Here is a 57,671-nt window from a genome sequence, read left to right as displayed (position 1 = left end):
TTCATCAATCGATAATAAGCAGGCCATTCAGGCAGTCTAACTTGGGCACCCGCTTGTGCATCACCGCCTTCAAACTGCTCTCTTGTCTTACTCATCGCCTCATCACTGGCTTGTAGCAACTTGCCACCAGACGCCATGGCTTTTAGTTGAACTTGGCACCCCTGAATCATTTGGTACATGCGCATAAATGCCCACGCTACATCGGGTCCTGTGGTAATAACGCCGTGGTTATTCAGCATCAGCGTATGATTTTTTGCTCCGATTGAGCGCACCAGCCTTTCTTGTTCCGTAGCATCTAATACAATTCCTTCAAAAGGATGATAACCGATGCGATCGTGGAACATATAAGCTTCTTGAAACAAAGGGATAAATCCACACTCTAAAGCACTTACTGCTTGCACATCTGTACTGTGCGTATGCATCACACAATGGATATCAGGTCGGCCTTTATGCAATGCAGTATGTATCACGTTACCTGCTTTGTTAATCGGGTACGGTGAATCATCAATTTTATTGCCCTCAAAGTCTATTTTCACTAGATTTGAGGGGGTAATTTCACTATATAGCAGTCCAAAGGCATTAATCAATAAATGCTCTGTACCAGGAATGCGGTAGGAGATATGGTTATAAACTTGGGTAGTCCACCCATAGTAATCTACCATCCTATAGCATAATGCCAGCTCTATTCTTGCTTGCCATTCAACGTCACTATAGCCTGCAGGGGTTGTTATGGTGTCAAAAATATCTTTCATGATAACTTCCTTTTATTCTAAACTTTCATCCATTACTACTGCGCGATGCATCTCTCTTTAGCAATCATAATCATTAAAAGCCTGATGTCAGCAGATTTTGTTGTCCCACATAATCATTGTATTGTTATATCACTTGAGTCTACAACATGTTTGGCACTCATCCAGACTTTGGGTGAATTTATCCTCTCTTTCATGGCTGGTCTCAAACTTTTATAGGCTAACGCTGAATTTGCAAACGTTAAATTTGCGAATAAGATATCTTCGCCATATGGAGGCATAGCTTTACCGTCGTTGATAGCAACAAGCTTTATTCGTTCTCTATTAGAATAGTTGTTCGTATAGTGAATTAAGCTAACCTGTTTTTAGCCTACTGTCAATCTAGTTATGCGTTTTATCCTGCGCCAATGACAAAACCAACCTCTTGATAGTTAATAAGGTAAGCTTGTCTCACTTAGTTGAGATTACCGTGTATTAATACAGGGTTAAGCAACACCATCGTTGCTATAATGACCACCTCTTGACGGGTCACTGTTTAATGAATAGATAGTGTTAATGATTGAATTGAAGGACTCAGTTTAGATGATAAACAGAACGGATAGTAAAATTATTACTAAAATAAATTTATGATCCAATCGTATCGTTATCATATAAATCTATTGATCGCTCTTACTTCGTTTGCGGTAGCATACCTTTTAGAATAAGGCTATGATGTTCTCTAACTTCTATGATAGCCAGCTCAACATCTAACATCGCTTGTACAAACTAACGATTCAAAAGTTCGTTTTTGATGTCAGTATGTACAAAAGGTTGATTGATTAATTTGGTAACGGGCGTTTAAACTTCCTGATTTTAGTCATCATTAATTGGTAATTAGTAAACATCATGTATAAAGAACAAGAAAAGAAAATATCCTCTGACAGTCCAGATTTTGTTGCCTCTCTTGCAGCAGGTTTAAGCGTCTTACTAACGTTCGATGAAAGTCATTCAAGTATGACTCTAAGTGAAGTGGCCGAACGCGCCAACATAGATAGAGCAAAAGCTAGGCGCTATCTATTAACCTTACATGCCCTTGGTTATGTGCACAAAGACAAGCGCCAATTTAGCTTGACTCCCAAAACGTTGAGTATTGGAGCAAGCTACTTAGATGGTATGCATCATCACGATATTATTCAGTTTTATCTAGAGCGCGTCACTGAAATAACTGGAGAGTCTTGTTCCTTTGCGGTACTAGATAATGACGAAGTGGTTTATATTGCCCGCTCGGCTGCCAAACATCGCTTATTATCTATTGGTATATCCGTTGGTACGCGCTTGCCTGCTGCTTATACCTCAATAGGACGCGCTATTTTGGCCAATCTTCCTGACGATCAGCGCAAAGACTATGTTAATAGTGTTGAGCTTATCTCCCATACACCCTATAGCATTACTGACCCAAAACAGCTGCTTAAAACCTTACAACAAGCAAAAAATGATCAATATGTCATAGTAGATCAAGAGTTAGATACTGGCTTAAGATCGCTTGCACTGCCTGTATATAAATCAAATAACGAATTGATTGGTGCTATTAACGTTAGTACCAATGCTTCACGAGTCTCTCATGAGGTTTTGATAAACGAGTTTTTACCTACATTGCGTGATTGCGTTGAACAAATACAGACGTACTATGTTTAGGAGAGAACGTACTATGTTGAAGATAGGCTATCTGTCGACATGGTGGGATTCTTAATATAAAAGTAACAATCTTAATCATCAATTTTATCTAAGTGATAACCGCGTATTGGTTAATAATAGACGTCATATGACAATAGTCAAACAGGTTATAAATTGTTATATTATGAGAATGGTTATCATTCATATTATAATAGGTCGTCAACTAAACACATCGGCTTCATAAACTGGAGATTACGAATGAAACGCGCCCCTCAATTACAGCCATTATCCCGCCAGCATCATCTTGGTTTGCATATAGGACGCCATGCTAAAGAGTGTGCAGATAACCCGCAAGAAATTACTGCTCACTGGCAAGCATTGTCTTCTTATATTCATGACATGCAGGCTCATTTTAGTATCGAAGATAATTTAATTACAAAGGCCTTGCTACCCCATCAAGCTACTCAACCTAAGGTTGCCTCTGTACTTAACACAATGAAAGAACAGCATAGACTGTTGAACAATATGAAGACGGAAATCCAAACTACTCAAACTTGTGAAGAGACTATAATCACTGTTGGACAAGTCAAACAACTTGGTAACCTATTGTATGATCATTTACGTTTCGAAGAGCGAGAGCTGTTTCCTATTGTTGAAGAGTACTTGACGCAGCACGAGCTTGACGCTATCTACGCCGCCAGCCCGGACGACATCAAACATTTAGACGAAAAGCGTTAATTCAGCAAATAAAGAGCATGCCAGCAATAGTATTCATTTTGATACCAGCGATTTAGCCTTTATAGATATAGCAACCTTATGATTTGAGCTAGCCTGAAGAAAGATGGTAAGAATTGTCCGCCAACGCATGTAGTATCCCGCATGATTCAGCTGGTGCTTCTTTGGCACATTTTTGCCGCAAATCCAACAGATGCTGCTTTAGTTGCACCAACTCTTTCATACGTTTCTCTACCGCATCGATATGCTCATCTAATAGTATATTTACCTCTCCGCAGTTTTTATCAGGCGTATCCCAATACTGCAGCAAAACTCGTACTTCCTCCAAAGTCATATCAAGCGTACGGCAATGTAGGATAAATTGCAGACGTTCAATATGCTCCTCACGGTACAAACGATAATTCCCTTGACTGCGCGTAGGCTCTGGTAATAGATTTTCTTTTTCGTAATAGCGAATGGTTTCTACCGTTGCTCCTGTGCGTTTGGCCAGCTCGCCAATTTTGATAAGCATGTTTGTCTCCTTGAATATGACCAATCATTGATAAAATCGGTACATGTTTCATGTGCTATTGGGATAAATTTTCCTTGCTTGCTGTGCAACTTCGTCACTCCAGAGACTGCGCAAAATTTGTCCCAACCGCGATGCACCATTTCTAAACGGTTTTAACTGTAGTTATCCTAATAATTAAAACCATAAAGCAACTAACCATAAAGCAACCAACCATAAAGCAACTATAAGGTTCAATAAGCGAAAAATCAAACCGATTGAGTAATCAAGGCCTTGACCCTAAAGCCACTATAGGGTTCATAATACCTTTAATAAGAGGATAAAATATTATGCAATATCATATTGAAGGTATGGACTGTGCCAGTTGTGTGGGCAAGATTGAAACAGCATTAACCCGTATGCCTGGTGTCTCTGACGTTCAGCTAAACTTTGCCACCCAAAAGCTTGCGCTAACCTTAGCGCCTAATGCGGCAACCAAAGACAAAGATATCGAAAAAACCATCAAGCGTCTTGGGTTTGGTGTGTCAGAGTTAACCGACCAACAAAATGAGGCAGGCATCAATGATCATCAAACAACAGTAAATGACCAGCGCTGGTGGCAAACGTTAAAGGGCAAACAGGTCATTGGTGTTGGTCTGTTGATGAGCGCAGCCTACGTCTTATCATTGGTTTTTCCTGCCTATGGCACATGGGCTTTTATTGCCGCTGTCGTTATTGGCGTCATACCATTTGCGCGCAAAGCGTTTGCATTAACGCTGACAGGCTCGCCTTTCTCAATTGAAATGCTCATGTCCGTCGCGGCCATTGGCGCCCTTATCATTGGTGAAGCTGAAGAAGCGGCTGCAGTGGTCTTTTTGTTCTCTGTTGGTGAGCTGTTAGAGAGCGTAGCGGCCGATCATGCCCGCGCTGGTATTAGAGCGTTATCAGCGCTTGTACCAAAGACTGCCATTTTATTAGACGCACAAGGTCAACAGCGTCAGGTGCCAGCAGCTTCACTACAAGTAAATGATAAAGTGCTGGTGCGTCCTGGAGATAGAGTCTCTGCCGATGGCGTCATTATTCAAGGGATGTCCAGTCTTGATGAATCGCCTGTAACTGGTGAGTCCGTTCCTGTTGCTAAGACCGTAAACGATGATGTCTTTGCTGGCTCAATTAACGTCGATGGCGTATTACACATACGCGTGGAGAAAACAGCGGCTGATAATACGATTGCTCGTATCATCGAGCTTGTAGAGCAGGCGCAAGCATCTAAAGCCCCGACCGCGCGCTTTATTGAGACCTTTAGCCGCTACTATACGCCTATCGTAATGGCACTTGCTGCGCTGGTTATTGTCATTCCGCCGCTATTTCTGGGCGCAGAATGGATGACATGGCTATATCGTGGTCTAGCACTATTACTCATTGCCTGCCCTTGCGCGTTGGTACTCTCAACACCAGCCGCTATCGCCTCAGGTTTGGCAGTCGGTGCGCGCCACGGACTGCTTATCAAAGGCGGTAATGTCATGGAATTGATTGGTCAAGTCAGTACCGTCGCTTTTGATAAAACAGGTACGCTAACCGAAGGCAAGCCACGGGTAACCGATATTATTGGCTTTACCACAGCGCATACGGATGCTAAAGGTCAAGAAAAACTATTGGCACTGTTTGCAAGCGTAGATTCGGCTTCTAGCCATCCTCTTGCTAAAGCTATCGTAGATCATGCCAAAGACGCTCAGGTAACTATCCTTGATGTCTCCGATGCTTCTGCTACTGCGGGTAAAGCCGTACATGCTACAGTCACTGGGCGCTCTTTGAGCATTGGCTCACCAGTCTACATAGCAGAGAAAACTACGTTGCCGATGACGCAGCAAACGCAAATCGAGACCCTACAAAATGAAGGAAAAACGGTTTCGATTTTGTTTGATGAGCAACACGGAGAGGCGCTTGGATTGATCGCGCTGCGTGATGAGCTGCGAGAAGATGCGAAGCAAGCTGTAGCAATGCTGAACACAATGAACGTGCGCTCTGTCATGCTCACAGGTGACAATAGCCGTACAGCAAAAGCGCTTGCCAGTCAGTTAGATATAGAGTGGAAGGCTGAGCTGTTACCTGAAGACAAGCTACGTCTGCTAAGCGAGATGAAAGACAACAACCAAATAGCAATGATTGGTGACGGTATCAATGATGCACCAGCGCTAGCAACAGCAGATGTCGGCATCGCCATGGGTAGTGGTACCGATGTGGCTATCGAAACGGCTGATATTGCGCTGTTGAAAAGCCGCGTGATGGACGTTGCCAATCTTATTGCACTATCGCGTGCCACGATGACCAATATTCATCAAAATGTGATGTTTGCGCTGGGACTAAAGGGCATATTCTTGATTACTACTGTGTTTGGTATTACAGGACTTTGGATTGCGGTACTGGCCGATGCTGGCGCGACGGTTTTGGTCACGCTCAATGCTTTGCGTTTACTGCGTTTTAAAGCTGCCTCTCCTCTTGAGCAAGGCAAATAACAAGTTTTTAGATATTAAGTATTTTTATAGAAAAAATACCGATGATGCTACGAGACTAGCTCACTGATGGTGATAAATAAATTGACATGCGTATAGATTGACGCAATAATGCATTTGATAATAATAATCATTAACATGTATATTATTTAATTTTTGGCATGGATTACCTTTTATGGCTCGACCACTTGTTCAGAACAATACCAGTAAGACACCACTAGCTTTTGTTGATAAAAATCAGTTCATTAACCATATTAATGAAGAACATCAAGATGAGCTTGCTATGTTTATCAATGCATTTACTACCACGACAGTGAGTGAGTATGATATTGCATCGATAAAAGAGTTATATACGGATGGGATATTATTAGAATTAGACACAACGAGTCGTTATCCGAATAATACGAATGCGACTCAACTCAAAACCACTGATAATGACAGTAGCTTTGCAAACACCACTACCTTCAATAACCAATACTTTATTGATTTTACAGCGCCTATCAGTGAGTCAATGACGCTACAAGAACAATATATAACGCTATTGCAAACATCTGCCAATAAGCTTGGTAAGCGCACAATTAAGCTTCAAGAGCAGTATTTTACACTCATCAACAGTTACTACGTCAGCCCCAATATGTACCGATTAGTAGTAGCTGCACCCGATAATACACCACTCACTCATCCCGGATACGCTTATCTATTTGAGTTAAATTACAATGGTTTATCTGACTCAAGAGACGAGTCAACAGATAGCAATAAGCCTTTACAGCGCTATTATACGCTGCGAAAGGCTTGGCAAGACTTGAGCAACTCATCTATGCAAGCTTGGATAGATGTCTACATTCATGGCGATACGGTAGGAGGTCATTGGGCCCGTTCTCTTAATTGCGGCATGCAAATTAAAACGGTACGTGAATATCCAGAGAAAATAGAACATCTCACTGATGGCCAGTGCTTGCTCATCTGTGATGAGACCTCTTTGCCTACGGTGGCCAATTTATTAGAGAACTGGCAAAATCCATTGCCTCCCCTTGTCATTGCCGTTACTAACGATCCAGAAGATATTGGTTATTTACACAACCTAAATCTTAGTAATCAACTACGCAAAGATGTGCATTTTCTGCAAGATAATTTGTGTCACCTTATTAATACACCGACGGCCAATCTCGCTGAAAAAATAGTTACTGTATTAGATAAGCAATTAGAGAAATCCTCTTTCAAAATTGACAAAGTTTGGGGCGCGCTTGAAGCGGCAGATATTAAGTCATTACGTCAGCAACTAAAGTCAAAACTTGGCTTATCGCGTCAGGACATGGTGATAAAAGTCTATTGGCGCGCGCAGTAACCACTATCATCTCGCACACAGCAGACCCTCGATATTATCTGTATTGCCGATGAATTTATTCATGAAACTCTAATAACGTGAGACTAAGAAAACGCTTCCAATATGCACACATTTTAAATAAAAATGAAAATCATTTGCATTAACGGACTGTTTTTATTTAGAATGCATCATTTACTTTATATTGTTCACTATGATGTACATCAACAATCTAAGCTTAATACGTCAGAAAAAAGTCTTACTTCATCCTACTTCTTTTAGTATCGAGCCAAATAAGCTGTATGCACTCATCGGTCATAATGGCTCAGGCAAGTCCAGCCTTATAAAAGCAATGGCAGGAGAGATGTTACCTACTCAAGGTAGTATCCAGATAGAGAATCAAGACCTACGTGACTTCTCTGCTAAAAGACTGGCAACGCATCTTGCTTATCTGCCCCAGAACCTGCCTGATGCAGGTGCATTTACTGTCTACGAGTTAGTTATGTTGGGCAGATACCCTCATCAAAAATGGTTACAAAAGCCTACTACCGAAGATTATGCACAGGTAGAAAACGCCATAACACTGACTAAAACTGAAGCCTTTAGAAACCGTCAAGTTTCAACATTGTCTGGTGGTGAACGCGCGCGCGTATGGTTAGCCATGTGCCTTGCTCAGCAAACAAAATATCTATTGTTGGATGAACCGTTAGCTGCGCTAGATGTTGTCTATCAAGTAGAAGTCTTAAAATTGATTCGCCAATTGGTTGATCAACAAGGACTGGGTGTGGTTATTATCTTGCACGACTTGAATCTGGCGGCAAGGTTTTGTGATGAATTTATTGCTTTAAAGCAAGGCCAGCTTTGCCATATGAATGATGTTAGAAGTACCATGAAAAAAGAGGTATTACACTCGATATTTGGTGTGGACTTTGCTTTATTAGACCACCCTATCACCCGTCATAAAGTAGCGGTTATATGAATAGTGTGAGGTTGTATAATAGCAGCAGACAATGGCTTATCACCTTTTTGATCTGGCTCCTTGTCGTTTTTTGCTCGCTTCTCTTACTAAGTGCATGTCGCTCATCTGATGTCCCGCCCGACCTATCAACCACACTAAACGAACAAAAAACTCCCAGAGTCATGACTCCCAATTGGGGCGTTGCTGCTACCTTAGTGGCAATGGGTTACCCGCCTATAGCTATGGGCGATAAGTATATCTATGGACAATGGGTTGGCAAACCTATCATGCCTGCTGCTACCTACGATGTAGGTATGCGCTATCAGCCTAATCCAGAGATGTTTTCTCAGTTAGGTTTAGATGTGGTAATAGACAGTCCGTTCTATGAGCATCTACGACCTATGTATGGTGACTTACCTGTATATTCCGTTTCACTAGATAGTACTCAAAAAGTAGCTCATTGGAATAACTATGCCAGACCTACTCTAAATTTAGGGCAATATATTGGTCAACCTGACGCCGCCCAAGAATATTTAGATAATCAGAAGCATCAGCTAAAAAAAGCCGGGCAAGATTTTCGCGCTCGCCATCCCAAGATTAAAAAGCTTGCCATCGTACAGTTTGCCGATACCAACAATTTGCGGATGTATTCATATAACAGCCTATTTGAGCCAGCTTTGTCTGAAATGGGGTTGGAACTCATAGCGTTAGACGATGGCAATCAATGGGGATTTACCCCCATCATGCTAGGTGATTTATCTGAGCTAAATGACGATACTTGCTTGGTGGTAGTTGAGCCTTTAAGTAATCCACTTAAACTTGCGTTAAAAGACAGCTTGGTTTGGCAGCGTCTTGGTTATTCCTTTGATAAACATAATAATCCTAACGGTAAAGAACGTTGCCTCACCGTGCTACCTGCCACCTGGATTAATGGCGGTATCGCATCAATGTCCGTCCTAGCCGAACGTTTAAAAAATGCCAGTTTTGTAGGCAATAATAACTTATGAATATTAAAAACAATTTTTTGGCACTTTCCCCTATCTACCTTATTCTCACTCTATTAGTTATTATTGCTATTGGTAGTAGTTACTCAGTTGTATATCAGCTATGGAATTTGGCTTTTATTGAGTTATTTTCTCCATCGTTTGATTTATCCTTTAAAGATATGGACGCTCAACTAAAAATATTACCAACTATGCTAGTTGCAACGGCTGCAGGTGGTTTATTAGGTTTAGTGAGTGTACTGTTGCAGCAACTGGTCAAAAACACACTTGCTTCAGACACGACATTGGCCGTAGGTAGTGGCGCAAATATATCCTTGTTGCTCGTTACTTTATTTCTGCCTAGTTTGAGTCTGGGCGGTAGCTTTTGGATCGCTTTTATTGGAGCACTTAGCAGCATGGGGCTTGTATTTATGCTCGCTGCTCCCAGCCGCATGAACCCTCTAGTATTGGTGCTAGGCGGTTTAGTTACCAATATTTTATTGGGTGCTGTCGCCGCACTATTACTTATCTATTATTCTGAAGAGGCATTAAGCATCATGGTTTGGGCGGGTGGTAGCCTAACTCAAAATAACTGGCAAGTTGCTAACACTTTTATGTTTGCCAGTTTAGCCGCTTTTACTACCTTAATACCCATGTTAAAACCCTTAGAAATAATGAGCTTGGATGATAGACAAGCGCAGAGCTTGGGCGTACCAGTCAACATTATTCGTGGGTTAGTAGTAGCGTTGGTTGCGATATTGACCGCCCTTGTGGTCAGTCGTGTCGGTATCATCAGCTTTGTTGGTTTGGGTGCTGCCACCTTAGTAAATGTATTTTCTGTCAAACGCATTGGCTCTCGGCTATTATTGGGCTATGTGTTTGGGGCGCTTTTATTATGGATTACCAGTAACGCCATTACGTTACTACAAGCTTATCTTAGCTTAGCGATACCTGTCGATACCATGACAGCTATATTGGGAGCACCATTAATTATATGGCTAATAGTTAGACAGCGTCATCAGCACACTGATGAGGTCATACCCTCAATTGTTTCAGTACGTCGTCATGTTCATTTAGTACGCTGGAGTACAGGATTAATCTTGTTGACAGTAGGTACACTGGTATTCACTGCTACGGCAGACGGTTGGCAATTGAACGCAGTATGGGATTTAATCGCTAATTTTAGATTACCTCGCACTCTAAGCGCTGCAGCAACTGGAGTGATGTTGGCCGTGGCAGGAGTATTATTACAGACACTAACTCGTAACCCCATGGCCAGTCCTGAAGTGCTAGGGATTAGTTCGGGTTCAGCGATTGGTGTGCTATTGGCTTTTGTTTTCTTGCCACAGTTTGGTTATAGCAGCCTAGTATTATCAGGATTATTAGGTGCTTTTGTTGTACTAAGTTTAATTCTTTGGCTGGCGCGTCGCATCAATCCTGCTTATCTTTTATTGGTTGGAGTGTCCATAGCGGCATTGATGAGTGGTTTGCTGAGTCTGGTCAAAATATCTGGCGATCAACGGCTGCAAGCAATGCTCAGTTGGCTATCAGGTTCAACTTATATAGCCAGTCCAGAGACTGCATGGATTTTAGTAGGACTTGCTGCTGTGCTTTTTGTATTTAGTCTGATGCTGATAAAACCCTTACAAATATTAAGCTTAGGTAGCGGAGTGTCACGCGAGCTTGGCGTATCTTTACCTCTATATCAAAGCCTGGTCTTAATTTTAGTCGCAGCGCTTAGCACCGTCTCAACCTTGGCAGTAGGTCCACTTAGCTTTGTGGGCCTAATGATTCCTCACCTTGCGACCACATTAGGTGCTGTACAACTTAAGCGGCAATTGCAACTGGCTGCTATCTTAGGAGCAGGATTAATGGTGGTAGCAGATTGGATTGGACGTTATCTTATATTTCCTTATGAGATACCAGCAGGCACTATTGCCGCCATCATTGGTGGCGCTTATTTTTTATACTTGATGCGGCGTATTAAAGCTTAGGTCGTCTGGAGGAATGGCAAAAGCTAGCCAGTTGAATGTCGTTTTTATTTTGTATATCGATATTACCTGCATCGAAATTTGCCGTGATGTGCCTAATTTGTCTTTTATAAGTTTTATGATATTTATCGCTTACTGCTTAACGGCAAGCGTTTTTGACATAAGGTTAAGAAACACTATCGACCTATTTTAGCAAAAAAAACGCCTTAAAACCCTGCAGGCCAAAGCAGCGTTTTAAGGCGTCCATCATCGGTTGATGATTATCGGTCTTTATTGACCATCACTATCTGCCAACTCATACAAACACCACCCCATCTTCGGTCTGATGCGCCTTGATATCGACATCATAGGCAGCGCTGAGTCGCTGACGGGTCATAACCTCAGCAGGCGAACCTTGGGCAATAACTCTCCCACCATTTAGTAGTACCACCTCATCGGTATAGCGATGGGCATGGGTCAAATCATGCAACACAACCAAAATACTTTTGCGCTGCTGATGTACTAAACGATGTAAATAATGCAATAAAAAACGCTGATGGCGAATGTCAAGATGGTTGGTCGGCTCATCAAACATCATGATTTTGGTGTCTTGCATCAGCGCCCGTACGATAGCCAAACGCTGCTTCTCCCCGCCTGACAGGGTTTGCACACGGGCATCGATTAGGTTTGACAGCTCAAAATCTTGCAGCAAGGTTTGTGCGCGTTCGACATGGTGGCGATTTGGCCGCTGATACCAAGCAAGGTTTGGCGAGACGCCCAATAGCGCATAATCAAGCACCGTAAGCGGAAGCTCAAAACGCTCATGTTGTCCAACCCAAGCGATATGACCATCACGCATCATATCATCGATAGGCTGACCTTGAGCCGTGATATACCCCTGTGTTTTTAACGCCACCCCAGTATGCTGACCCAATACTGTATGCAATAACGTGCTTTTACCTGCACCATTGGGCCCGATAAAGGCGACGAGCTTTTGGCTTGGCACGGTTAGCTTGTCTATTTTTAGCAGCACTTTGTCACCATGCGAGATATGAATATCTTGCATCGACAACAGCTCGCTTGCTTTCTCATTACTTGTATTACTATTTTGACTTGGTTGCCCTGTTTGCATTGACCGTACTGGCCGCACGGATTTTGCTGCCGTAGCGCTGCGTCCACTGTGAAAAAATGAATCAAGCATAGTTACTCCTATCAATTAACGGCGGCTACTGCGCACAAACAGCCAAATAAAGAAGGGGCCACCGAGCAGCGCTAAAACGATGCCAACAGGCACATCCACTGGATAAGCGACATGCCGCGCTGTGCCATCAATGAGCAGCAATAATATCGCCCCAAGCCAGCCCGACCAAATCATCAGCCGCATACGCCCGCCGCCAAACAAAATAGCCAGCAGATTGGGCACCATCATGCCAATAAAGCCAATGACGCCGGCTAAAGAGACCGCCGCCCCTGTTAATAATGCCGAGGCAATCACCACTAGACAGCGCACCACTCCCACCTTGATACCCAAGGACTTAGCAGCGGCCTCCCCTAGCATCAATCCATCTAACTGCCGACCTAATGGCAATAAGATAGCCAGCCCCAAGATCATAGAAACCATCGCATAGCGCAGCGGCACAAACCCCGCCTCCGCCATACTGCCCGACAGCCAATTGGTCGCCGAGCGCAGCACCATATCATCAGACATAAATAAAATCAGACTGACCACGGCAGCACAAAACGCACTGATCACAAACCCCAATATCAATAAGCCCATCTGCCCGCCGCCCAAAAACCGATGACAAGCGAGAATAAACAAACACACCAGCACACTCCCGCTAAAAGCGGCAAGCGGTATGCCAACGCCGCCAAACCCCAGCGCCAATACCAGCACCACCCCAAGCGCCGCCCCGCCTGATGTACCGATTAGGCTCGGATCGGCTAATGGGTTTTCAAACAACGCCTGTAATGCTGCACCACTAACTGACAACGCCATACCGACCAGCAAGGCTGTCGCCACACGTGGATAGCGCAGCTGCCAGATGGTGTCATCCAGATGGTTGGGGCTGGACCAGTCGCCAAAACCAATACCAAGAGCCAGCCAAATCAGTAGCAATGATATAGCCGCCGCCACCAGATAATAAAGGCTGTGCTTGTATTTACTTGATGATGCAGGAATTGGTGCAGTCAGTGTATTTGCCATGGAAAGTATCGTTTTATGTGGATAAGAATTCAGTGAGTATATTTGCTTAATTTAGGTTATATGCTTAGGCTATTTTGCGAGCGCATTTAGCTTTTTTAGCACTTCAGGCGACTGTAAGCCATAACGCAAAAAATCATCGGCTGGCCAAAAATGGACGCCGCCATTTTTACCTGCTGTACTGACAGCAACCTCAGGACGCTTACTAAACTTGCTGACACCGCCAACGACGGCCTCATTATGCTCGGCAATAATAATCACATCAGGCTTGGCGGCCAGCCAGCCTTCTCGCGACAGGGGTTTTAGCCCCGATACGTTGGCGGCATTTATCCCGCCCGCACGGCGAATCAGCTCATCGCCTACCGTGCCCTTACCAGCGACAATACGGCCATCGTAACTCAGTAGATAGCGCTTACCAGTTTTTGCCATAGGACTCATCCCTGCCTGCCAACGCTTGGCTAGCTGCGACCCTTGAGATTTTTTATCGACATAACTGCCGATGGATTTGATACTACTGGCAAAGGTACTGACTTCTTCTTTGGGTGCGACATTGACGGCCTTAACCTTAAGTCCATTTAGGCGCTGATAGATACTCGCCGGCTGCACCATATAGCTGCCGAGCACCAAGTCAGGCTTGACCGCCAGCACTGACTCGGCAGTGATATTACGGTGCATGCCCACAGCGGGTACGCTCTTTAGCGCCGGATTTTTATTGGTCGCATCTTTGCCGACCAGCTTATCGGTCGCTCCTAGCGCGACAACCACATCGGCGACATCGGGACTCATGGCGACGATACGCTCATAAGCTTGAGCAGAAAGCGTTGGCACGGCCAATATACTAAGGATGGCAGCCGTACTGATAGCACCACGGGTACGTTTTTTATTGATAACTGAGTGAGTGAGTGTTGTTTTTGATAAGGCAGAAGACATACGTATTCCTAATTTACTAACGTAAAAAATGACCCTATAGCCAATTCAAAACAAAATGATTATAAATTCATACCAGTTGCACATTCATATGAGCGTATCGATTTTATTTTGAACTGCCTATATTTATAAGTCATCAATGTTAAATAATTATCCAAAATTGATTTTTATGATTGGTTTATGCACTCTCTGCTTCAGCCATGACTGCTGGCGCTAACGCTTCTGCGTAGGCATGTTCGTCGACAATATTAGCAACTATTTGCTGCCACTCAGCCAGCTCAGGCGTGCCTTCGAGTCGTTGACCAAACACGCTAAAGACACTCGAACCCTTATTATCAAAGCCTTCAATACAGGTAACGATGCCGTCTTTGGTCGGACGCTTGACGCACCACACTTGCGCCAAAGCTTTGTCTTTGAGATGCAGGGTAAAGTCATTGTGGTCTTTGTCTAAAACATTAAACCAATCCCCCATGCGCTTGAGCGTCTGCACCGTACCCGTCTGAATTTGCACAAGTCCGCTATTACCGACAAATATCATAATCGGGCATTTGGCATCACGGGCCTGCGTAAATACCGCCTCGACAGCGCTAATATCAAGCTGCTGCGTCATCTGCTCTGGCGCTTGACGGTAGCTGCTGGCACGGTCGATATCGAGATTTTTTAATAATGAATGAAACTGATGCACATCAGTCATTGCCTGCCAACCTTGTTGGAGCTGCGTGCGTGCGCCTTCATCCAACGCCTTGTAGCGCCAGTTACTTAGCGGCGCTTGTACCTCTAACGTCAGCGTCTCCGTATTTACCGTTTGCTGTTGCGCCGCAATCAGCGCCTGCCAGCTGGCGATATTCTCATCGCTTAACTCGCGCAAATAGACTTTATCAATCGCCGCGCCCTGACCATTATAAAACTGAATGCTATAAGACGGTTTGCCTGTGCGACTGGTATCGGTGACCGCCAGCATATGCTGCCACTGCCACATAAAAAATCGTAAATCCAGACCGCCGACATTGAGCGCCAACCCCATCTTTTCGCCGAGTTTTAAATTGTGATACGGCGCGGTTTTTTCATGCACTGCCAGATCGTTTCTGACGATGCTCTCAACGCTGCCAAAGCGTTCAAACTGCTGTAGCACCGCTTTGCATTGACCCCCAATGTACTGACTGTAGGGCGATGCGAGCATCAGCTCAAACTCACTGACCCCCAATACCGCCGCCCCCTCTGTCGGAAACAGCATCAGCGTGTTTACTTTTAGTGCTTGGTACTGTTGCCACAGCTCAGTATTTTTTGTGATTAAAGATAACGGTTGACTCATGAGGGTCTCCATAAAATAAATAATAAAAAGCCAATCAGCTCGCTATATACGCAAAGAGATGTACGGCAAAGAGATAAATGACGGAATAATAGACACACCGCCTTTGGCCAAATCTATCTGATTAAATCAAGCAAAATGGCAGCGCTCCATGTTTGCGCTTATCGTTTTTGTCAGACGGTATTGAACGGAAATAATTATGGCAATATTTTTTTAGTTTGTAAATAGAAATAATTATCATTTACATGTTGATAATTATTATCGTTTGAAATATGATGTCTGAGCTTTGTTACTCGCATTGAGGTTTTAAGTAACAAAACCTTGAAGGATTAAATCGCTGCTAGCCGCTTACTTTGTTTTTTTGATAAATAATTTTAATAAAGCAGAGCGTCAAACCCCTCTGTTTTTGCTTTTTTTATAAAGGTTGTCTTACTTATGTCGATGTCCCCGCTTCGCTCTTATTTACCAGATACTCGTTTACCACAGTGGCGGCAGCATGCATTGGTCACTAGCATCACCTTGGCGTTAACTGCGTTGGCCCCTGCCAGCGTCCAAGCAGCAGATTTTGTAGACGACGGTCCTGAGCTTACCGATGATACTGTCCTACCAAGCATCCGTCTCGACCCTATCGTGGTGACCGCCACACGCTCTGAGCGTGCCCTAAGCGATGCGCCCGTCGCCATGCAAGTACTTAGCCGCCAAACGCTCGATGACAACCACGCCCATACCTTAAAAGAAGCACTGGCCCTCTTGCCCAATGTTTACTTGCGCGAAGTCCATGGCAAGACGGGTTATGAAGTCAGCATGCAAGGCTTCACTGGTGATCAGGTATTGGTGCTCATCGACGGCTTACCGATTACCGCCAGTACGGGCTCGACGGTAAACTTAAATCAATACATGAATATGGATATCGAGCAAATAGAAGTGGTACAAGGAGCGGCGTCAGCGCAGTTCGGCAGTGCGGCCATGGGCGGGGTGATTAATATCATCACCAAACCTATCGGCGCGGCGACAGGACATATCACCACCGAGATTGCCAGTAATGGTGAGCAAAACCCCTCTGGTAAACAAATAGACGCCAACAAACGCTATGTTGAAGCCAGCGTAGAAGGCGCTTTAGATAAAGGCCAACGCATTCACGCGCGCCTATCAGGCTCATATCTAGACAATGATGGCTTGAGCTTAGATCATAAAGCGTGGCCCAGACTCAAAGACGCCAGCGAGCAGTCACAAATCAGCGCACGACTAAGCTATCGCCCTGATGGCAAAGGCATGTCGGGCGCTAACAATGACAGCAGCGATAGCCGCGTGGTCAAAAATGCTCAATATTGGCTAGAGGCCAGTCACCATAAAGAAGATGACGTCAGCCGCTTTAATTACTATGTGGCACCGCGCTATTTGGCGCAGCAGCGAGATGAGCACATCAGCAAACAGCGCTTTAGTGTCGGTGCGCGCGCTGATATCACGCCGTATGCAGACGATCGTAGCAAGACCTATCGGCTGTCCGCTCAAGCGCTGCATGAGGACTATCAAAGCGAGTCTAATACCAAAACCCAGCAGACCATCACCAGCGCCCGTGACACCGACATCAGTACCACGCTAGCGCAAGCGCAGCTAGACCTACCTGAGTTGGTGCTATCCGACGATCATATTCATCTTATTCAGGTCGGCGGGCAGCTTCAGCAAGACAAGCTGAGCCAAACGAAAAACCAAGCCAGCGAGCTGATCAGCGATGAGGTCAGCCGTGACGTCGGTGAGCTGTATATACAAGACGACTGGCTAATCGGTGATAACTGGGAGGTACTGAGCGGGATTCGCTACCAAAACGATGAAGACTTTGGTAGCCATACGGCGCCAAAGGTATCGCTTAAGTATAATCTCATGGACACCAGCGGCCGCGAGCATATCTTGCGTGGCAGTATCGGCGGCGGTTACCGCGTGCCCAATCTAAAAGAGCGCTACTACGTCTTTGATCATAGCAATTTGGGCTATAAAGTGATGGGCAACCCAAACTTGCAGCCGGAGACCTCAACCAGCTACCAAATCGGCTATCAAGGTCAGCTGAGCGATACACTCAACCTCACCGTCAATGGTTTTTATAATGAGATAGACGACCTTATCCAAACCGACGAGGATAATGCGACTTTTGATGGCAATATTGCTGTCTATCAGTTTATGAACGTCGATAGCGCCAAAACCTACGGCGGCGATATCGGCATCGACTGGCAAGTGGACGAGCGCGCCAAACTACAAGCCAGCTATGCGTATCTCAAGACCCACAACAATGTCACCGATACCGAGCTGACCTATAAGCCCAACCACAAAGCCATGCTGGCGCTTGACTATCAAATCAATGACAAGTTACAGCTGATCCCGCGCCTCAACTACGAATCCAAGCAGCTCGTCAGCACCAGCGCACAGACATACTCGCCATCTTGGTGGACGCTCGATAGCAAGCTCAATTATGACATGACGGCAAACCTGAGTGTATACGCGGCGATTAATAATATCTTCGATGTGCAGCGGGATGTCACCGATGCCAGTGACTATCGCCCGATCGACAATCGTGAATGGTTACTGGGTGCCAGCTACCACTGGTAAGCCCTTGCCCGCACTTATATTAAAGCAACGCTTGCAAAGCAGTTCTTTTAAAAAACTCTGTCTATAGCACTGTTTTTACCTTTAGCCAAAACAACAACTATCAAGGAGCCTGACATGACCAGACCCACCCTAGCAGTAACTACCAAGCCAACCAAATTGGCATTGCTTTTTAGCAGCAGCCTATTAGCCCTTAGCATGACCGGCTGCGGTGGCGGCAGTGATGGCTCGAGTAGTGGCAATAACGAAAATAGCGATAATGATGGCAGCACACCGCCTGCCAGCAGTGTCAGCTTTAGCGAAACCGCCACATGGCAAGTCACCAACCTAGCACCTGATAGCGCCACTTGTTATGACTTTGATGCCAAAGCTGAAAGCTCATGTGACGGCGATACATGGGATATTAAGTTTGAAAACCAAGCACGTTCGGTCAAGCTTTGGTCCAATAGTGGCGACTCTGGCGCAGGCATGGGCGGGGTTTTTGGCTTGATCGACTGGTCTGATCTGAGCCGTTATACCAATGCCACCCTTGACCCTGATACAGGCCGTGATATCAGCCTGCACTATAATGAAGACCGCAGCGGCGGGGTGTTTGCTGCCAAGCCTTGGTTTGAGTACAACTTACAAGGCAATCATCAGCTATATCCCAACAACCGCGTCTATCTTGTCACCACAGACAGTAGTAGCGACATGACAGACAGCAGCGTCCAGCAGCCAATCTATGCCCTACAGATTACCAACTACTACAATGATGCTGGAAAATCTGGCTATCCAACCATTCGCTGGATTGATACGGCGCTACCAAATCAGGTACAGACTCAAACCATCAACGCCACCAGCAATGATGATTGGGTATATGTTGACCTAAAAACAGGCCAAAGCAGCACGGACAAAGACAGCGCTTGGCAGATTGGCTTTAAGCGTAATGATGTGATTTTAAATGGTGGAGATTCGGGCAGTGGTAAGATTGGCGGTTATCTTGCCGCCACACCAGCAGGATATTATGATGCAAAAGACGAGCCTATTGTCAGTCAATTTATCACCGATGGTAGTGCAGCGACATTAGCCGACCTTACCAGCACAGCAGACTACGACAAGCCACTAAGCGCCAGAAGCTGGGTGATTGACAGTAAAGGCTCGGACCTCAACCCTGCGTATACTGGCAATTTCCCGAATTTGGATTTTGGCTGGTATACCTACAATGGCATGACCCATCAGCTAAATGCCAAACCACTTGATAGTGCTCAAGGCGCCCTTATCAGATCTGCTGAAGGCAACAGCTATGCGCGTGTGCGTTTGGATAAGATCAATTATCCTGATAGCACGGCGACGACGGCGACCTCATGGGAGTTTGAACTAGACATTCAGCCGGCTTCTTAGGCTGTGTTTTTTCACCCAGTCGCAGAGTAAGGAATTGATATAAAAAGCTAGTTTTTATAGCTTCTACTTGTCATAGCTTCTATTTATATAGCCTGTATTTGTTTTTTATCAGCGTTCAGCCTTATCAGCATCTATAGGGCGAACGCCAAGCTTCTTTAAAACCCTCAACAACGTATTTTTACTGAGTCTTTATGTCCCCTCGCGCTGCCGCTTCTTTGTATCATATGGTATGGGCGCACTATCGCCTGCCGTTTTTAAAAGTTGTTTTATTAAACCTGCTCAATGCCGCCGTCAGCGTCGGTATCATCGCGTATATCAATCACACCTTTATCAGCCAGTCTGTCTTTAGTGCTTTATCATGGCAGAGCTTGGGGCAGTTTTCGCTATTGGTGCTGCTATTGCTAACGACCACGTTTTTAGCACAATATGCCCTCACGCGCTTGGGTCATCGGTTTGTCTATGAGCTACGGACAAAACTGGTCAAACAAATCATCGACACCGCCGTGCCGCAGATAGATAATCTAGGGAGCGCGCGCTTACTTGCCAGCCTATCCTCTGACATTCAGTCTATCACCACCGCGTTTGTGCGCATGCCGGAGCTGGTACAAGGCGTGATTTTATCGGTAGGTGTCGGGCTGTATCTGGGCTGGCTGTCGCTGCCATTGTTATTGATTGTCATGTGCTGGATTGTGATGACGATTTGGATCAGTACTATTTTGGTCAAGCACGTCTATACGCATCTGACAGAGCTACGCGAGATCAATGATGATTTATACCAAGATTATCAGTCCATCATAGAAGGGCGTAAAGAGCTGGCGCTCAACCAACACCGCGCCCAAAGGCTGTATAACGACGACTTTTTGCGGCACGCCAAAGCTTATGAACAGACCGTGACCAAGTCTGATACCTTTCATTTATCGGCAGTGAACTGGTCCAATATCATGATGTTTGCCGCGATTGGTATCGTCTTTGCCGTCGCAAGCTCTCTGGGCGTCTCCATGGCTGTGGCCACGACGTTTTCTTTGACGATTTTATTTATGCAGTCCCCGCTCCTACATGCTGTCGGCGCTTATCCCACGCTACAAACTGCCCAAGTGGCTTTAGAAAAAATACAGGCGTTGGCACTTGCTGATTATCAGCCGGATTTTCAAACAGACAGCGCGGCGACAAACTGGCAAACCATCTGTTTTCAGGATATCTGTTATCGCTATCCACACAACATCGATAGCCAAAATGTGACAGCTGTCGACAGCGAGCATGCCGATGATATCTTACAGTCTGTCACGCTAACTTTGCAACGCGGCGATGTGGTGTTTTTGATAGGGGCAAATGGTAGCGGCAAGTCTACGCTGGCCAAGATCATCACGGGGATTTTTGCCCCGACGACGGGCACTGTAACAGTCGATGGAAAGCTCATTCATTCTCAAAACAGCAATTCACAAAGTAGCGACTTACAAACTAACAACTTACAAAGTAGCGTCGATTATCGCCAGCTGTTTTCGGCGATTTTTAGCGATCAGCATCTGTTTACGCAGCTCATCGGCCCTAAAGGGCAAGCGCCTGATCGAGTACTGACGGATACATGGCTGCATCAGCTCAACCTGCAAGACAAAGTGAGCATCACTGACGACACCCTCTCTACCGATAAGCTGTCACAAGGCCAACGAAAACGACTGGCCATGCTCATCGCTGTCGCCGAACAAAAAGACATTCTCCTCCTCGATGAATGGGCCGCAGACCAAGACCCTGCCTTTCGCCGTGTGTTTTATCAAACACTGATACCTAAGCTCAAAGCCATGGGCAAAACCTTATTTATCATCAGTCACGACGACAGCTATTTTGCGCATGCCGATCGATTGCTACTGATGAAAGCTGGCCGACTGATAGAGCTAAACGCTGAAGAACGGCAGCGCGCCAGCATCGACGCCATTGCGATGCTCAAATAAATGACGCGCGCTTGGCACGATACGCACTACTCGCAGTGGTCGTTACTTCTATAGTCAACCCGATATAAAAACGATATGGCGAGATGAAGTGTTGTTTTACGCAGCATCGAGCAGCGCAGGTACAGCACGCAAGAAAACCAACGCTTTAGCGAGCCATTTAGATTCGACTACACGAAGTTCTTGAATGCAATTTTTTAATGATAACAATTATCATTAATGTTATTATTATCATTGTTGTAAGTATTGTTACAACTTAGTACCCAAAAGCCAACCATTTCAGCTCAAAAGGACATCAGATGCGGTCTCATTTACCCCCTCTATCTATCCGAACCATCCGAAAAAAACACCTGACATTGGCCGTACAGATCGGCCTATTAATGGGTATCAGTCATATCGCAGCTGCGCAATCGATTGTGGCCAAGACAATCGACAGCTCAGGCAGTGCTGAGTCGTCTAAAAGCGCGGAAGTCATCAGCGCAAGCGAAACAACCACTGCTGCGACCTCGACCGCCCCATCGACCACGTTAGAGGCCATTACTGTCTATGCCGATGGCTATCGCAGCACCGGTACCAAGACCGCCTTAGACCCTGAAGATGCGCCCATGAGCTACACCCGCATCGATCAGGAGTTGTTACAAAAGCGCCAAGCAGATAGTGTCAACGCTGCTTTGCGTTATGAGCCAGGCGTAAGCTCGGAGAGCCGCGGCACAGTCTCTATCTTTGATGAGTATAATATCCGCGGTTTTAAGACCTACTCAAACTTTTATGACGGCCTCAGACTGCCCTATGATGGCGCGTGGAATCTCATGCCACAGGTAGATATTTATGCCACCGAAGCGGTAGAGGTGGTCAAAGGTCCCGCCTCTTCGCTCTACGGTTATGCCGCACCAGGCGGTATGGTCAACCAGATCGCCAAAACCCCAAAGAGCACGCAAGAAACCGAAGTGCAGCTGCGACTTGGCAATCAAAACTTAAAAGAGATAGCGGTCGATACGACAGGGCCAGTCAGCGATGCGCTCAACTATCGCTTGGTGGCATTAAAACGGCAAAAAGACGGTCAAATGCAGACCACCGAAGAAGAGCGATTACTAATTAATCCATCGCTTGAGTGGCAGGCGACTGACGATGTCTCTGTGCTTGCCAATCTGTTTTATCAAGATGATCCTGATATGGTGCCATCCACCCCACTACCTGCTGTCGGTACGGTCTACAACGCCAGCCATGGCAAATTAGACAGCGACGCCTATGCAGGGGATCAATGGAATCATTTTAGTAAAGAAGTACTGATGCCAAGCATTACGGTAAACTGGGATATCAATGACAATCTCACCTTTAAGCACATCTTACGCTACACCGATGCCGAAGCTAAGCAGCGCAATATGTATAATAGTGGCGGGTTTGTCGATGGTAGCGATAAGATCTTAAACCGCGTGGCGTATACCACTGATGAGCGCATGAAAAACTGGACCACAGACAACCAGCTGGCTTATCAATTCGACACGGCCAATACCTCGCACAATGTGTTGTTCGGTATTGAGTATCAAGAAACCGACAGTAGCGCGACTTACTATGATGCGGGCGCAGCGGGTACGCCAAACCTTGACTTAACAAACCCCAATTTTTCCCAGATCGATACCGATACCCTGCCGCTAGATGCCTATCGTCAAGACGAAGACATCGAGCAAAGCCAGCTTGGGCTCTATGTACAAGATGAGATGAAGTGGAAAGACCTAACAGTCGTAGCAGGTCTACGTCATGACAATTTTGACAGTAATACTGATCAAACCAAAGCTACTGAAGGCGTCATCTATAGCGACAAAACGATTGACAATGATGCATCAGAAACCAGCGGTCGCTTCGCTGCCATTTATGATTTTGATAATGGTCTATCACCGTTTGCAAGCTATTCTCAGTCGTTCCAGCCAGTGGTCGGTAGTAACTTTATTACTGATGAGCCATTTAAACCAACCACAGCCGATCAATTAGAAGCTGGTGTCAAATATTTGTCTCCAGATCGTGCCACTCAAGGCACATTTGCGATATTTGATATCAAACAGAAGAACGTTGTGGTAGCGGATGAGATCAACTATAGAAGCCAGACACAAACTGGTGAAATTGAATCAAAAGGCTTTGAAGTATCAGGCAGTCATATGCTCAATGACTGGGTAGATGTAGCCGCTAGCTACAGCTATACTGATGCTGAAATTACAGAAGATGAGTTCAACCCTGATGTGGTCGGTAACACGCCAGCGCAAACGGCCAAGCACAAAGCCACGCTATGGGCAGACTACTATGCGACAGACAAACTCACGCTCAATGCTGGTGTTCGCTATGAAGACGGTATGCAGATTGATAAACAAAATACAGATGAGCTACCAAGTGTGACCTTGGTCGATATTGGCGGCAGCTATCAGATCAACCCTATGCTGGCGGTAGGAGCTAGTATCAACAACCTGTTTGACAAGACCTATGTCGGTAATTGCTTTGATTTAAATAATTGCTGGATGGGACCTGAGCGTCAAATGTCAGTCAGTTTGCAGGCGCAATTTTAGTGACCATAAGGTTTTACTGTTGATTTGTACTATGTAGACGTACTGCCAACGCATTAATACTATAGACTCATGAGTCTAAAATTTATCTGAATGCTACAGCGATCTCTATTCAGCATTGACAATTTTATTACGGTACTGGCTGACGCTGGTGCAACGGTACTGGTCACACTCAATGCTTTGCGTTTACTACGTTTTAAAGAGGTGAGATTATAAGTAAGGCCGCATATTCGTCTTATTTAGTATCGACTATACTTCTTGGCACTTTTTTAACCCCGTTTTTGATAACGGGCTACCTTAAATAAGGTTAATTATCTAAGGTAGCTCAACTTTTTATGCTACGTAATAAAAGGGGTTTTATTACGTAATAATAGAAACAGAATTGCACGGTTATTGAAGTCTTGTTATGACCTTAATATTTAGGTCTTTAAAGCCTATGTTTCTAAAACCAAGCCTTAACAACTAACGTAAATCATCAACGACCGCTAACATGGCAATCAGCGAGGCTTCTCCTAGTTTGATAGAACGCTCTGGTGACCAGCCTGTGTCTGCGTTCGGTAGGTTATCGTTATCTTTAAAAGGCATCTCTAAAGTATTGGCAAGGCAATCAAAACGCTCCGCCACCCAGTTAGTAGCGACTGTCATATTTGCTTTACCTGGCGCATCAATATCATAGCCCACTTCAGACTGAAAATCGGCACTGGCTAACTTTAATACGTCTGAAAATCTATCACGCAAATGTGCGAGGCGCTCGTTATAACTTGGCGTCCCTTGAGAGCCGGCAAGAAACACATAAGGCAATGCTTCATCGCCGTGCACGTCATAAAATAGATCCACGCCGGTCGCTTCCATTTTATTAATGACATGAAACACTTCAGGGCTTCTCTCCAAGCTTGGATTTGACCATTCACGGTTTAAGTTGGTTCCAACTGCATTAGTACGCAGATGTCCGCGTACACTCCCATCTGGGTTCATATTAGGCACAATATAGAAGTTCGCTTTTTCTAATAACAACTTACCAGTAGCATTGTCATCATCTAACAAACCATCCAGCAAACCTTCAATCAGCCATTCGGCCATAGTCTCACCGGGGTGCTGACGCGCCGTAATCCAAATGTTGCGTTTATTCACATCACTATTGCTATCTTTATTAGCGATTTTTATTAAGGTTAAGTCGCGTTTATCAAGGGTGTTACCTAAATGCTCTAATCTCACTAATGGATGCGTTTGTACAGCGGCTAGCAAATTTTGATGGCGCTCATAGCTGTAAGGGGCAAAATACGCAATTTGAATGGTGTCACATTCTAATTCTGCCACGATGGTTAATTTGCCGTCTTTATAAGTGGTAGGCAGACGGAACCAATATTCCCGATCGTAGGAGGCCACCGCTTGGTAATTTTCCCACCCTTCAAGATATGAAGCCTCCTCTGCATTCAGGATATTAAGAGTATATCGCTCGCCAATCTCACCTGACAAACGAAAATTAAACCACTGAAAAAATTCGCCACCAACATCTGGGCGAATCGCCAATTGAATATCTTTTTTATTCTCTACATTGATAACATCAATATTACCTGCATCGAAATTTGCAGTGATATGCATAATCTATCCTTAATGAGTTCTTAAAAATCTGAAAATTAATTCTAAATTTAGAAGTATTTTATCCGCCTTAAAATACAGTAAAGCCTTTTAAACTATATACTTCATAGCCTAAAAAGCTCAATCAATCACGAATTTTATCGAGGTGATAACTTTAAATTTATAGTCTATTCTAGCATCCATCAACATTACAAATCACTCGATGAATAGCTTTGGTTTACATAGATACCGCTTTATTTTTTCATAGTTAACATACGGTATTGGGAAAATCTTGTCATAAGCCCAGTTATAAGAGAAAGTATAAACCAGATAAAGTACAACCAATGACGCTTCCATAATAAAAGCTTGTTATAGGCTAATATGAAGATACCCCATCATTGGTAAATAGAGCACTAGCAGACCACTCTCAAAAATAAAACATGAAGCGCCCTTATCGCTTAGTCTAAAAGTACTGCGCTTAAATCTGATCACTCCCTTCTCAAAGACAATATTAAACCTGTAGTTTCATAAGACAGATATCCATAATGGCTTTTTTAATATTACGATAGACTTTAGAAATGGCATTAAATAAAACGGCGTTAGAATAATGAATACCATTATTTATCTCGTCATAAAACAAAGGTTTACGTGCATGCACTTCACTAGATGACCATAATAAATCGTTTGCGCCGAACGACAACTCTCATGTCACTCTTAAGCAGGAGGTAGTCCTTGATACGCTTTATTTAATAAATCTTTTAATTCCTCATAGTCATAATCACGAGGATTATAATAAGGACTATCACAGACAATTTGTGCCACGTTAGCTGGGCCCTCTTTGGGTAGACCAGTGTCTTTTAGTGCCATCGGAATCTTTAAGGATTGATTTAAACGGTAGACTGCTAAACCGACCTCTTCACGGCTACTAACACCTAAAGCCTCTGCCAATCGATCCATGGCTTCAATATCAGCGTTACGGTTGTAATGCACTGAATACGCAAGCGTAATGGCGTGTGCTTGAGCATGTGACAGATTATATGTGCCACCCAACGTATGGCAAATCTTATGATGAATAGCCATTCCAACTGATCCTAGACAAACCCCGGCAAGCCAAGCACCATAGGTTGCTTTCTGGCGTGCTGAAATATCGCTCAAGTCATCTACAATCATAGGCAAAGCAAACTTTAATGCTTTGATAGACTCAATCGCCATGAGACTGACGATTGGGTTTTTATCTTCGGCATATAGCGCCTCTACCGCATGTGCCATAGCATTCATACCTGAACAAGCCGAGATTTGCGCAGGCAAGGTTAGGTTTAGCTCTGGATCATAAATCACTACTTTGGGTAGGATGTGAATATCCTTACCTGTGGTCTTTAGATTGTTTTCAGTGATGCCATAAATAGTCGTCATCTCGCTACCTGAATAGGTAGTAGGTATGGTGACTATCGGTAAATGCGTCTTTAAGGCAATGGCTTTGGCAAGTCCAATCGTAGAGCCACCGCCCAAAGCCAAACAACAATCAATGTCGTTTGATCGGGCAAACTCTACCGCCTTATCCGCGACTTCTACCGGAACATGCATGACAGCGTGCGGATACACGCCTGCTGAAATCTCTTGTAGTTGCTGCGATAACTTCTGACCCGCCTCTTTTTGGCCCGGTGTCGTAATTATTAAAACGTTATAATAACCATGCTTTATCAGTATATCTTTGGCTTCAGCTGACTTACCGTTCCCAAAATGAACGTCGAGCGGTAACGCTTGATAATGAAAATCTTTCATAATATCGTCCTGTTTTGCAAAGCAGGTCTCGCTTGAGATGTGCTGGAATACTGTTAGTATTTAAAGTTAAAGCCTAGATTTTCTGATGCTGATTAAAACCGTTTGCTTAAAATGAAATATCAATGACGTTTAATTGAGTTTATACACAAGCAATAACCTGCCAGCTGGCAGTCGCTTGATACTTGTCTTGATGCGCAAACAAAGGATGGCTTTGAGCTTCTGCCAAATTAAGTACTGGGGTTACGCAAGCATCAACCTCTGCGAATACCCTTTGCCAATGCGCCATCGTTTGACTCGCAAATCTCTCTGTCATTGCTTTTTCTGCCGCTTGGCTCTCTTTCGTATTGGACATTGATCCACGCTGCCAATGAGCATCAACGTGTTCAGACAAAGCTAAGGTCTCGCATAATAATTGCCAAAATTTAAATTCTAAAGAGCCGACTGCCATGTGGCGACCATCTTGTGTTTTGTACAACCGATAGCACGGCAGCCACCCTCCCAAGAAGTCATTCTGAGGCTCTGGGCGTTGCCCATTTATGCTTTGCATCATATCGGCCGTTGCTTTTGGCATGACCAGATGATGATACAAGCTATGTGTCATACTCACGGCAATGTGTCGGCCGCGACCAGTATTTTTAGCGGCAAGTACCGCTGCCAGTAAGGCGATCACTGCAGTATCACTACCACCAGCCAAATCTGCAAACTGCATATTGGGCATAGCTTGATCCCCTGATTCTGTTTTGAGTTGATCAAGGGTGCCGCTCATTGCCATAAAGTTGATATCATGCCCAGCCTTTGCTGCCCAAGACTTACCTGTAGCATCAAGCGCTTCTGGAATACCGTAGCCTGTGATAGAAACCATCACCAGTTTTGGATTAATAGCATGTAAAGTAGCAGCATCTAAACCCATGCCAACAAGTACTTCGGGACGAAAACTATCAAGCATCACGTCTGCATCTTTGATGTGCGCTTTTATTGCTTCGATGCCTGCTTCACTACGAAAATCCACCTTTTCGCAATGTTTACCATGGTTTAAAGCTTTAAACAACTCACCAAACGCACGTCCTGGGTCGCCATTTTCTGGTTCAATTTTAACGATTTTTGCACCTAGATCGGCAAGTAAGCGCGTCGCGAATGGACCAGGGAGATTACGGGTGAGATCCACAACTTTAAGACCAGTTAGGCAGTCAGACATCATGTCTGTCATTGTACTGGGTATTGAGTTATTCGATACTACATCTGTATTAGCCATCTGAAAACACCTCGCCTTTTTTTGCCATTTCTATCAAAATTTGTGCAGGCTTAAAACGCGCACCAAACTTAGCGGCCAGCTCATGACTACGCTTAACGAAATTTTCTATTCCTGTCGCATTGATAAACTGTAGCGTCCCCCCTTGAGGCGGGGCGAAACCCCACCCAAAGATTGACCCTACATTACCTTCCGCAACAGAGCGCAAGACATTTTCCTCATAACAGCGCGCCGATTCGTTGGCTTGGATATAGAGCAGGCGATCTATCAGCTCCTCCATATCTGGCTGCTCATCAACGGATGGAAATAACTCAGTCAGTTTTGGCCATAACTGCTTATCTCTCTTACCCTCTGAACTCTGCGAATAATCATAAAAGCCTTTGCCGACCTTTTTACCTAAGCGCTCGTGGTCTTTTGCAATCACTTTGAGTACCGTTTCTGCCGGATGACTGACCCATCCTTTACCCTCGCTGAGCGTATCTTTTTTGGTCTGCTCTTTGATACGCAATGATAAATCGAGCGACACCTCATCTTGCAGTGCAAGCGGCGGCATTGGCATACCAGCTTTAAGACCAGCCACTTCAATTCGTCGAGGATGTACGCCCTCACCTAACATCGCAATACCTTCTGACACATACGTACCAAATACGCGCGAGGTATAAAAGCCGCGACTGTCGTTGACGACGATAGGCGTTTTGCCAATTTGCAAGACAAAATCAAAAGCTTTCGCTAAGGTTGCATCATCCGTCTGCTCGCCCATGATAATCTCAACCAAAGGCATCTTATCGACTGGTGAGAAAAAGTGCAGCCCGATAAATTGCGACGGACGTTTACTTGCAATGGCTAAGCTCGTAATGGGAATGGTCGACGTATTAGACGCATAGACGACCGTTTCAGCAATGACGGCTTCTGCTTGCTCGGTACACTTGGCTTTGATATCGCGGTCTTCGAATACCGCTTCGATGACTAAATCACAGTCTGCAATATCATCATAAGATATGGTAGTTTGAATTTTACTTAATAACGCTTCTTTTTTGGTCTCGTTTGAGCGTCCACGATTGATGGTTTTGTCTAATAGTTTTTCTGAATACTGTTTACCCTTATTAGCATTTTCAATACTGGTATCTAATAGCACCACATTGATGCCCGCTTTGGCAGCGATATACGCAATCCCAGCACCCATCATGCCTGCACCAAGTACCGCAACCTTATTTACTTTTTGACGATCAAAACCGTTAGGACGTGATTGTCCTTTTTTAATCTGGTTTAATTGCGTCCACATAGAAGTGATTAAATTGTTAGATTCAGGCGAGAGCACACAAGCGGCAAAGTAGCTCGATTCGACCTCAAGGGCAGCATCGATAGCAAGCAAGCTACCTTCAAATACGCAAGACATAATATGGGTAATGGCGGGATAATTGCCGTGAGATTTTTGGTACGCCATAGCTGGGGCAACGGAGAGCATTTGCGCGTTCTTTGGATGATTCGCATTGCCACCTGGGATACTAAAGCCTTTTTTGTCCCACGGTTGCTGCGCGTCAGGATTGGCCTTAATCCACGCTTTAGCTTGGTTTAACATGTCGTCTGTGTCACTGGCTATCGCATCAATAAACCCACTCTCTTTGGCAGCGTTAGCACTGATAATTTTACCTTGAGTCATCATCTCAAGCGACTTTTGCATACCGAGTAGGCGCATCAGACGCTGAGTACCACCGCCACCAGGTAGTAAGCCTAATTTCACCTCGGGCAGTCCAAGTTTGGTTTTAGCTGAATCAATAGCGACACGATAATGACAGCCCAAAGCAACCTCTAACCCGCCACCAAGCGCTGAACCTGTCATCGCGGCAACGACCGGTTTGCCAGATTTTTCAAGCTTGCGCAGGCTGGCTTTGAGCGACTCCGCCAATTCAAACGCTTGCTTGTGGGTTTGAATACTCGCGAGCTGGTCAATATCTGCGCCAACGATAAAGCTGTCTTTACCTGACGTTAAGATAAGCCCTTTAGCCGTCTCATCGTTTATAAAAGCATCGACCAATACTGAAAATGATTGATTAAAAGTATCATCAATCACATTCATCTGACGCTCGGTTTGGTTGATAGTGACTGTTACGATATTGTCATCGTCACGCTCAGCAGAAAAATCTGCCAACTTATTGATCGTTGGGGTGCAATCCATGCTCATTATTATTCCTTTTTAAATTCAAACTTATTATTTAACCATTGTTTTACAGATAGCTTATACACGCTCAATGATAGTCGCGATGCCCATACCGCCACCGACACAAAGCGTAATCATCGCCGTTTTTAAATCACGGCGCTCTAACTCTTCAAGCACAGTGGTAAGCAGCATAGCTCCGGTAGCTCCTAGCGGGTGTCCCATCGCAATAGCGCCACCATTAACGTTGACTTTGTCCAATGAAACGCCCAAATCTTTCGCCGTCTTCATCGGTATCGCGGCGAACGCTTCATTGATTTCCCATAGATCAATATCGGCTGCCGTCATACCGGCTTTTTTGAGCGCCTTTTGACAAGCAGGTGTCGGACCGGTCAGCATAATAGAGGGCTCAGAGCCAATGACCGACGCCATAATGACTTTTGCACGCGGACGCAATCCTGCTTTTTTACCCGCAGCTTCGCTCCCCAAAAGGCAAAGCGCAGCGCCATCAACGATACCAGAGGAATTACCAGCATGATGCACATGATTGATACGCTCAATGCTGGTATATTTATCCAGCAAGACGCTATCAAAGCCCATCGCGCCAAGCTGGGCAAAGGAAGGCTTGAGTCCCGCTAAAGTACCGACTGTCGTATCGGGACGGATGGTTTCATCTTTATCAAGCAGCAAGCGACCATTCAAATCATGCACAGGTATTACCGCATTGTCGTAATAGCCAGCAGCCCAAGCGTTAGCAGCACGGTGATGCGACTTGGTAGCAAAGGCATCGACATCCATACGACTAAACCCTTCAAGCGTCGCAATGGTATCGGCTCCAACGCCTTGCGGGGCAAAGCCAGTCACAGAATTTACCCGCGGATCCATAAACCAAGCGCCACCATCTGCGCCCATTTTTACACGGCTCATTGATTCGACACCGCCTGCAACGACCATGTCCTCCATACCTGACATGATTTTACTTGCGGCCAAATTGATGGACTCAAGGCCTGATGCGCAAAACCGCGACAATGTCACGCCGGCGACGGTTTCATGCCAGCCCGCATCCAGCACCGCAATACGGGCAATATCTGCACCCTGTTCACCGATTGGGGTCACACAGCCGAGCACCACATCATCGACCAAGCTAGTGTCTAAATCATTGCGCTGTTGCATGGCATTAAGTAAGGTGCGTACCAGCCAAATAGGGGTCGCTTGATTTAAGCTGCCTCCTGCTTTACCTTTACCGCGAGGGGTGCGGATGGCATCGTAAATATAAGCCGTCTGAATCATGCTATGTCCTTATAGTCTTGATGAAATGGTTTTGATGAAAATTGAAAAAACGAATCGCTTACATAAAGCGTGACGCCAGCTCTTTCATAATCTCGTTGGTGCCGCCATAGATTTTTTGTACCCGTGCATCAGCGTACAAACGTGCAATCGGATATTCCATCATATAGCCATAACCGCCAAATAACTGCACGCACTCATCCATCACGATACATTGCTTTTCGGTCACCCAGTATTTGATTAACGCAGCATGCTGTACCGTGAGCTCATTTTCGACCAATGCTTCAATAGCAGCATCACATAAGGCACTTGAGGCAATATACTGGCTGTTACATTCTGCCAGCTTAAAGCGGGTATTTTGAAAGCTCCATACTGGCTTGCCAAAAGCGGTGCGCTCTTTGGTATAGTCAATGGTCAAGTCCAGTGCTAATTTCATCGCCCCAATCGCTGCCAGCGCTACGATCAAACGCTCTTGCGGTAATTCTTGCATCAATTGCGCAAAACCTAATCCTTCAACCGTACCCAATAAATTGGCTTGCGGCACGCGCATATTATTGAAGAACAACTCAGAAGTATCTTGCGATGCCATACCAAGTTTTTTGAGCTTCTTGCCACGCTCAAACCCCGGAGCATTATCGGTTTCGACAACGATAAGCGATACGCCCTTAGCGCCAAGAGATCGGTCAGTTTTGCAAGCAACGATAATTAAATTACCCAATTGACCGTTAGTGATAAAGGTCTTTGAACCATTGATAATATAATCATCGCCTTCTTTGACTGCGTAGGTCTTGATGTTTTGCAAATCTGAGCCTGTGCCCGGCTCAGTCATAGCAATCGCGCCGATTAACTCTCCTGTTGCCATTTTGGGTAGCCACGCCTGCTTTTGCGCTTCAGTACCATGATGCAAAATATAAGGGGCGACGATGCCTGAATGCAAAAAGCCACCGAAGCCTGCTTGATTGGCTTCTGATTGCGCATAAATCAGCGCGGCTTCATGACGAAAGTCACCGCCCGCCCCGCCGTATTCTTCTGGCATAGAGGCACATAAAAATCCCATCTCGCCTGCTTCTAGCCAAGCTTCCCGATCGAGCATACCGTTTTCACGCCACTTCTCATCGTGTGCTTCCCAATCTCTAAATACTTTGAGCGCACTCTCGTGCAGCATTTCAATTTCTTCATCCATCCATTTGGGCTTAAAGCATGCAATAGTCATTGATCCATCCTTGGTCTTGGGTTACTAGATAATTTAATTATTTACTATACTTGTTTATACAATGCCTGCCAAACCAAAGCTCATGAACTACTAGGTCATTAACTTTATTGATTATTAGCCAGTACCGTTAATTGCAAGCGAGGTTATTATGTTTTTAATCATTGCCTTAACCCACTCTATGACATCATAATTACGCAAAAACCCCTTATTGGGGCTTTTTTATGGTGATGGCATTCAGATAATAAGTTGACTATAATTACGTCAAGCTTACAAAGCTGACTTAAAACACCTTATTAATGGTTGTATTAAGTTGGCTAATGCTCTTGAAATTTAGGTCTACGTTATGAAGAACACGTTATTAATATCTGGCTTAATCGCCACTATCTCTATACCTGTCCATGCAGCAGATTATCAAAGCTTTATTGCGCCAAGCTCCTTAGGCAAAAGCATACACACACTGAACAAGAAGTATCAGTTAGGATTGAAAAAACAAAGCTCCGGCAAATATGGCAATCGTGAGCTTAATGATTGCAGGCTTATTGTAAAAACAAATAAGAAAAATCAGATCAATGAAATTAAAATAATAGACAGTAAAAGCTGCAAATATTCTACTACCTCCAACGTGAACTATAATAGTCAAACTACCAAGACTCAGGATTTGCTCAGCCAAGTTGATATTCAAGACGTACAGTTTGTTCCAGGCTGTTTTAACTGCCCGTCGCGGTTAGAGATAACCGATACACTGGTTATTGATCGCGAAAAAGACAACTACCGCACGAAGTTTCAGATAAATGGACATAATAGAAAGTACTTAAACTATATTGCCAAAAATCTTTTTGGTGATTTTTCAGATGAAAACTATTACTCCACCATGAATCTGCTCGAGTCAAGAGCTGCTGATGAACCTAGCCTTTACGATCGTAACGAGTTCAAATTACAAGCCATTGAAGCTTACAATTTGCAAGACAAGCCACAGAGCTATACGATTGCACTTAAATAGCTTTTTTAAAATAGCTTATCTAAAACGGCCATTCAATTAAATGGCCATAAGTTCTGCTAGTAAGACAATTTATATTGCTGTGCAGGTAACTGCTATGCAAATTACGCAGAATAGGCGGGCAACACAATCTGCACCACCAATCCTTGTATACCATCTTGCCGATTGTAGACATGAATCTGACCTTTGTGCGCCATCACCACGGCATGGACGATCGCCAGTCCTAATCCATAACCGCCAGTTTCGCGATGACGGGCAGAATCTAGCCGTACAAAGGGCTGAAAAATACGCTGCAAGTCTTGCTCTGCAACGCCGCCGCCTTCGTCTATGATGCGGACTTGAATAGCCGTTTTTTTGCCGTCCATCTCTGCTTGTTTAATCTCAGCAATAACTGTTGAATCAGCTGCAGTGTGCATAAATGCATTACGAATGATATTTTCAAGCGCACTGTGTAGCTGTTCTTGATTGCCAAGCACTGTCCAAGGAGTTTCTGGAGAAGTCGCTGATAAAGACATGGCTGATGATGACATGATCAATGAAGTATCTGTCAATAATGAATCATCCGGCTGCCATTGCCAGTGTACATTTTTGTGCTGAAACTCAAAGCAAACATCTTGTCCAATCTCACTGATAATTTCAGCAATATTAACCTCTTCATTTTCTAAATTGTCGATAGTATATTGCTGCATTTGCAGGGACTGAATATGAATGATTTGCTCAATCAGCTCATTCATCCGCGCAGATTCTTTATCAATACGATCAAGGTAACGATTGGCATTGGGCGCAAAATCCCGTGTCAGCTCAGTCGCAACGTCAAGCCGTGCTAGTGGTGAGCGCAGCTCATGCGAGATATCACTGAGCATCTGCTTGCGTGCCAGCTCACTCTCCGCCAGTCGTGCTGATAGCTTGGCCACGTCTTTTGCAAGCAAACCAAGCTCATCATCTCCCATCTTAGATAAATTGGGACTAGCCTGATAATCGCCGTCAATCATACGGTGGACCGTATGTTGCACACGGCGAATACGATGGGTCAGCGTGCGACTCAGCCAAATACAAACCAAGACGCTAAAAAGGATAATCAGTAATAAACGTATCGGGAAATTGCCGCGTTGCAGCGCTACAACATCGGCAAAACGCAGATGCGGACGCAATTGTATAATGACAGTCTGTTCATCTGGAAAGACGACCGTCACGTCAGCCAATTCAGGACGACTATCGGGATTAGCTATATTTGCACGAATCGGTGGCATTAATGAAGGCCTCATTACCTGCCTTCCACCTGGCATCTGCTCTTGTCTATGTTCTTGCCTATGTTCTTGCCTACGCTCCTCTCTATCTCGATAACGCGGAAATATAATGGCACCTTGCTCGTCGTAGACTCTGATTTGATTCATCAGCCATCGGTCTTCACGATACATCTGCCTAACGGTAGTTAAATCACCCACTTGTAACGCCTCAACCATCTCTTGACGCTTAATTAATAAACTATCAATTTGTACATCCATGCGAGCCGTCAGCGCTTTTTCAACCAGCCAGCGCTCCACCACGATAGATAAAATAGAGGTGATCAGAATCGTTAATAACAGGCTCAGAAACAAACGCCAAAACAGCGTGATTCTGGGTTGAAATATAGAAGTATTTGAGGAATGTGTCATTACAGTACCAGCTGATAGCCTTTACCACGAATCGCTTTGATAGGCTCATCATGAAAAGGTTGGAGTTTTTTGCGCAGGCGCGAGACATGTACATCCAGGCTACGATCGAACGGCTGCAGTTTACGCTGCAACACATGCTCTGATAGCCACGCCTTACTCACCACCTCGCCTTTTTGTTTGAGTAGCGCGACCAATAAATCAAACTCTGTCCCCGTCACTTGTAGCTCTACACCATCTATCTGACAAAGCCGCCGATTTTGATCCAGATGCAAACGACTCTCTGGTAACGGAGTATGCTCTGATGCCGCCGCATTAGTGCGCTTGATAACGGCATTGATGCGTGCCAGTAGTTCGCGCGGATTGCAGGGTTTAGTAATGTAATCATCAGCGCCAAGCTCAAGCCCAATAATGCGATCGATCTCTTCACCTTTTGCGGTCAACATAATGACGGGGATATCACTAATATTTGGCAAATGACGCAGCACACTGAGGCCATTGATTTTTGGCATCATAATATCGAGCACCAGCAAATCATAAGCAGAAGTATTATTAGACGCGGCTTTTAGTTTCTGGATGACCGCTTCACCATCATGGACGCAACCACATTGAATGCCATGATTGTGCAAGTATTCTTGTAATAACTGGGTCAACTCTTCGTCATCATCACCTAGCAATATATTTGGCACATCTGTCTCCTTGAGCCTTAATAGCGTTATCACCCATATTATCAGGCATGTGCTTGTCCATACGCTATAAACGTTACCTTTCTTAATACTTCATAAATGTTCGCAACCTTTAACTGTCGTAAGATAGCACCTATCAATAACAAGTATTGCTTATCGTCTTCCTAACGGAATAAGCCATTGATTATTTATTAAATCAAATTAAAGAAGGATAGTATTATGAAAAAATTATTAATGGGTTCAGCACTAGCAATGTCTAGCGTATTAGCAGTTACCGCTTGTACGAGTGTCAACGCAACCACGGACACAGCGCCAACGACCAGTAAAATGCAGCATCATAAAACAGGTATGAAAGATGGCATGCATAAAGGCGGCATGAGAGGTCCATTGTCGCAGCTAGATCTAACGGCCACGCAGCAGGCGCAACTACAAGCACTTAAACAAAACAACCGCAGCGAACGTATGCAAAATCGTGAAGCAATGCTAGCGATACTGACAGCAGAGCAGCGCGCTCAACTTGAAACTTTAAAGTCAGAAAGACAAGCTAAAGGACATCGCCACTCGCATAATAAAGGTGGTAAAAACAGTCCTTTATCAGAATTGAATCTAACAGCAACGCAGCGAGCGCAGATCGCTACTATTAGACAAAATAATTCTGGCAGCCGTATACAAAACCGCAGCGCGATAATGCAAGTACTCACCGCTGAGCAGCGTCAAAAGCTTGAAGCAATTATGGCTGATAGAATGACTAAAGGTGATAAAGGCTTGGATCGTCAAAAAATGCAGAACTAAAATATGTCAGTTATCATAACGTTATGGCCATACTGACTATCTCGTTAGTCTAAGTATCATATCAGACACAAAAAAGCGCATCGTATGAACGGTGCGCTTTTTCGTTGTCTATCTCAACAAAGGTCAATCAAACTAAACTTACCTACTTTCAATCAGTCTTTAATCAGTCTTCAATCGATCGAACCAAGACGCTCTTTAGCCATCGGTAACATGTCAAACACCATCTTACCCATCGCAGTGCCATTACCATCGCGATAATACTGCATCAGCTCATCACCATACTCGCGCACATCGACACTATTAATCACGTTCGGCACTTGCATATCACTTGGTAAGTTAGGAAATGCCTTGTCCTGAGGACGTATAGCGGAATACTGCTGCAAGATATCCATTACCATATTCTTATCAGAGTTGGTTTTGTTTGCAAACTCACTACGCAGATGCTGCCATTTGAGCCGACCACGTTTATCAAATCCGTACAGCTCTTGCACCGTTGATCTCACTTCTATCTCAGCTTCTGATGTCTCAACCTCGCTATCTATGCGTCCTTTTATCATTGCTAACATTTGCTGCACTAACGCTTTGCTGGTGAATTTATCAGAACTTGCGGTGGTTGCTTGGTAAGTCTTATTATCCTTGACTAATTCTGGATATTTCTTAGTAATACGATCATAAAAAATACGCATATAGTCTTGGTAAAATTGCTCATAGCTTGCAGCGCTTTGTACACGGCGAATGACTTCATCGCTTGCCAGCGTTGCTGACAGTTGATGCGTGGGCAGCTTGGGAGTAAGTGACGCTAATGTATTAGGGACGACATAATCAAACTGGCTAATAGATGCGCTATCGAATGTAGTATCTAACGCAGCAAAGTGGCTTTTTATCAATTCATTGCCAAAGCCTTTAGGCAGTGTGCCGTCATTAATGACTATTTTTAACCACTTATTTCGCCATTTTGTACCGAGCTTATCGTCTAACATTTCTGAATTGAGCATCGCAAAGTTATCTGCCCATAGATAAATATTACCGTTTTTAAAATCTACATAGATGGGCTGATTGATACTGCTTTGATGATTGCGCGCTTGGTACTGTACGCTTGCGAGCATCGTAGCCTTGCCAGCCATAGGCTGATAGACACCTTGCGAGTTTATAGATAACGGTTTTAACAAGTAAGCATCTAGCAACTGCGTTTTTTTGATATCTTTCGGTGTTGATTTGTTGTCATAATTGTCAAATAGCTGTTGGTAATGAGACGATACGTTGATATTACTATCGTACGGATTATCTTCCCATGCTTGATAGGCAGCTGCGCATTCAAGGTAAGACTGTTTAAGTGCCGTTCGCTGCGTGTCATAACTAGCAGCTTCGATATCTTTATTCTGGGTTTCCGCTTGGGTTACTAATGCTGCATACGCTTGATCATGGGTGTCTTCACAGTAATCATAAATATCATCTGAGCCGACTAAATTCTTGGCATTTATATTGGTAAATTGCTGATCGTTACTAATCTCAAGATTGGCATGATAGCTAAAAGACTGACGACGTTGCTTTTGTAGCGCGGTTGCCAATGCTTTTTTGGCCGCAGCTGGCGTGTGCTTTGCTGTTATAGCGTTGGATTGGCTCAAGCTGGTAGATTGGCAACCCGTTAATAACAATGCTCCCGTTAAAAGCGCACTGCTAAATAATACACTGCCTTTAATAATTGATGGAAGTCTAGTTAACGGAATACTACTTACGATGGCTTGATGTACTATTTTCATTTTTTATCCTTATAAATATGGGCTTAAACATAACAAAGTAGGATTATTTATTTTCCTTTGTCAGTATCATCTTTAGCTTCGTCGTATTCACCATTCTCATAGTTGCTACTGTCATCACCGTAACCACTGCTTTCATCATCACTTAAGCTACTATCGTCATATTCATAGCGTGCATAACGAGCCGCTTGCAGTCTATCTCTCTGTTGACGTTGCTCGGCCATCCACGCGTTGCCATCGATAGCAGGTTTGGCATTTGCGCCAAAAGACTCCGCCAATAAAGGCGTTAGCGTATGGTTATTAAAGCTGGCTTTATCGTAGCGTATTTGGTTTAGTACAGTAGTAGTTGAACCCATCAAATCGCTACCTATATTGGTACGTTGCTGCTTAGCAAGCATGCGATCTGAGCTGTCTAGATAATAATAATTTACCTGATTAAATGAGATAGGAGCGATGGCTTCGATTAGCTGTAATAACGCGCCCACATCTGCACTTTGATAGCCTTTGTTGTATAGCTGCAACTTAGCAAGCGCCGCTTTTAGCATGGCACCATCAGGATATCTCTGTGGATTGGCATCGACATGATCTTGTAGTGATTGGGTCATATACTTTAAGGTCTTGCCGATCATCTCACCGCTTTGCTTGCTGCCAAAATATACCTTTACCGCCCGACTCGCACCGACTTCTTTGGCAAACATATCATTACGAATATCTACTGCACTAAAATGCTCAGGCGCGAGCTCTGCCATACTATTTTGTACAGCATCAATCGCCGCATCATAAAGCACTGACGGTGGCAACTGTGTTGTAATACTCTCTGGTAATCCAAAGCTTACGGTGTGCGATGCCATCTCGTTAGGTAATGGCGTTTTCTCAGGATTGACAAGTGCCATAATAGGCATGATTGCTGATGGATCTACCGCGATGCGACTGTTATTAAAATCGAATGCGAGCGGTATTTGTACGGATGAGCTAATCGTTGGTGTGATGTACTCGTAGCTATAAACACTTTGCAGCTGTCGTTGTTTGGGCTTGTATCGACTGACACTATGGAACGTTAAGTTTTGATATTGATAAGCATTCGATGCCGCTATCTGCTCAGGCGTACGATGAATCATACTTAGAACTTGGCCAATCATACCTTTTGACGAAGGATGGCTTTCGTCGTTCGTACTCTCTTTTTGCTGCTTGGCCTTTTGTACAGCCTCATAGCTCTTAGCTAGCTCTTTAGGGTTAAAGTCTGCCATCTTTGATAGCACACCATTACTTACCTCATTGTCATCATCACTGTCTATACTGTCTCCATATCGATCATAGCCATACTCATCATAGCCGTCTTGATCGTAGCCATCATTATCATAAACTTCTTCTACAGCTTCGGCTTCAATATACTCGTCATAATCTGAATCGTAATCTGAGTCATAATCGTCTGAGGCTGCCTTTTTATAAGCGTAGGCTTCTATAATCGTTTTCAGAAGACTACTAGACCCTGCATCAATGCTATCTGGATCAATAAAAGGTGCCATATGATAGTTGGCTTGTGCGACGGCTACGTGCTCAGTGGCTAAATGCTTACGAATGGCGGCAAGTAAATGTGACTTGGCTTGATTCTCCGTATTGGGATATTTGGCTTGATTGAATAATTGTTCGTAACGCTCAGACTTGGCATTTAAGCTAGCATTAAACGCTTGACCTTGTGATTGGATAAGTGCGGTGTCTGAGTTTTCAAAGTTGATAAGCACTTCTGATGTAGTAGCAGACGGTGTTACCGTTGGGCTTGATTGACAACCTGAAAGCACAAAAGATGCACTGCCGAGCAGCATACAACCTGTCATGGATAACAATCTAGGTAAATGATGGTTGTCTTGAGCATTATGAGATGAGTTATGTGGCACTGGTTCAGATAGACACTGTCGATCGCTATTATTAGAGTGATTTGATGACATAAAAATCCTTTTATTCAGGGAACGATAGCAACGCCATTACGAGCGTTATTATTTATAGCACAAAAGATTACAAATTAGTGACTTATGCGTAAAATAACAATTGGTATATTAAGATTGATTTTCCAAAAAGCTCAAATTCTTTAAGGATTGAAGCAGCTAGTTCGCAGAAATTTTCTTAGCAATGTCATTTGCGACCAATTAGCAATATTAAAAACAAAAGCTAAATTTCGGCTTGTGCTAGCTGCTATATTCATTATTATCTACGTATCTACTTATTTTTACTTCCGCCTAATTGCTCACCTACTCGTAAAAAGGACTTTGCGATGCCAAAATTATCTTTTCACTCTCACAACGATACCGCTTCTTCTCAAAACCGTCACAATAAAGCACTGGTAAAAACAACCTTAAAATCTGCGATGCTGTTGGTTAGCAGTACACTATTACTGTCTGTATCTGCTCATGCGCTTGAACCCGTTGCACCAACTGATGGTAATACAATAAATAACACCTCAATCAATACCAGTGCAATCAATCTTGCCATCATGGCGGACAACCCAACGGTCGTACTTGAGACTCAGCGCATCACCCGAGCGAAAACCAATACGCTTACCTCAACGACTAGCAATGCCAAAGCCGATCAAGCCATCTACTCTGAAGATGCTATCCATCATCCGGTCTGGGCAAAGAACGGCATGGTCGCCACTCAAGAAGCATTGGCTTCTGACATTGGCTTAAAGATTTTGAAAGACGGTGGCAATGCCGTTGATGCTGGCGTCGCTGTTGGCTTTGCCTTAGCCGTTACCTTACCGCGCGCTGGAAATATCGGCGGCGGCGGCTTTATGATGATTTATGATGCCGAGAAGGGCAAAACGGTAGCGCTCGATTACCGTGAAAAAGCGCCAAGCAGCGCCTCGCGTGATATGTATCTTGATGAAGAAGGCAATGCCGTCAGTGATTTGTCTCGCTTTCATGGCTTGGCTATTGGTGTGCCGGGGACAGTCGCAGGATTATTAAAGGCGTTAGAAGATCATGGCACCATGAGCCGCGGACAAGTAATGGCGCCCGCCATTGCATTGGCTGAAGATGGTATAGAGGTTACTGCTGGTTTGTCGGAGTCGCTAGAAGCCTTGAGCGATCGCTTGCAGAAATGGCCGAGCACCCAAAAAATATTTTTTAAAGCAGATGGCAGCGCCTATCAACCAGGTGAACGCTTAAAGCAGCCCGAACTTGCTCGCTCGTTAAAACTCATTGCTGCACAAGGTGCTGATGGCTTTTATAAAGGTGAAACTGCAAGCAAGCTGGTCAAGGCTGTTAATGACGCTGGCGGCAGTATGAGCTTGCAGGATTTGGCCAATTATGAAGCCATCGCTCGCGAGCCAGTGAAAGGAGACTACCGCGGTTATGAGATTGTCTCGATGCCGCCGCCCTCTTCTGGTGGTATTCACATCGTGCAGATTTTAAATATCTTAGAAGGCTATCCGCTCAAAGACTACGGGCAAAATAGTGCACAAACCATTCATTTGATGGCTGAGGCCATGCAACTGGCTTATGCCGATCGAGCTGAGTATTTAGGAGATTCTGATTTCATCGATGTACCTGCCAGCGGCCTCACCGCTCAAGCGTATGCTGATGAGCTCCGTACATTAATTAATCCGGACAAAGCCACGCCAGCAGCCACGATCAAAGCCAATAATCCACTGCCCTACGAGAGCGATCAAACCACGCATTTCTCTATCGTTGATAAGGACGGTAATGCGATCGCCAATACTTATACGTTGAATTTCTCTTACGGCACTGGTCTTGTTGCTGATGGTACCGGCATATTACTTAATAACGAGATGGACGACTTTTCGGCTAAGCCAGGCACGCCTAATGGTTATGGCTTATTAGGCGGTGAGGCAAATAGCGTAGAAGCCAATAAACGTCCACTATCCTCGATGAGTCCAACATTGGTGTTTAAAAACGACAAGCCTTATATCGTGACTGGCAGCCCCGGCGGTAGCCGTATCATTACTACCGTCACCCAAATCATCTCGAACGTCATCGACCACGATATGAATATCGCTGAAGCCACTCATGCGCCGCGTATTCATGACCAATGGTTGCCGGATGAGATTCGTACTGAAAAAGCTCTGAATATTGACACGGTTAAAAAACTTGAATCCATGGGACATACGGTCAGTCCAAAAGCCACAATGGGCTCAACGCAGTCCATTATGTTGACGCCAAATGGTGTCTACGGCTCATCTGATCCACGTATTGTCGATGCGGCGGTGGTTGGGTATTAAATCGGGTAACAAAGTGGGTGTTCAGCAGATCCTAAGCTAAGGGGGGCCGTATGATTGAGAGCAAAAGACCTGACAAAACCACATTAGCGACTATGTTTCGCGCTTTTATTGAGCCTGAATACGTGATCAGTGATGAGGAAACTCAAAAGCCTTTTGAATGTGATGGTTTGTCTGTCTATTGCGATATGCCGCTGCTAGTCGTTCTGCCAGATACGGTCGAGCAGATACAAGAAGTCATGCGTATTTGTCATCGCTACCAGATTCCGGTGGTCGCTCGCGGGGCAGGCACAGGTCTTTGCGCTGGAGCCATGCCCAACCCCGATGGTGTACTGCTAGTACTGTCACGTTTTAAGCATATCCTAGAGATAGATCCTTTAGCACGTACGGCACGCTTGCAACCCGGCGTACGTAACTTAGCCATCAGTGAAGCAGCCTCCGTACATGGCTTATATTATGGTCCGGACCCCTCCTCTCAAATTGCTTGTACGATAGGCGGCAACGTCGCCGAAAACTCAGGCGGCGTACACTGTCTCAAGTACGGGCTGACGACTCACAACTTATTAAAGGTCGAGATGGTCACTGTCGAAGGAGAGCTAATCAGCATTGGAAGTGAGGGGCTAGACAGTAACGGCATTGATCTGATGGCCTTGATAACGGGCTCTGAGGGTTTGCTTGGCGTAGTCACTGAAGTGACAGTCAAATTATTACCCAGTCCTGAAAAGGCACAGGTTATTATGGCCGCTTTTAATGATGTTCAGACAGCAGGCGATGCGGTAGGCGGTATCATTGCTAAAGGCATTATCCCAGCGGGGCTTGAGATGATGGATAGCTATGCCATTATCGCAGCTGAAGCTTTTGCTCAAGCCGGTTATCCTACCGATGCAAAGGCGCTACTACTATGTGAATTAGATGGTACGGCGGCGGAAGTTCAAGAGCAAATCATCGAAGTTGAGCAGCTCTTGACCCAACTAGGAGCCACCTCAACTCGAGTTTCTCAAAACGAGGCGGAACGTGCGTTGTTATGGAAAGGTCGTAAGTCCGCCTTTCCAGCAGTAGGCCGCATCTCACCCGACTACTATTGCATGGATGGTACTATTCCTCGTGGCCAGCTGGCTTATGTGTTGACTGAAATGCAAAAACTCTCGGAGCATTATAACTTGCGTGTGGCCAATGTCTTTCATGCGGGTGATGGTAACTTGCATCCACTGATATTATTCGATGCCAATATGCCAGGTCAGCTTGAGAAAACTGAGGAGTTTGGCGCTCGTATCTTAGAGCTTTGTGTCAAAGTGGGCGGTTGTATCACTGGTGAGCATGGCGTCGGTGTAGAAAAAATCCGCCAAATGCGTGTGCAATTTAATGAGCAGGAATTGCGCCAATTTCATGCTATTAAGTCCGCTTTTGATCCTGTTGGTACGCTTAATCCAGGTAAAGGCATCCCTGTCCTAAAAAATTGTCAGGAATATCGGGCGCTTGATAAGATAATGGACGACTCTGTGCGTCAGCCGCCACAACAGGGAGCACCGGCATGAAAGATATCAGTGCCGAGCTAATTGAGCATATCAAACAAGCCAGTAGTGAGGGTAGCAAATTACAAATAGTTGGCGGTGGCAGCAAGGAATTTATGGGTCGCACGCCCAATGGTGTCCCGCTTAATATCGCTGAGCACAGAGGTATTGTGAGCTACGAGCCGATTGAGCTGGTGTTGACTGCACGAGCAGGCACGCCGTTAACCCAGATTAATGACGCCTTGAGTGAACACAATCAAAGACTGGCGTTTGAGCCGCCACTATTTGATGGACAGGCTACTTTAGGTGGCACGCTAGCTTGTCATTTATCAGGACCAGGACGTCCTTGGAATGGTTCAATAAGAGATCATGTTCTTGGTATTCGCCTGATTAATGGTCGAGGCGAGGCGCTGCGCTTTGGTGGTCAGGTGATGAAAAACGTCGCCGGCTACGATGTCTCAAGAATGCAGGCTGGAGCAATGGGGACTTTAGGAGTCATTAGCGAAGTCAGCCTAAAGGTCATGCCCAAACCTGCCGCTTCTCTCACCCTCAAACGCGAAATAGATGCCGCGCAGGCTATTAAAGAGATGAACCGTTTGGCAGGATTGCCAAATCCTTTGACGGCTGCTTGTTGGTTTGACAATCACCTTTATCTACGTTTAGAGGGCGCGCGTAGTGCCGTTGAGAGCACTGTTAAGCAATGGCAAGGCGTGGTATTAGAAGAAGGTAATAATCTATGGACACAGCTACGTGAGCAGCAATTAGGTTACTTTGCGGATCGTGCGCCTCTATGGCGGTTTTCAGTCAATAGTAATGCTGAGCATGTATTGTCAGATAAAGAGTGGCTGCTAGATTGGGGCGGCAGTCAACGCTGGCTGCGCGGTGATTTTGATACTGAATCATTGGAAGCACTTGCCAAGAGTATGGGTGGTCAAGTGAGCCTTTACCGTGGTGGTAATCGGTTACAAGAGGTGTTTCATACTCAGCCTGAGGTACTGCGCGGACTCCATCAACGGCTCAAACAGACTTTTGATCCGATGGGTATTTTTAATCCAGGTCGTCTCTATAGTTGGATGTAATAGGAAAACGTTATGCGTACCCAAATTAATGTGAAGTATATAGATCATCCAGAAATCGAAGAGGCCGACTCTATATTACGTAGCTGCGTACACTGCGGGTTTTGTAATGCCACCTGTCCTACTTATCAAGAATTAGGCGATGAAAGAGATGGCCCACGTGGACGAATTTATTTGGTCAAACAACTGCTTGAGACCGGTAACGTTAGCGAAAAAACGCAAACACACTTAGATCGTTGTCTAACCTGTCGTAGCTGCGAAACCACCTGTCCCTCTGGCGTGAAATACGGTCGCCTAGCCGAAATAGGCCGCGGCATTATGGAGGAGCAATTAGAGCGACCGCTACAGCAAAAGCTACTACGTTGGCTAATTCGTAAGGTATTACCCTACGCTCATCGCTTCGGATTTTTGTTACGCCTAGGGCAATCAGTACGGCCTATATTGCCAAGCAGCCTAAAAGCGACAGTGCCAACGAGACAAAACAAACTTCCTATGCCAATACAGCAGCATTCACGCCAAATGTTGGTATTAGCCGGATGTGCTCAGCCTTCAGCAACGCCAAACACCAATATTATAGCCGCTCGTGTACTTGATAAATTAGGTATTAGCTTATTTACTGCGCCCAAAGCAGGGTGCTGCGGTGCCGTCAGCTATCACATGTCCGCCCATGAAGAGGGGCTGGCATTCATGCGCCGCAACATCGATGCGTGGTGGCCCTATATTGAATCAGGCGTAGAGGCCATTGTCATCAGTGCGTCTGGCTGCGGTTCAATGGTCAAAGACTACGGCGAAAAGCTACAGTATGACCCAGCTTATGCCACCAAAGCGAAACGAGTAAGTGAGCTTACCCGTGATCTTGGAGAAATATTAGTTAAGGAAGATCTGAGTCGGCTGCAATTGCAAGATAAAGGGCGCAAAACAGCCGTACACTGCCCTTGCTCTTTGCAACATGCCCAGCAGCTGGGCGGCTTAGTTGAACGGATATTGCAGCAGGCAGGCGTTGAGCTCACGCCTACTAAAGACAAGCATTTATGTTGCGGCTCTGCTGGGACTTACTCAATACTGCAGCCTAAGCTGAGTCAGCAGTTACTAACCAATAAGCTTGCGGACTTGACGATTGGTTATCCAGAGCAGATAGTAACCGCTAATATAGGTTGCCAACTCCACTTAAGTAGCCGATCAAGCGTACCAGTGAAGCACTGGATTGAATTGTTGGATCCGCAGTAGCTAAATTTACGATAATAGGTAAATTAAGTTGAATCTCCTTATTTACAAATGAAGATAAAGGTAGTTAAATTCTCTGGATATTTTCTGAGCTTAGTATTCTGCTAAATTTAAATACTAACTGCCTTCAAGCATGGCTAGACTTTGCCAACCAGTGGCAATTAAACGATTGGATAGAGGTAAAAGGTTCATTGTTGACTACTGAAAAACAAGTGGCATTGATCTGCTCATGACCCAAGGCAAGCGTCTTAACAATGTTGGTGTGACCAATGAACTACTGACCAAAGAGATGCTATTAGAACATGAACCCGCCTTACAAGATAATCAATTAGCGGCGTTGTTTTTCCCAAACACAGGACATATCACCAATTTAACTGCGGTAATCAATCAGCTTAGCAGCACTTTTAGACACCTTGGTGGTGAGATTATTGAACATTGCCGGGTCCTTGAAGCGCACACTGATGTAGATGGCATTCGCTTGAAGACCAATCAAGGGGATATCACCGCCTCCAAAGTGATCTTATCGGCAGGTGCTCATTCAAAAACCTTGGCTAAACAATTAACGGGGGTCAATGTTCCTTTAGATACCGAACGTGGTTATCATTTGATGTTACCTCATGAAAGCAGATGCATACAGACTCCCGTAACCAGTCTAGATCGGCGCATTGTGATGACACCGATGCAGGAGGGTTTACGTTTGGCGGGCACAGTAGAATATGCAGGACTTGAAGCTCCTGCCAATATGCAACGAGCGCATATATTCTTACAGCACGCACAGCCTATGCTAAAGACTCCCCTAAATTCCAACGATAATGTGCCATGGATGGGCTTTCGGCCATCAACCTTTGACTCTCTACCTGTTATAGATAAGATTGAGCGTGAGTTTTTAAACTTTGGCCATCAGCATTTAGGCTTAACACAAGCTGTTGTCAGTGCAAAAATGATTGCCGAATACTATTTTGATGAAAGTCATATTATTGATCCCAAACCTTATCAGCTTGCCCGGTTCAGATAGGTGGGTTGTCAAAACATTATAAATTGGGCAAAGACTAGGGCGTGTTAAATCTTCGTTATATACTTTGCCAACCTAAAAAACACTTTTATATCAAAATCATATCAAAATTTTGCCGCAAATCTGGAAACCGATTTCATTCTTTCTCTTGTAACACCTAGTAGCTGAATCAGTGGTTGTCTGTGCCAAATAATGCTATTATTAGCAGCTAAATTTAAAGTGAATAAATAAGGCTATTAACGCCCTATTTACTTCTAACTACTTTTAAAAAACCTATTCAAATCATTGATAATAATCAAATTATTTTCTTGGTAGCTCATCTTCTTTCGATTGCATTAGTAAGAGTCTTCTATGGCATTTGTACACCTTGGCATTCACAGCGAATATTCAATCACCGATTCTATCGTGCGCATCAAGCCGCTTATCAAAGCTGCTGCTGCCGATAATCAATGTGCGCTGGCGTTAACTGATTTATCCAACCTTTATGCCACAGTGAAGTTTTATCGTACCTGCCTAGGCGCTGGTATCAAGCCCATCATTGGTAGTGAAGTCATTATGGATGATGAAGACTCAAGGCTTACCCTGCTGGCTATGGACAACGAGGGCTATCAAAACATCACCCGCATCGTATCTCTAGGCTTTACCGAAGGCCGCGCCGATCCTGATAATCACGGCGTACCCATTATCAAGCGCAGTCATATTCTAGAGCACGCTGCAGGCGTTATTGTCTTGTTCGGTGAAAGATCAGACGTCGGCCAGGCCTTACTCGGCTCTATGCCAGAAAAAGCCGATGAGCTGATAAACGAATGGCAAGCGCAGTTTGATGATCGCTTATATTTTGCTATCAAACGTACCAATCGCTCAGGGGAAGATGCTTTTATCAAAGCCGCTATCCACTCAGGTGCCAAACACAATATTCCTCTCATTGCACACAACGATGTGCGTTTTTTAGAGCAAGAAGACTTCGATGCTCACGAAGCCCGCGTTTGTATCGCAGGCTCTTATGTACTGGCTGACCCAAATCGTCCAAGACTGTACTCAGATGAGCAATATTTGAAGACTCAAGAACAGATGGCGCAGTTGTTTGATGATATTCCACAAGTTATTAATAATACCTTACGTTTAGCAACCCGCTGTAATGTGATCTTGACCCTTGGCATCAACGTACTACCCGACTTTCCTGTACCTGAAGGTGAGACGATTGAATCGTTTTTCCGCGCAGAGTCGCAGCGCGGCCTCAATCATCGGTTGGATAAGCTCTTTCCTGTGGAAGAGCGCGACGACAGCTGGAGTGACTTTCGCAAACAGTACGATGAGCGCTTAGAGTACGAGCTTAATATCATCTTATCGATGGGTTTCCCCGGTTATTTCTTAATCGTCATGGACTTTATCCGCTGGGCCAAGGCTAATGGTGTCCCAGTTGGCCCTGGCCGTGGTTCTGGTGCTGGCTCACTAGTCGCCTATGCACTGAATATTACCGATCTTGACCCCATTCATTACGACCTATTATTCGAGCGTTTTTTAAACCCAGAGCGGGTCTCAATGCCCGATTTCGATATTGACTTTTGTATTGAAGGCCGCGATAGAGTGATCGATTATGTGGCGCAAACTTATGGTCGTGAAGCAGTCTCGCAGATTATCACTTTTGGTACGATGGCGGCTAAAGCGGTGGTACGTGATGTGGCGCGAGTACAAAGCAAGTCTTACTTTTTGGCCAATAAAATATCCAAGCTGATTCCCAAAACCCCCGGCATTACATTATCTCAAGCACTTGAGCAAGAGCCGCAGCTCAAAGACCTGATTTCTAACCCTGACAATATGGATTATGAAGATGCCATTGAGATTTGGGAGATGGCGATTAAGCTTGAAGGCGTATGCCGCAACGTTGGTAAACATGCTGGTGGCGTCCTGATTGCCCCGCATAGAATTACTGATTTTAGCGCCATTTACTGCGATGATGACGGACATCGTGTTAGCCAATTTGACAAAGATGATGTCGAAGATGTGGGCCTGGTAAAGTTTGACTTCTTGGGCCTGCGTAATTTAACCGTTATCAATGCTGCGGTAGAAAACATCAACCTGCGCCGCGCAAAAGAAGGTCTCGATGCGCTAGTATTAGAAGACTTGCCACTAGATGATAAAAAAGCTTATAAGCTGTTGCAAGATGCTAAGACCACGGCCGTCTTTCAGCTAGAAAGTATGGGCATGAAAAAATACTTAGCCAAGCTACAACCGACCAATATCGAAGACGTCATCGCTATGTGTGCACTCTATCGTCCAGGTCCGCTAGACGCAGGTATGGTTGAGATGTATATCGACCGTAAACATGGCCGCGAGGAGGTCATCTACGATCACCCCAATCTTGAGCCGATCCTCGAGAATACCAACGGCGTTATTGTCTATCAAGAACAAGTAATGCAAATCTCACAGGTCATGGCAGGCTATAGCTTGGGCGGTGCGGATATGCTACGCCGAGCCATGGGTAAAAAGAAACCTGAGGAGATGGCCAAACAGCGCGATATCTTTGTCACTGGTGCGACCGCGCAAGGGATCGATGAAGCGACCTCAGGCGGCGTATTTGACTTGATGGAGAAGTTTGCCGGTTATGGCTTTAACCGCTCGCACTCCGCCGCTTACGGTGTGCTCGCTTATCAGACCGCTTATCTCAAGCAGTACTACCCTGCCGAATTTATGGCTGCGGTACTGACCTCTGATATGAACAATACTGACAACGTCGTGTTCTTTATTAATGACTGCCGCGAAAACTTTGGCCTCACGGTTGTCAATCCATCAGTGAACCGTAGCGAGTGGCACTTTGTTGCCGATACGCCGACCAACATTATCTACGGCTTAGGAGCGATCAAAGGCGTCGGTGAAGGTGCGGTTGAGTCTATCGTCGATGCGCGTCGCCGCGGAGGCCCTTTTAAAGACCTCTATGATTTTTGCCGCCGAGTAGATATCAAAAAAGTCAATAAGCGTACTTTAGAGGCCTTAGTAAGCGCTGGCTGTTTTGATGACTTTGCCGCAATATTACGCCCTGATCTGCCAAGCGACGAAGCTTACGAGATTCGTGGCGCGCTCATGAGTCAGTTGCCAAGCGCGGTACAAGCCGCTGAGCAAGACCGCCAAAACAACGAACTTGGCATGATGGATTTGTTTGGTGAAATGGACGGCGTGGTCGCAGCGCCGCCGTTGAAAATGACACCAGAGCTGATTTGGGGTGATAAACACCGCCTCAAAGCAGAAAAAAACACACTAGGGCTATATCTTACCGGCCATCCTATTAATGAGTATTTGGATGAATTAAAGCGCTACACCTCTGGCGCTCGTCTCGATAAGCTCACAGACACAGGTTACAACGGCAGCTGCTACTTTGCAGGCCTTATTATCGATATCGCCAACTTCGGTAACCGAAATGTGATTACCTTAGATGACGGTACCTCACGATTAGAAGTCAGCTGCTATGCCGAGCGTTTTAACCGCGTCAAAGACCAGCTAAAGGTAGATGAAGTGGTCATTATCAAAGGCAGTATCCGTGAGCGTGATGGCCGTCTGTTTGCACGACTTGATAATGCCATGACCATGGTAGATGCACGCTTACGTTGGCTCAAAAAAATCAGTATTAAAATACACGGTAGTGATATTCAATTACTCACGCGTTTGCAGCCATTGCTCAAATCAGCACAAGCTGACATCATCCCAGCACCGCGCTTGACTTATAGTAATGATCAGGACGAACAAGACAACAGTAATAACACTGGTGTCTATGATCCTGTTATGGGTGGTAGCTTATATGATGAAGATGGTAATGACTTGTTGGCGCTAGAAAATGATATAAATCAAGATACACTTCAACAAAATGGCAACAGCTATGCCAACAACGCTTTGAGCAATACCGACGACTCAATCAATGATAACTGCCTACCACTTGGCTTGAGCATCTATGAAAGTTATGGTATCGCTAATGTAGGGTTATCTGAGCATTGGCGCGTCTATCCTAATGACGACAATTTGCAGCAGTTAAAGAGCATGGTGACTGAAGACAACCTGCATTTTCATTATAGTTGATACTATAAATACAGAGATTTAGAAAAAATAAAAGTTTAAAAATATTTTGACATTGGATAGGTAGTAATGACCAAAGAACACGCCAAAAAAGACCATATAAACAAAAACTTAGATGATGGTATTATCAATCATGAACAATTCGAAGATTTGCGTGAGCTGTTTGAAGAAGATTTTGAAAAATTGATACGTGCTTACATAGTTGATAGTCAGCACCGTATCGAAACACTACGTGCAGCGCGAACAGCGAATGACAATGTCAACGGTTTCGAGATTGCCCATGCGCTAAAAGGCGCTAGTGCCAACCTAGGGGCAACCCAGCTCATAGCGCTAAGTCATAAGTTACAAGAACGCTGCCGTGAGCATAAGGTTGACCAGCAAGCAAGTCTGATAGAAGACATTGCCTTAGCATTACAACGTGTCGAACAAGAAATCAATAAAAGACTGAGTTAATAGTGAGCACTTCTGACTTACCCGTATCTCCCAACGTTTCAACATTTACCGCTGCTGATTATCTGTCTTGCTTACAAGTTGTCATGGTCAATACCACTTTACCTGCCAACATTGGTTCAGCAGCGCGGGCCATGCATACTATGGGCCTGTCACGTCTGACAGTCGTCGATCCTAAGCTGCCGATTGATGAAACCAGTATTTCTCATGCAGCAGGCGGCAGTGAGCTACTATCATCGGCTTTGATAACACCGACACTAGAGTCTGCAATAGAAGATTGTCAGTTGGTGTTTGCAGCCAGCAGTCGTAGTCGTCATTTACCGCGCCCTGTGGTCACACCCACACAAGCCGCCAAAATCATGTGTGATTTTATTGATACTCAATCTACTTTTGATATAACAAATAATAACGGCAACGCTTCTGCTACCGGTAAACCAAATATCGCTATCTTATTTGGCCGCGAAGATAGAGGTTTAACCAACGAGGAATTGGCTTATGCCGATTATCATATTCAGATTGATGCCAATCCTACCTATCCCGTGCTTAACGTCGCATCAGCCGTCCAAGTGATTGCCAGCTTTATATTTGCTTATACGCGAGCGCATATTAAAGCTGATAACGATATGTTAGAGTTGACGGAACAAACGACGTTGAACACCTATGCACGTCAGCAATGGGACGAGCCAGCGATTACTCAGCAACAACTACAACAGCTTACTGAGCGCACTACTGCCTTGATGGTTCAACGCAAACTGGCTGATAGTGACAACTTAAAATCATTGCCCTCACGTTTGTCTCGACTTGGCTCACGCATTCAGCTTGATCAAAAAGAGTATCAATTGCTAAGCGCACTTATCGCTAAGCTTTTAAAAGACTAAAATGTGTAACATACAAATTTTAAGGCATTGATTTTTTGACATTATTCACGGTAGTGTTACTATCTACAAACAATATAATTTAATCATAAAAAGGAATTTAAAATGAATTGGAACGTTTATTTGTCCGGAGAAATACATACCGACTGGCGACAGAAGATTATGCAAGGGGCAAAAGATTATGGTCTTGCTATCACCTTCACATCAGCAGTGACTGAGCATGAAGCCAGTGACGCAGCCGGTGATGTGCTTGGCAAAGAGGAAAATGGTTTTTGGCGCGATCATAAGTCATCAAAGGTTAATGCGATTCGCACCAAAAATATGATTCAAAAATGCGATATCGCTATTATTCGCTTTGGCGACAAATATAAGCAATGGAACGCAGCATTCGATGCTGGCTACTGTGCTGCACTGGGTAAGCCTTATATCACCTTGCACGCTGAAGATATTATCCATCCATTAAAAGAGGTTGATGCCGCGGCCATGGCATGGGCACAAACGCCTGAACAAATTGTCGAGATATTAAAATACGTCATTAGTGACAGCTAAATGATAAAAGGTTGCTTGTAAACAAAGCGCCACTGGTTAGTGGTTGATAAGTTGTTTACTGGCAACCTGTTTTTACTTACGACTCATCGCTATGTTTTATGCTCTGAAAATGCTATAACTAAAGAGATTGTAATCAAAAATACGATAGGATGATTTATGTCATTGCCAACCGCCTTATTCAAATCAATTGCCAGCATCAAGCACGACCTAAAAGAAGATATTGATGCGGTATTTAATCGCGATCCGGCTGCTCGCAACAGCCTGGAAGTCATCCTAACCTACCCTGGCATTCATGCACTTATTTTGCATCGCGGGGCGCACTGCTTATGGCAAAACGAGCAAAAGCTCGCTGCCCGCGTGGTGTCTTATGGTTCACGTATTATGACTGGTATTGAAATTCATCCTGCAGCTAAAATCGGCAAGCGCTTTTTCATTGACCATGGTGTCGGTGTCGTCATCGGTGAGACGGCTGAGATTGGCAACGATGTTACTTTATATCATGGTGTCACTTTAGGCGGCGTCTCATGGAACAATGGTAAGCGCCATCCAACGTTAGAAGATGGTGTCATCGTTGGTGCTGGGGCAAAAGTTTTGGGGCCATTCACCGTTGGCAAAAATGCTAAGATTGGCTCAAATGCAGTAGTTGTAAAGCCTGTGCCAGCAGGTGCAACGATGGTTGGTAGTGCAGCTCGCATGATTTCAGAACATCATGATGAAAAAGGCAACCCAATCACTAGCAAAGTCGACGATGCAAAACAGCAGGAAAAAGCAGCGCAGGCGGCTCAATCTAAGACCTCTACACAAAGCACAGCACGCGCTACTGCCTTTCAAGCTTATGGTATTGACCCTACTTCACAAGACCCAGTCGCTGAAGCATTTGCCAAAATGCTCAATCATATCCAGCAGTCTGAAAAACGCTTAGATCAGCTGCAAAAAGCGATGTGTAAGATTGACCCAAATTTTTGCCAAAAAGAATATGACAAACTATGCCTAGAAGATCTAGATGTTATTGATAAAGAGGATATGAGTGAAACAGATGCTAAGCAGCACTAGTTTAATTTATAGCTTTGCTATACATCTTATGTAACTAAAAATATGATAAGCCTACTATACACAGCATTCTATCAAATCTAAAAGCTTAAAAAAGCACACTGGAGTTTGCATTGATTACATTAGGCCCTATCAAACGCCGTGTGCTGTATGTTACCCTTTTTGAGATATTTGCTGTCATGTTGACCACATTTATCCTAGTGGTATTAAGTGGCAGTGATACAGAACAGTCGTTGAAACTTGCTGTTATCATAGCTATTACCGCTGTTATCTGGAATTTTGTTTACAATACTTTTTTTGAGTACTGGGAACGACGCAATCAAATAAAAACCCGTACTTTTAAGATACGTAGTGTTCATGCAATATGCTTTGAAGGAGGACTTACGTTAGTGTGTTTGCCACTTTATATGTTTTGGTATGGCGTTGGCATATGGACCGCTCTTACCATGGAAGTCTCTCTTACTATTAGCTTTGTAGTGTATATCTTTATTTTTACTTTACTTTTTGACAAAGTATTTACGCCTCCCTATCAAGCTGCTATGACCACAAAAGCTCCATAGAGCCTGCTCACGAAGATTAAGGTGCTATCAGCGCTAACCATTCTCCACATCAAACAATACGTCAACCGATCTATCCAACTTTAAAAATATCACTCGTAATTAATTCTTTAACTCCCGCTTTTTCATGTGCTCTAAATGGATAACGATCTGCCATTATTATCCATTCTTTCGACCATTTGTGTTCTGTTTCCTGGCTTAGGCTATTCTTAATAAAGAATGGTTTGACCATCAATATATCGATGTCCATGGTGACTTTTTTTATCTGATTGGCCATTGTTGGCTCGGTTAAACGTTGTCTATTACAGTCACGTTCAAACTGCTTAAAAGTCTGCTGCAGCTGTGATAAAGGCATCTCAGATTTGAGCGAAAGATAAACACATTGGTTGGTATAATCAGGCTTTGGTTGCGCCTTGGTCGATGTAAAATCAGGATTTTGAAATGCAGTAGACAACTGCATGTCTCCTAACATGGCCAGACCTTTTCGAACGCGCGGCAAATAGTACTCAGCTTGATAATTACTACCCAAAGCCAATAATACTGCTGTCACGGACTGCGCTTGCAACGCCTCAGGTGTACAAACCTCTAACGTTTCCAAATCAAAATCAGCCAGATCATTATGTACCTTATGCATCGTTGCCCTTGCTTACAACTGGCTTATCTTCAATGGCTTTTGCATAACGAGTGATTTGCACCCCAACTGCATCAGCCTGCTTAATCGCAGTTGGCTTGGCAACGCTCAAAGTGACTTTATGACAGTGATATTTTGTGAGCAGCTGATCTGCGATTTGCCCAGCCAGATACTCAAGCAATTGCGCCTTGATATCTTGACACCACTCTCTGACATCATCGCAGACCGCTTTATAATTTAGCGCATCATTCACATCATCAGAGAATGCGGCAGCGTTTATATCCGTCTCAAGCGCTATATCAATCAATAATGGCTGTGTGATAGCACGCTCCCACGCGTATACACCAATCACTGCCTCTACTGTTAAGCCTTTTACAAATACCACATCAGATTCGGTATGAAACATGATTTCATCCTTGTTTGCTAAGTTTTTGTTTAGGTGATCGACTCTTACTTTACATCCAGTTTTTATTTAGCTTGTTGCAAAGCTTCTTCACGTAGACGCTCAGCTTTTAGCGCTTTACTAGGGCGATGACGCCATAAGTCAATGCTAAATAATAACAGACCAAGCCAAATCAAGCCAAAGACCACTAAACGATGCAAATCAAAAGGTTCTTTATAATAAAACACCGCCAAAAAGAAAATAAAAGTCGGGGTCAAATAATTCATAAAGCTTAAAATGCTATAAGCGACCAGTTTTGTCGACCTATTGAATAGTAATAGCGGTATCAAAGTGATCGGACCTGCCAACATTAATAGCCAAATGTTTGACGTAAACCAAAAGCCAAGCTGGCTACTGACCACATCAGCTTGCCAAAACCACCAAATAAAGATGGGGACGAGCATGGTGGTCTCAACGAACATTGCATCGACAGGAGTCAAAGGCGTTTGGCGTTGAATAGTACCATAAGTACTAAAACTAAAGGCTAAAATGAGCGATAGCCATGGCAAGCTACCCAGCATCACCACCTGAATGACCACAGATAACAATGCAAAACCAATTGCTACCCATTG

Annotated in this window: 45 protein-coding genes (2 of these 45 only partly in view); 24 read left to right on the top strand and 21 right to left on the bottom strand. The window is 44.6% G+C overall.

The window, feature by feature from the left end:
• A protein-coding gene (locus Q0890_RS10700) for a class II aldolase/adducin family protein (RefSeq protein ID WP_299220587.1) crosses the window boundary here: on the bottom strand, window positions 1–752 show its 5' portion. 28 nt of this gene lie to the left of the window's left edge; only the first 752 of its 780 coding nucleotides appear in the window; its start codon is at window positions 750–752; its stop codon lies beyond the left edge, outside the window.
• A gap of 882 nt (window positions 753–1,634) precedes the next feature.
• On the opposite strand from Q0890_RS10700, the gene Q0890_RS10695 reads away from it, so the two are divergent.
• Window positions 1,635–2,423, top strand: a complete 789-nt coding sequence (locus tag Q0890_RS10695; RefSeq protein WP_299220585.1) for an IclR family transcriptional regulator C-terminal domain-containing protein — start codon at window positions 1,635–1,637, stop codon at window positions 2,421–2,423.
• Window positions 2,424–2,660: 237 nt separating this feature from the next.
• Entirely contained in the window at window positions 2,661–3,140 is a 480-nt protein-coding gene (locus tag Q0890_RS10690) for a hemerythrin domain-containing protein (protein WP_299220583.1), read from the top strand.
• An 88-nt stretch (window positions 3,141–3,228) separates the two neighbouring features.
• On the opposite strand, the gene cadR is transcribed toward Q0890_RS10690, so the two are convergent.
• Window positions 3,229–3,642, bottom strand: a complete 414-nt coding sequence (gene cadR, locus Q0890_RS10685) for a Cd(II)/Pb(II)-responsive transcriptional regulator (RefSeq protein ID WP_299220889.1) — start codon at window positions 3,640–3,642, stop codon at window positions 3,229–3,231.
• A gap of 332 nt (window positions 3,643–3,974) precedes the next feature.
• Between cadR and Q0890_RS10680 the strand changes: the two genes are divergently transcribed.
• The 5 genes from Q0890_RS10680 to fhuB all read left to right on the top strand — a co-directional run bounded on the left by Q0890_RS10680 (window position 3,975) and on the right by fhuB (window position 11,393).
• On the top strand, window positions 3,975–6,140 hold the full coding sequence (locus Q0890_RS10680) for a heavy metal translocating P-type ATPase (RefSeq protein ID WP_299220581.1): 2,166 nt from the start codon (window positions 3,975–3,977) through the stop codon (window positions 6,138–6,140).
• 172 nt (window positions 6,141–6,312) lie between these two features.
• Window positions 6,313–7,482, top strand: coding sequence for a siderophore-interacting protein (locus Q0890_RS10675; protein ID WP_299220579.1), 1,170 nt, complete (start codon window positions 6,313–6,315; stop codon window positions 7,480–7,482).
• A gap of 190 nt (window positions 7,483–7,672) precedes the next feature.
• Window positions 7,673–8,437: an ABC transporter ATP-binding protein gene (locus Q0890_RS10670; RefSeq protein WP_299220577.1), complete on the top strand. Its 765-nt coding sequence runs from the start codon at window positions 7,673–7,675 to the stop codon at window positions 8,435–8,437.
• A complete protein-coding gene (locus Q0890_RS10665; protein WP_299220575.1) occupies window positions 8,434–9,423 on the top strand; it encodes an ABC transporter substrate-binding protein in 990 nt (329 codons plus the stop codon). Before Q0890_RS10670 ends, Q0890_RS10665 begins: the two co-directional genes overlap by 4 nt.
• On the top strand, window positions 9,420–11,393 hold the full coding sequence (gene fhuB / locus Q0890_RS10660; RefSeq protein ID WP_299220573.1) for a Fe(3+)-hydroxamate ABC transporter permease FhuB: 1,974 nt from the start codon (window positions 9,420–9,422) through the stop codon (window positions 11,391–11,393). The genes Q0890_RS10665 and fhuB overlap by 4 nt, the downstream gene beginning before the upstream one ends.
• A 292-nt stretch (window positions 11,394–11,685) precedes the next feature.
• Here fhuB and Q0890_RS10655 read toward each other — a convergent pair whose 3' ends face one another.
• From Q0890_RS10655 to Q0890_RS10640, 4 genes are all read right to left on the bottom strand, one after another.
• On the bottom strand, window positions 11,686–12,570 hold the full coding sequence (locus tag Q0890_RS10655) for an ABC transporter ATP-binding protein (protein WP_299220572.1): 885 nt from the start codon (window positions 12,568–12,570) through the stop codon (window positions 11,686–11,688).
• Window positions 12,571–12,585: 15 nt separating this feature from the next.
• Entirely contained in the window at window positions 12,586–13,572 is a 987-nt protein-coding gene (locus Q0890_RS10650; protein ID WP_299220571.1) for an iron ABC transporter permease, read from the bottom strand.
• A gap of 69 nt (window positions 13,573–13,641) precedes the next feature.
• Window positions 13,642–14,499 (bottom strand): hemin ABC transporter substrate-binding protein, encoded by an 858-nt coding sequence (locus Q0890_RS10645; RefSeq protein ID WP_299220570.1) that lies wholly within the window; start codon window positions 14,497–14,499, stop codon window positions 13,642–13,644.
• Between the two features lie 175 nt (window positions 14,500–14,674).
• Complete coding sequence (locus Q0890_RS10640) at window positions 14,675–15,808, bottom strand: ChuX/HutX family heme-like substrate-binding protein (protein ID WP_299220569.1); 1,134 nt, start codon at window positions 15,806–15,808, stop codon at window positions 14,675–14,677.
• A gap of 432 nt (window positions 15,809–16,240) precedes the next feature.
• Here Q0890_RS10640 and Q0890_RS10635 point away from each other — a divergent pair, with 432 nt between their 5' ends.
• The 4 genes from Q0890_RS10635 (at window position 16,241) to Q0890_RS10620 (ending at window position 24,281) form a co-directional block, all read left to right on the top strand.
• Window positions 16,241–18,406 carry a TonB-dependent receptor gene (locus tag Q0890_RS10635; RefSeq protein WP_299220568.1) on the top strand — a complete coding sequence of 722 codons (2,166 nt, stop codon included), beginning with the start codon at window positions 16,241–16,243 and terminating at the stop codon, window positions 18,404–18,406.
• A gap of 114 nt (window positions 18,407–18,520) precedes the next feature.
• Window positions 18,521–19,783 carry an HmuY family protein gene (locus Q0890_RS10630; protein ID WP_299220567.1) on the top strand — a complete coding sequence of 421 codons (1,263 nt, stop codon included), beginning with the start codon at window positions 18,521–18,523 and terminating at the stop codon, window positions 19,781–19,783.
• A 191-nt stretch (window positions 19,784–19,974) separates the two neighbouring features.
• Window positions 19,975–21,729 carry a multidrug ABC transporter permease/ATP-binding protein gene (locus tag Q0890_RS10625; protein WP_299220566.1) on the top strand — a complete coding sequence of 585 codons (1,755 nt, stop codon included), beginning with the start codon at window positions 19,975–19,977 and terminating at the stop codon, window positions 21,727–21,729.
• A gap of 296 nt (window positions 21,730–22,025) precedes the next feature.
• Entirely contained in the window at window positions 22,026–24,281 is a 2,256-nt protein-coding gene (locus Q0890_RS10620) for a TonB-dependent siderophore receptor (protein ID WP_299220565.1), read from the top strand.
• A gap of 459 nt (window positions 24,282–24,740) precedes the next feature.
• On the opposite strand, the gene Q0890_RS10615 is transcribed toward Q0890_RS10620, so the two are convergent.
• The 8 genes from Q0890_RS10615 to Q0890_RS10585 all read right to left on the bottom strand — a co-directional run bounded on the left by Q0890_RS10615 (window position 24,741) and on the right by Q0890_RS10585 (window position 33,542).
• Window positions 24,741–25,880, bottom strand: a complete 1,140-nt coding sequence (locus Q0890_RS10615; protein WP_299220564.1) for a M14-type cytosolic carboxypeptidase — start codon at window positions 25,878–25,880, stop codon at window positions 24,741–24,743.
• A 192-nt stretch (window positions 25,881–26,072) separates the two neighbouring features.
• Window positions 26,073–26,213, bottom strand: coding sequence for a chlorhexidine efflux transporter (locus Q0890_RS13700; RefSeq protein WP_367276846.1), 141 nt, complete (start codon window positions 26,211–26,213; stop codon window positions 26,073–26,075).
• A gap of 154 nt (window positions 26,214–26,367) precedes the next feature.
• A complete protein-coding gene (locus tag Q0890_RS10610; protein ID WP_299220886.1) occupies window positions 26,368–26,514 on the bottom strand; it encodes a hypothetical protein in 147 nt (48 codons plus the stop codon).
• 56 nt (window positions 26,515–26,570) lie between these two features.
• Window positions 26,571–27,638 (bottom strand): maleylacetate reductase, encoded by a 1,068-nt coding sequence (locus tag Q0890_RS10605; protein ID WP_299220563.1) that lies wholly within the window; start codon window positions 27,636–27,638, stop codon window positions 26,571–26,573.
• Between the two features lie 139 nt (window positions 27,639–27,777).
• Complete coding sequence (locus Q0890_RS10600; RefSeq protein ID WP_299220562.1) at window positions 27,778–28,890, bottom strand: CaiB/BaiF CoA-transferase family protein; 1,113 nt, start codon at window positions 28,888–28,890, stop codon at window positions 27,778–27,780.
• Window positions 28,883–31,069: a 3-hydroxyacyl-CoA dehydrogenase NAD-binding domain-containing protein gene (locus tag Q0890_RS10595; RefSeq protein WP_299220561.1), complete on the bottom strand. Its 2,187-nt coding sequence runs from the start codon at window positions 31,067–31,069 to the stop codon at window positions 28,883–28,885. Before Q0890_RS10595 ends, Q0890_RS10600 begins: the two co-directional genes overlap by 8 nt.
• A 54-nt stretch (window positions 31,070–31,123) precedes the next feature.
• Window positions 31,124–32,329 carry an acetyl-CoA C-acetyltransferase gene (locus tag Q0890_RS10590; RefSeq protein ID WP_299220883.1) on the bottom strand — a complete coding sequence of 402 codons (1,206 nt, stop codon included), beginning with the start codon at window positions 32,327–32,329 and terminating at the stop codon, window positions 31,124–31,126.
• A 61-nt stretch (window positions 32,330–32,390) separates the two neighbouring features.
• The gene (locus Q0890_RS10585; protein WP_299220559.1) at window positions 32,391–33,542 is read right to left on the bottom strand and encodes an acyl-CoA dehydrogenase family protein; all 1,152 of its coding nucleotides are present in this window, start codon (window positions 33,540–33,542) and stop codon (window positions 32,391–32,393) included.
• A gap of 343 nt (window positions 33,543–33,885) precedes the next feature.
• Between Q0890_RS10585 and Q0890_RS10580 the strand changes: the two genes are divergently transcribed.
• Window positions 33,886–34,542, top strand: a complete 657-nt coding sequence (locus Q0890_RS10580) for a hypothetical protein (RefSeq protein ID WP_299220557.1) — start codon at window positions 33,886–33,888, stop codon at window positions 34,540–34,542.
• Between the two features lie 101 nt (window positions 34,543–34,643).
• On the opposite strand, the gene Q0890_RS10575 is transcribed toward Q0890_RS10580, so the two are convergent.
• Entirely contained in the window at window positions 34,644–36,194 is a 1,551-nt protein-coding gene (locus Q0890_RS10575; RefSeq protein ID WP_299220554.1) for an ATP-binding protein, read from the bottom strand.
• Window positions 36,194–36,880: a response regulator transcription factor gene (locus tag Q0890_RS10570; RefSeq protein ID WP_299220551.1), complete on the bottom strand. Its 687-nt coding sequence runs from the start codon at window positions 36,878–36,880 to the stop codon at window positions 36,194–36,196. Before Q0890_RS10570 ends, Q0890_RS10575 begins: the two co-directional genes overlap by 1 nt.
• Before the next feature lie 216 nt (window positions 36,881–37,096).
• On the opposite strand from Q0890_RS10570, the gene Q0890_RS10565 reads away from it, so the two are divergent.
• Window positions 37,097–37,669 carry a hypothetical protein gene (locus Q0890_RS10565; protein ID WP_299220548.1) on the top strand — a complete coding sequence of 191 codons (573 nt, stop codon included), beginning with the start codon at window positions 37,097–37,099 and terminating at the stop codon, window positions 37,667–37,669.
• Window positions 37,670–37,839: 170 nt separating this feature from the next.
• Here the strand turns inward: Q0890_RS10565 and Q0890_RS10560 are convergent, their stop codons facing one another.
• Window positions 37,840–39,429, bottom strand: coding sequence for a hypothetical protein (locus Q0890_RS10560; RefSeq protein ID WP_299220545.1), 1,590 nt, complete (start codon window positions 39,427–39,429; stop codon window positions 37,840–37,842).
• Between the two features lie 47 nt (window positions 39,430–39,476).
• Window positions 39,477–41,372 (bottom strand): hypothetical protein, encoded by a 1,896-nt coding sequence (locus tag Q0890_RS10555; protein WP_299220542.1) that lies wholly within the window; start codon window positions 41,370–41,372, stop codon window positions 39,477–39,479.
• A 416-nt stretch (window positions 41,373–41,788) separates the two neighbouring features.
• On the opposite strand from Q0890_RS10555, the gene ggt reads away from it, so the two are divergent.
• From ggt to Q0890_RS10500, 11 genes are all read left to right on the top strand, one after another.
• On the top strand, window positions 41,789–43,660 hold the full coding sequence (gene ggt, locus Q0890_RS10550) for a gamma-glutamyltransferase (RefSeq protein ID WP_345832194.1): 1,872 nt from the start codon (window positions 41,789–41,791) through the stop codon (window positions 43,658–43,660).
• A gap of 50 nt (window positions 43,661–43,710) precedes the next feature.
• Window positions 43,711–45,192 (top strand): FAD-linked oxidase C-terminal domain-containing protein, encoded by a 1,482-nt coding sequence (locus Q0890_RS10545; RefSeq protein WP_299220536.1) that lies wholly within the window; start codon window positions 43,711–43,713, stop codon window positions 45,190–45,192.
• Window positions 45,189–46,247, top strand: a complete 1,059-nt coding sequence (gene glcE / locus Q0890_RS10540) for a glycolate oxidase subunit GlcE (protein WP_299220533.1) — start codon at window positions 45,189–45,191, stop codon at window positions 46,245–46,247. Before Q0890_RS10545 ends, glcE begins: the two co-directional genes overlap by 4 nt.
• A gap of 12 nt (window positions 46,248–46,259) precedes the next feature.
• Window positions 46,260–47,471 (top strand): glycolate oxidase subunit GlcF, encoded by a 1,212-nt coding sequence (gene glcF, locus Q0890_RS10535; RefSeq protein ID WP_299220530.1) that lies wholly within the window; start codon window positions 46,260–46,262, stop codon window positions 47,469–47,471.
• A gap of 226 nt (window positions 47,472–47,697) precedes the next feature.
• Window positions 47,698–48,483, top strand: coding sequence for an FAD-binding oxidoreductase (locus tag Q0890_RS10530; protein ID WP_299220527.1), 786 nt, complete (start codon window positions 47,698–47,700; stop codon window positions 48,481–48,483).
• 348 nt (window positions 48,484–48,831) lie between these two features.
• On the top strand, window positions 48,832–52,548 hold the full coding sequence (gene dnaE, locus Q0890_RS10525; RefSeq protein ID WP_299220524.1) for a DNA polymerase III subunit alpha: 3,717 nt from the start codon (window positions 48,832–48,834) through the stop codon (window positions 52,546–52,548).
• Window positions 52,549–52,614: 66 nt separating this feature from the next.
• Window positions 52,615–52,998, top strand: coding sequence for an Hpt domain-containing protein (locus Q0890_RS10520; protein ID WP_299220522.1), 384 nt, complete (start codon window positions 52,615–52,617; stop codon window positions 52,996–52,998).
• An 83-nt stretch (window positions 52,999–53,081) separates the two neighbouring features.
• On the top strand, window positions 53,082–53,873 hold the full coding sequence (locus Q0890_RS10515; protein WP_299220880.1) for an RNA methyltransferase: 792 nt from the start codon (window positions 53,082–53,084) through the stop codon (window positions 53,871–53,873).
• A 102-nt stretch (window positions 53,874–53,975) separates the two neighbouring features.
• A complete protein-coding gene (locus Q0890_RS10510; RefSeq protein WP_299220519.1) occupies window positions 53,976–54,419 on the top strand; it encodes a YtoQ family protein in 444 nt (147 codons plus the stop codon).
• Window positions 54,420–54,575: 156 nt separating this feature from the next.
• Window positions 54,576–55,472, top strand: a complete 897-nt coding sequence (cysE, locus tag Q0890_RS10505) for a serine O-acetyltransferase (protein WP_299220517.1) — start codon at window positions 54,576–54,578, stop codon at window positions 55,470–55,472.
• A 110-nt stretch (window positions 55,473–55,582) separates the two neighbouring features.
• Window positions 55,583–56,029, top strand: a complete 447-nt coding sequence (locus Q0890_RS10500; protein ID WP_299220514.1) for a PACE efflux transporter — start codon at window positions 55,583–55,585, stop codon at window positions 56,027–56,029.
• A 70-nt stretch (window positions 56,030–56,099) separates the two neighbouring features.
• Here the strand turns inward: Q0890_RS10500 and Q0890_RS10495 are convergent, their stop codons facing one another.
• The 3 genes from Q0890_RS10495 to rarD all read right to left on the bottom strand — a co-directional run.
• Entirely contained in the window at window positions 56,100–56,660 is a 561-nt protein-coding gene (locus Q0890_RS10495; protein ID WP_299220511.1) for a 2-amino-4-hydroxy-6-hydroxymethyldihydropteridine diphosphokinase, read from the bottom strand.
• Window positions 56,653–57,063: a dihydroneopterin aldolase gene (folB, locus tag Q0890_RS10490; protein ID WP_299220508.1), complete on the bottom strand. Its 411-nt coding sequence runs from the start codon at window positions 57,061–57,063 to the stop codon at window positions 56,653–56,655. The genes Q0890_RS10495 and folB overlap by 8 nt, the downstream gene beginning before the upstream one ends.
• Before the next feature lie 62 nt (window positions 57,064–57,125).
• On the bottom strand, window positions 57,126–57,671 hold the 3' portion of the coding sequence (gene rarD / locus Q0890_RS10485) for an EamA family transporter RarD (protein WP_299220505.1). The gene runs 417 nt beyond the window's last position; the window shows 546 of its 963 coding nt (coding positions 418–963); its start codon lies beyond the right edge, outside the window; its stop codon occupies window positions 57,126–57,128.

The organism is uncultured Psychrobacter sp., assembly GCF_947488565.1.
GTDB lineage: Bacteria > Pseudomonadota > Gammaproteobacteria > Pseudomonadales > Moraxellaceae > Psychrobacter > Psychrobacter saeujeotis.
The sequence above is the reverse complement of the archived record's forward strand: the minus strand, read 5'-3'. Positions and strand labels throughout refer to the sequence as shown.

Excerpts from the sequence above, each read along its gene's own strand:
- Q0890_RS10695 (WP_299220585.1), top strand. The coding sequence starts at position 1,635 with ATGTATAAAGAACAAGAAAAGAAAATATCCTCTGACAGTCCAGATTTT.
- Q0890_RS10690 (WP_299220583.1), top strand. The coding sequence starts at position 2,661 with ATGAAACGCGCCCCTCAATTACAGCCATTATCCCGCCAGCATCATCTT.
- Q0890_RS10680 (WP_299220581.1), top strand. The coding sequence starts at position 3,975 with ATGCAATATCATATTGAAGGTATGGACTGTGCCAGTTGTGTGGGCAAG.
- Q0890_RS10675 (WP_299220579.1), top strand. The coding sequence starts at position 6,313 with ATGGCTCGACCACTTGTTCAGAACAATACCAGTAAGACACCACTAGCT.
- Q0890_RS10670 (WP_299220577.1), top strand. The coding sequence starts at position 7,673 with ATGATGTACATCAACAATCTAAGCTTAATACGTCAGAAAAAAGTCTTA.
- Q0890_RS10665 (WP_299220575.1), top strand. The coding sequence starts at position 8,434 with ATGAATAGTGTGAGGTTGTATAATAGCAGCAGACAATGGCTTATCACC.
- fhuB (WP_299220573.1), top strand. The coding sequence starts at position 9,420 with ATGAATATTAAAAACAATTTTTTGGCACTTTCCCCTATCTACCTTATT.
- Q0890_RS10655 (WP_299220572.1), bottom strand. The coding sequence starts at position 12,570 with ATGCTTGATTCATTTTTTCACAGTGGACGCAGCGCTACGGCAGCAAAA.
- Q0890_RS10650 (WP_299220571.1), bottom strand. The coding sequence starts at position 13,572 with ATGGCAAATACACTGACTGCACCAATTCCTGCATCATCAAGTAAATAC.
- Q0890_RS10645 (WP_299220570.1), bottom strand. The coding sequence starts at position 14,499 with ATGTCTTCTGCCTTATCAAAAACAACACTCACTCACTCAGTTATCAAT.
- Q0890_RS10640 (WP_299220569.1), bottom strand. The coding sequence starts at position 15,808 with ATGAGTCAACCGTTATCTTTAATCACAAAAAATACTGAGCTGTGGCAA.
- Q0890_RS10635 (WP_299220568.1), top strand. The coding sequence starts at position 16,241 with ATGTCGATGTCCCCGCTTCGCTCTTATTTACCAGATACTCGTTTACCA.
- Q0890_RS10630 (WP_299220567.1), top strand. The coding sequence starts at position 18,521 with ATGACCAGACCCACCCTAGCAGTAACTACCAAGCCAACCAAATTGGCA.
- Q0890_RS10625 (WP_299220566.1), top strand. The coding sequence starts at position 19,975 with ATGTCCCCTCGCGCTGCCGCTTCTTTGTATCATATGGTATGGGCGCAC.
- Q0890_RS10620 (WP_299220565.1), top strand. The coding sequence starts at position 22,026 with ATGCGGTCTCATTTACCCCCTCTATCTATCCGAACCATCCGAAAAAAA.
- Q0890_RS10615 (WP_299220564.1), bottom strand. The coding sequence starts at position 25,880 with ATGCATATCACTGCAAATTTCGATGCAGGTAATATTGATGTTATCAAT.
- Q0890_RS13700 (WP_367276846.1), bottom strand. The coding sequence starts at position 26,213 with ATGGAAGCGTCATTGGTTGTACTTTATCTGGTTTATACTTTCTCTTAT.
- Q0890_RS10605 (WP_299220563.1), bottom strand. The coding sequence starts at position 27,638 with ATGAAAGATTTTCATTATCAAGCGTTACCGCTCGACGTTCATTTTGGG.
- Q0890_RS10600 (WP_299220562.1), bottom strand. The coding sequence starts at position 28,890 with ATGGCTAATACAGATGTAGTATCGAATAACTCAATACCCAGTACAATG.
- Q0890_RS10595 (WP_299220561.1), bottom strand. The coding sequence starts at position 31,069 with ATGAGCATGGATTGCACCCCAACGATCAATAAGTTGGCAGATTTTTCT.
- Q0890_RS10585 (WP_299220559.1), bottom strand. The coding sequence starts at position 33,542 with ATGACTATTGCATGCTTTAAGCCCAAATGGATGGATGAAGAAATTGAA.
- Q0890_RS10580 (WP_299220557.1), top strand. The coding sequence starts at position 33,886 with ATGAAGAACACGTTATTAATATCTGGCTTAATCGCCACTATCTCTATA.
- Q0890_RS10575 (WP_299220554.1), bottom strand. The coding sequence starts at position 36,194 with ATGACACATTCCTCAAATACTTCTATATTTCAACCCAGAATCACGCTG.
- Q0890_RS10565 (WP_299220548.1), top strand. The coding sequence starts at position 37,097 with ATGAAAAAATTATTAATGGGTTCAGCACTAGCAATGTCTAGCGTATTA.
- Q0890_RS10560 (WP_299220545.1), bottom strand. The coding sequence starts at position 39,429 with ATGAAAATAGTACATCAAGCCATCGTAAGTAGTATTCCGTTAACTAGA.
- Q0890_RS10555 (WP_299220542.1), bottom strand. The coding sequence starts at position 41,372 with ATGTCATCAAATCACTCTAATAATAGCGATCGACAGTGTCTATCTGAA.
- ggt (WP_345832194.1), top strand. The coding sequence starts at position 41,789 with ATGCTGTTGGTTAGCAGTACACTATTACTGTCTGTATCTGCTCATGCG.
- Q0890_RS10545 (WP_299220536.1), top strand. The coding sequence starts at position 43,711 with ATGATTGAGAGCAAAAGACCTGACAAAACCACATTAGCGACTATGTTT.
- glcE (WP_299220533.1), top strand. The coding sequence starts at position 45,189 with ATGAAAGATATCAGTGCCGAGCTAATTGAGCATATCAAACAAGCCAGT.
- glcF (WP_299220530.1), top strand. The coding sequence starts at position 46,260 with ATGCGTACCCAAATTAATGTGAAGTATATAGATCATCCAGAAATCGAA.
- Q0890_RS10530 (WP_299220527.1), top strand. The coding sequence starts at position 47,698 with ATGACCCAAGGCAAGCGTCTTAACAATGTTGGTGTGACCAATGAACTA.
- dnaE (WP_299220524.1), top strand. The coding sequence starts at position 48,832 with ATGGCATTTGTACACCTTGGCATTCACAGCGAATATTCAATCACCGAT.
- Q0890_RS10520 (WP_299220522.1), top strand. The coding sequence starts at position 52,615 with ATGACCAAAGAACACGCCAAAAAAGACCATATAAACAAAAACTTAGAT.
- Q0890_RS10515 (WP_299220880.1), top strand. The coding sequence starts at position 53,082 with ATGGTCAATACCACTTTACCTGCCAACATTGGTTCAGCAGCGCGGGCC.
- Q0890_RS10510 (WP_299220519.1), top strand. The coding sequence starts at position 53,976 with ATGAATTGGAACGTTTATTTGTCCGGAGAAATACATACCGACTGGCGA.
- cysE (WP_299220517.1), top strand. The coding sequence starts at position 54,576 with ATGTCATTGCCAACCGCCTTATTCAAATCAATTGCCAGCATCAAGCAC.
- Q0890_RS10495 (WP_299220511.1), bottom strand. The coding sequence starts at position 56,660 with ATGCATAAGGTACATAATGATCTGGCTGATTTTGATTTGGAAACGTTA.
- folB (WP_299220508.1), bottom strand. The coding sequence starts at position 57,063 with ATGTTTCATACCGAATCTGATGTGGTATTTGTAAAAGGCTTAACAGTA.